Genomic DNA, 57,671 nt, shown 5'->3' with positions numbered 1-57,671 from the left:
TCGGCGCCAGGGGCGCGACCGCCGTGGAGGCCGAGCGGCTCGCCGAGGCCGAGGGTGCCCCGCTGCTCACGATGCAGCGCACCACCTTCGACGACACCGGCCGCGCCGTCGAGTTCGGTGACCACACCTACCGTCCGACGCGCTACTCCTTCGAGTTCCAGCTGCTCGTCCGGCCCTGACCGTCCAGTTGCCCGTCCGCCCCTGACCGGCGACCGGCGTTCGTCTCAATGTCCGGACAATCGAACGCGCGAGTGCCCCCGGCTGTGTCATGAGTGTTACCCATGTTCGATACTGGAGCGTTTGGGGCTGCCGAGGTGATCGGCGGTCCCTCTCGTCCGTTGGAACACGGCAAGACCACAGCAAGACACAGCAAGAAGGGGCACTGCCTCGTGGCACGGTTTCGGACCTGGGCGGTCATCGCACTGACAGGGGCGCTTTCGCTATCGCTGGCAGGGTGCAGCAGCACCGGAGGCAAGCGGGCCGAGGACGCCCGCAAGGCCGCCGCGGCCCAGGGGAGGGCGGCGGTGAGCACCCCGCGCTGGACGTTCGCGATGATCACCCATTCGGGGGATGGCGACACCTTCTGGGACATCGTGCAGAGCGGCGCCAAGCAGGCCGCCGTCAAGGACAACATCAACTTCCTGTACTCGCACGACGCCGAGGCCCAGCAGCAGGCACAGCTGGTGGACGCGGCGGTCGACAAGAGGGTCGACGGCATCATCGTCACGCTCGCCAAGCCGGACGCCATGAAGGCCGCCGTGGCCCGCGCCGAGAAGGCCGGCATCCCGGTGATCACGGTGAACTCCGGCTCCGAGGAGTCCAAGGCCTTCGGCGCCCTCACCCACATCGGCCAGGACGAGACCATCGCCGGCGAGGCCGTCGGCGACGAGTTGAACAAGCGCGGGAAGAAGAAGGCCCTGTGCGTGCTGCACGAGCAGGGCAACGTCGGCCACGAGCAGCGCTGCGACGGCGTCGCCAAGACGTTCCGCGGCACCCTGCAGAAGCTGTACGTCAACGGCACGGACATGCCCGACGTCCAGTCCGCCATCGGGGCCAAGCTGCAGGCCGACCGCTCCGTCGACTCCGTCGTCACCCTCGGCGCGCCCTACGCGGACACCGCCGTGAAGGCCAGGGCGGACGCAGGGAGCAAGGCCGAGATCGACAGCTTCGACCTCAACGCCCAGGTGGCCGCCGAGCTGAAGAACGGCACCCTCGGCTTCGCCGTGGACCAGCAGCCGTACCTCCAGGGCTACGAGGCGGTCGACCTGCTGTGGGCCTACAAGTACAACGGCGACGTCCTCGGCGGCGGAAAACCGGTGCTCACCGGCCCGCAGATCATCACCAAGGACCAGGCCGCCGCCCTGGCCGCGTACACCGCGCGGGGCACCCGATGAGCGCGGTCACGGAGGACACCGCTGACGTGACGACAGATGAAAGGATTCTGCAGACCTCGCCGCTGCGGAAGCTGCTCGCCCGCCCCGAACTGGGCTCGGTCGTCGGCGCCCTCGCCGTCTTCGTCTTCTTCGCCGTCACCGCCGACGGTTTCCTGCGGGCCGCCAGCCTCAGCACGGTCCTGTACGCCTCCTCGACCATCGGCATCATGGCCGTACCGGTGGCCCTGCTGATGATCGGCGGCGAGTTCGACCTCTCGGCCGGTGTCCTCGTGACGTCCTCGGCGCTGATCTCCTCGATGTTCAGCTACCAGATGACCGCGAACACCTGGGTCGGCGTGGGCGTCTCCCTGCTGGTCACGCTGGCGGTCGGCGCCTTCAACGGATTCATGCTCACCCGTACCAAGCTGCCGAGCTTCATCGTCACGCTGGGCACCTTCCTGATGCTGACCGGCATGAACCTCGGCTTCACCAAGCTGATCGACGGCACGGTCTCCACCAAGACCGTCGGTGACATGGAGGGCTTCTCCAGCGCCCACGACGTCTTCGCCTCGACCCTCACGATCGGCGGCGTCGACTTCAAGGTCACCATCCTGTGGTGGCTGGGCCTGGTCGCGCTCGCCTCCTGGATCCTGCTGCGCACCCGCGCCGGCAACTGGATCTTCGCCGTCGGCGGCAACCAGGACGCGGCCCGCGCGGTCGGCGTTCCCGTGGCCAGGACCAAGATCGGCCTCTACATGGGCGTGGCCTTCGGCGCCTGGGTCGCCGGCCAGCACCTGCTCTTCTCCTTCGACGCCGTCCAGTCGGGCGAGGGCGTCGGCAACGAGCTGATCTACATCATCGCGGCCGTCATCGGCGGCTGCTTGATCACCGGCGGCTACGGCAGCGCGATCGGCTCCGCCGTGGGCGCCCTCCTCTTCGGCATGACCAGCAAGGGCATCGTCTTCGCCGAGTGGAATCCCGACTGGTTCAAGTTCTTCCTCGGAGCGATGCTGCTCCTCGCGACCCTGCTCAACGCCTGGGTCCGCAAGCGCGCGGAGGCGACCAAGTGACTCTCGTCGAGCTGACCGGCGTCAGCAAGCGGTACGGCACCGTGCGCGCCCTGGAAGGGGTCTCCCTCGAGGTCCACGCGGGCGAGATCACCTGCGTCCTCGGCGACAACGGCGCGGGCAAGTCCACCCTGATCAAGATGATCGCGGGTCTGCACCAGCACGACGGCGGCACCCTGCGCATCGAGGGCGAGGAGACCCGCCTCGCCTCCCCGCGCGACGCCCTGGACCGGGGCATCGCCACGGTCCACCAGGACCTGGCCGTCGTCCCGCTGATGCCGGTCTGGCGCAACTTCTTCCTCGGCTCCGAGCCCCGCAAGGGCGTCGGCCCGTTCAAGCGCCTGGACACCGACCTCATGCGCCGCACCACCCGCGAGGCACTGCTGCGCATGGGCATCGACCTCCGCGACGTCGACCAGCCCATCGGCACCCTCTCCGGCGGCGAGCGCCAGTGCGTGGCCATCGCCCGCGCGGTCCACTTCGGTGCCAAGGTCCTGGTCCTGGACGAACCGACGGCGGCACTGGGTGTGAAGCAGTCCGGTGTGGTGCTCAAATATGTGGCCGCGGCACGCGACGAGGGCCTGGGCGTCGTCTTGATCACCCACAACCCGCACCATGCGTACCTGGTCGGGGACCGGTTCGTGCTCCTGAGAAGGGGCACGATGGTGGGCAATTACACACGCGACGAGATCCCCCTGGACGAGCTGACCAGGCAGATGGCGGGCGGAGCCGACCTCGACGCTCTGGTCCACGAACTGCAGCGAACCTGAAGGGGCGCGGGGAATCGCGCGCCCTCCCACAACGCACCCGCAGACGGCGAGGCCCGCGCATCCCCCTCTCCTGTCCCGTACGCCGGTCATAGCCAGGGTGAGGCAGAATCGACGAACGATGAGCACCTACCGCGACCTCACCGCCCCCATCGGCTCCCGCCGCGCCCCGGTCCTCCGCACGGTCGGCACCAGGGAACGCCGTTCCCACCTGACAGCACCCCGTGTGCCGACGGTGGGCATCGACATCGGCGGCACCAAGGTCATGGCGGGCGTCGTGGACGCCGACGGCAACATCCTGGAGAAGCTCCGCACGGAGACCCCGGACAAGTCCAAGAGCCCCAAGGTCGTCGAGGACACCATCGTCGAACTGGTCCTGGACCTGTCCGACCGGCACGACGTGCACGCCGTCGGCATCGGCGCGGCCGGCTGGGTCGACGCCGACCGCAACCGCGTCCTGTTCGCCCCCCACCTGTCCTGGCGCAACGAACCGCTGCGCGACCGCCTGAGCGGCCGCCTCTCGGTGCCGGTCCTCGTGGACAACGACGCCAACACCGCCGCCTGGGCGGAGTGGCGCTTCGGCGCGGGCCGCGGCGAGGACCACCTCGTCATGATCACCCTCGGGACCGGCATCGGCGGCGCCATCCTCGAGGACGGCCAGGTCAAGCGGGGCAAGTACGGCGTCGCGGGCGAGTTCGGCCATATGCAGGTCGTGCCCGGCGGCCACCGCTGCCCCTGCGGCAACCGCGGCTGCTGGGAGCAGTACAGCTCCGGCAACGCCCTCGTCCGCGAGGCCAAGGAGCTGGCCGCCGCCGACTCGCCGGTGGCCTACGGCATCATCGAGCACGTCAAGGGCAACATCAACGAGATCACCGGCCCGATGATCACCGAGCTGGCCCGCGAGGGCGACGCCATGTGCGTGGAGCTGCTCCAGGACATCGGCCAGTGGCTCGGCGTCGGCATCGCCAACCTGGCCGCCGCCCTCGACCCGTCCTGCTTCGTCATCGGCGGTGGGGTCTCGGCCGCCGACCACCTGCTCATCGGCCCGGCCCGGGACGCCTTCAAGCGCCACCTCACCGGCCGCGGCTACCGCCCCGAGGCCCGCATCACCCGCGCCCAGCTAGGCCCCGAGGCCGGCATGGTCGGCGCCGCGGACCTGGCCCGGCTGGTGGCTCGCCGGTTCCGCCGGGCCAAGCGCCGCCGGGTGGAGCGCTACGAGCGCTACGAGCGCTACGCCCAGGGCCGCCGAGAACGGGACACCGCATGACCGCCTCCCTGCCCCGCCAGGCCGCACCGCCGGACGAGCCGCGCCGCCCCGCCGAGGGCCCCGGGCACAGGGCCAGGCGCCGCGCGCTCACCCTGCTGATCATCGGGCTGCTGATCGGCGTCCCGGCGGGCTACCTGGTGATCTCCGCCAACCAGAGCCGCAACAGCGGCAAGGACAAGGAGGCGAAGTACGCGGCGACCGGCCTCACCACGGGCTTGCCGTCGAAGGTGCAGCGCCGCCTCTACCAGGTGCCGGTCCCGCACCCGGCCGACTCCACCGCCTCCTACGAGACGAACAACTGGAAGACCAGCCGCCTCTACGTGCAGTTCCGCACCAACGCCGCGGGCCTGGACAGCTTCCTGCAGACCATGGGCGCGCGCCGGGACGAGCTGGAGAAGGGCGACATCAGCATCGGCGCCCGCGACCAGAGGGTCAGCGGCTGGCACTTCACCGGCCCCGGCCCGTGGTGGGGACTCACCCACGGGCAGAAGAACCCGGCGCCGACCCAGGACGTGGTCGTGAACATGTCCGACCCGGCGAACCCGATGGTCTACGTCGTCTCCCGCACGGTGCCGTGAGCACCGGCCCCGGCCGGTCTGCGGGGCCGATTGTCAGACCCCGCCCGTAGAGTCGAAGACGTCTGATCCGACGCACGGGCGGGAGGTGGCAGGACGTATGAGCGCAGACACGGCCGCGGTGGCCGGGCACACGGGAGCCTCCGGGCGGTCCGGGAACCCGGTCCCGATGCGCCTCGCCTCCGTCTACCTGCCCGCGCCCCTGCCGCGCGAGGGCCGCATCGCCTTCTGGGACCCCGACGGCGGCCCCCTGCCCACCGAAGCCGACGGCGACCCGGACGAGCTGACGGTCGTACGACGCCACGGTGCCGGAGTGCGCCGCCGTCAGGTCCCCGCGCTGAGCCTTCCGCTCGCCGCTGCCCTGCCGCTGCTGGTCCGGGCCCGCCGCGACCCGGCCGCACATCCGGCCACGGCGTGCTGGGGCGCCGCCGCGCTGCACGCCCTGCGGCTGGTCGCCCGCGGCCGCCTGCTGCCGGGCCTGACCCCGAGCGGTCACGACGCCTGGCGGGCCGGCCCGCTGGAGCCCGACGACATCGCCCACCTGCGCGCGGTCGCCGCGGCGCTGCCCCCGGAGGGCCACGTCGTGCCGCTGCCGGACCCCGGCCCGCTCCGGCTGCCCGAGCCGGAGGCCCTGATCCGCTCCTTCCTGGACGCGGTCGCCGACACCCTGCCGCGCACCCCCGCCGCCCCCCACACCTCCGGCCGTCCCTTCGCCGCCCGGGAGCCCCAGGTCCTGCCCGACGCGCACGCGTGGGCCGCCGAGGTCGCGGCCGGCATGGACGCGGGCGTGCGGATCTCGCTGCGCCTGGACCTGTCCGCTTACGACGTCTTCGACGCCGGCGCGAGCGACGGGGCCCGCGCCGCTGGAGCGGCCGTCGTGCAGGTCCACAGCCTCGCCGACCCCACTGTGGTGGCCGACGCCGCGGCCCTGTGGGCGGGGGAGGCAGACACGGCGTTCGGGCCCCGCGCCCGGGTGGACGCCGCCCTCGCCGTGCGGCGCGCGGCCCGCGTGTGGCCGCCCCTGGACCGGCTCGCCGAGCAGGACGTGCCCGATGTGCTCGCCCTGTCCGAGGAGGAGCTGGGAGAGCTGCTCGGAGTCGGCGCGGCGCGGCTGGCCGCCGCCGGCGTCGCCGTGCACTGGCCCCGGGACCTCGCCCGCGACCTCACGGCCGCCGCGGTGGTCCGCCCGGCGCCCGGCTCCGCGACCGACGGCACCGGCTTCTTCGAAGGCGAGGAACTGCTCCAGTTCCGCTGGCAGCTGGCGCTCGGCGGAGATCCGCTCAGCGAGGCCGAGATGGACGCCCTCGCGGAGGCCCACCGCCCGGTCGTACGGCTCCGGGACCGCTGGGTGCTGGTCGATCCGGCCCTCGTCCGCAAGGCCCGCAAGCGCGAACTGGGCCTGCTCGACCCGGTCGACGCCCTGTCCGTCGCGCTCACCGGCACCGCCGACGTCGACGGCGAGACCGTCGAGGCCGTGCCGGCCGGCGCGCTCGCCGCCCTCCGCGACCGGCTCACCGCCGGACTGCGCCCCGCCGACCCGCCCGCCGGCCTCGCCGCCACCCTCCGCGACTACCAGCTGCGCGGCCTGGCCTGGCTGGACCTCATGACGTCCCTCGGCCTGGGCGGCTGCCTCGCCGACGACATGGGCCTCGGCAAGACCGTCACCCTCATCGCCCTGCACCTGAAGCGGGCCCGGACCGAGCCCACCCTCGTGGTCTGCCCGGCCTCCCTGCTCGGCAACTGGCAGCGGGAGATCACCCGGTTCGCGCCCGGCGTCCCCGTGCGCCGCTTCCACGGCCAGGGCCGCACGCTGGACGGCCTCGACGGCGGCTTCGTCCTGACCACGTACGGCACCATGCGCTCCACCGCGGCCCACCTGGCCGAACACCCCTGGGGCATGGTCGTCGCCGACGAGGCGCAGCACGTGAAGAACCCGTACTCGGCCACCGCCAAGGCGCTGCGCACCATCCCGGCCCCCGCGCGCGTGGCGCTGACCGGCACCCCGGTGGAGAACAACCTCTCCGAACTGTGGGCCCTCCTCGACTGGACCACCCCCGGACTCCTCGGCCCCCTCAAGTCCTTCCGTGCCCGGCACGCCCGAGCGGTGGAGAACGGCGAGGACCAGCAGGCCGTGGAACGCCTCGCCCGTCTGGTCCGCCCCTTCCTGCTGCGCCGCAAGAAGTCCGATCCCGGCATCGTCCCCGAGCTGCCGCCGAAGACGGAGACGGACCACCCGGTGCCGCTCACCCGTGAGCAGGCCGCGCTGTACGAGGCGGTGGTGCGCGAGTCGATGCTGGCCATCGAGACCGCCGAGGGCATGGCCCGCCGGGGCCTGGTCCTGAAACTCCTGGGCGCCCTGAAACAGATCTGCGACCACCCGGCGCTGTATCTGAAGGAGGAGACGCACACCGCCCACCTCTCCGCCCGCTCCGGCAAACTGGCCCTGCTGGACGAGCTGTTGGACACCCTGCTCACCGAGGACGGCTCGGCGCTCGTCTTCACCCAGTACGTCGGCATGGCCCGTCTCATCACCGCCCACCTCTCCGCCCGCGCGATCCCGGTGGACCTGCTGCACGGCGGCACCCCGGTGCCGGAGCGCGAGCGCATGGTCGACCGCTTCCAGAGCGGCGAGACCCCCGTCCTGGTGCTGTCCCTGAAGGCGGCCGGCACGGGCCTGAACCTCACCCGCGCGGGCCACGTCGTCCACTTCGACCGCTGGTGGAACCCGGCCGTCGAGGAACAGGCCACCGACCGCGCCTACCGCATCGGCCAGACCCAGCCCGTCCAGGTCCACCGCCTGGTCACCGAGGGCACGGTCGAGGACCGCATCGCCGAGATGCTCAGCGCCAAACGTGCCCTGGCCGACGCGATCCTCGGCTCCGGCGAGGCGGCCCTCACCGAACTGACCGACCGCGAGCTGTCCGACCTCGTCTCCCTGCGGAGGACACCATGAGTCGTCCGCCAATGGACGCCACACATCTCCCGCCGGAGGACACCGCGGCGGCCGCCGCCGCGCGCCCCGGCGACGCCGCCCGCGAGGCCCTGCGGGCGGCACGGGCACGCACCGATGCCGAGCGCGCTCAGGCGCCCGGGCCGGCGCCGGACGCGCCGGGAACGGCCGAGGAGACGGCACCCGACAGCGCGGCACGGGAACCGGCGAGCCCGGCCGGGCCGGCGGCGGAACACCCCGCCCCCACCGAGCCCAGGCCGGGCGACGCGGCGCGAGCGGCGCTCAGGACCACCGCAGCCGTGGCACCGGCCCGCACGGAAACCCCGGCGCCGACCGCCCGCCCCGGCGCCGCGCCGACCGCCCGCCCCGGCGCCGCGCCGGGCGGACGCCCCGCCGACGTCGCCCGGGAAGCGCTGCGCGCGGCCCGGCGGGAGTCCCTGCGCGCCGAGGCGGAGGCGGACGAGGACGCCACGCGCGGCGAGCGGCACAAGGAGCCCCGCACCCGGCGCGGGCCACGCCCGGCCGGCGGCTCCGGGCCCACGGCACCGCGTACCGCTCCCGTCCCCGCACCGGACGCCCGGGCCGCCCGCAGCAAGGCCGCCCAGGACATGCGGCACTACCTGGCCAACGCCTTCCGGATGCCGGCGTGGTCCGACACCCCGGAGGAGGAGCCCCCGAGCGCGGACGGCAGCGGCGAAGCCGCCGAGCACGGCGAGCGGGACCGGGCCGCCGTGCCGGCGCCCCCGCACCTGCCCGCCACCATGGCCACCCCCCACCGCGACACCGAACTGCGCCGCACCTTCCCGGCGTTCACGCCCCGCGCCTCCGGCACCGGGGGAGCGCCGTTCGCGGAGACATGGTGGGGCAACGCATGGGTCGAGGCGCTGGAACAGGGCGCCCTGGATCCCAAGCGGCTGGCGCGGGGCCGTGACTACGCCGATCAGGGTCACGTCGACGCGATCACCGTGACCCCGGGACTCGTGCTGGCGTACGTGCGCGGGAGCCGGCCCCGCCCGTACCGCGTGCAGGTGCGGGTCCGCACGCTGGACGACGAGGACTGGGCGCGGTTGCTGGACGCGGCCGCCGACCGCCCGGGCCACATCGCCGCGCTGCTCGACAAGGAACTGCCCCAGTCCCTCGCCGACTGCGGCGTCCCTCTGCTGCCCGGCCCCGGCGACCTCGTCCCGCGCTGCAGCTGCCCCGACTCCGGGCACCCCTGCAAGCACGCGGCCGCACTCTGCTACCAGACGGCGCGGCTGCTCGACGCCGACCCGTTCGTGCTGCTCCTGCTGCGCGGCCGCGGCGAGCGGGACCTGCTCGACGCGCTGTCCAGGCGCAGCGCGGCCCGCGCGGCCCTTGCCGCCCGGCAACGGCAGCCGCATTCCCTGCCCGGTGTCCGTGCGACCGACGCCCTCGCGCCGCGTGAACTCCCCCCGCTGCCATCGCCGTTGCCGGCGCCCCCGCACCCGGAGCAGCCCCCGGTGTATCCCGCCGCGCCCGGTGGCCCTGACCCCTTCGCGCTGGACCAGCTGGCGACGGACGCCGCCGCCCGCGCCCACGCGCTGCTCGGCACCGGACGCGATCCGGTGGGCGGGCTGACCCTGTGGCAGGACGCGGTGCGCCTGGCCGCCGCCCGCCCCGGTTCCGGCCTCACGGCCACCACGCGCGGGCTCTACGCGACGCTCGCCGAGGCCGTCGGCCGCACCCCGGCCGAGCTCGCGCGTGCCGTCGCCGCCTGGCGGCAGGGCGGCCTCGACGGGCTGGCCGTCCTGGAGGAGCCGTGGGACCCACCCGCCGGCCGCTTCGACCGGGCGCGTCCCCTGCTGCTCGCCGCCGACCTGCCGGCCTTCCGGCCCTGGCGCAACCGTCTGACCCATCCGGGCGGTCACGTCCAGCTCCGCTTCGGCCGCGACGGCCTGTGGTACGCCTACGAGTCGGAACCGGACCAGGACGACTGGTGGCCCCGCGGCACCCCGGACCTCGACCCGGTGGGCGCCCTGACGGGTCTCGGCACGCCGGACGACCTCTAGGCCCGGTCCCACGCCGGGTGGGCCGGGGCGGTGCGCCGGAGCCCGGTGGCCGATGGCATCATGACCGGCCGTATCCACGGGTGGACGGGAGACGTGAGACCGGTGAAGGCGGGACGGGGGCATCCGGTGAGGGCCGCGAGCGCCCCGAGGACAGTGGCGGGCCGCATCGGGACGGCGCTGTTCATGCTGTTCATCGGGCTACTGTTCAGCGGCCTGGGGGCCGGCGGGGGCGTCGCCCTCGCCGACGGCCTGAAGTACTCGACGCGCATGTCCGGCACCCCGGGGCTGCTGAAGATAGACACCTGCATCACCACCGGCAGCGGCAAACAGCGCCACACCGACTGCTACGGCTTCTTCCGCTCCGACGATCACCGGGTGACGGACTCGTTCGCCTCCATCGGCGAGTCCTACGACAAGGGGACGGTCCTGCCGGTCCAGCGGGACGCGGGCGGTCACTGCTACCTGGTCGGGGTGGCGCCGACGGCCGGGCGGCTGGCCGGGCTCTGCGCCTGTGCGGTGGCACTCGTCGCCGGCCTCACCTCGTTGTGCGGCGCGTTCTCCACCGTGGCACCACGGCTGGGCAGCCGGATCGGCGCGGCGTTGTGGTCACCGGAGGCCGGCCGCGTGCTGGGCCGGCTGCTCAGGGCCTGCGGCATCGGGTTCGCCCTCTTCGCCGTGACCGGCGTCATCGGATGGCTGGCCATGCCCTGAGGGCGCACTCCGTGACCGGACCCGCCTGACAGATGCCGCCCCGGCCGCCATCTACACTCAGTTGGTAGCCGCAAGCAACGGAACGTGCGCGGTGGCCGTCCGGCCCGTCCGCTGAAGCACCGCGCCGACGACCTGGCCGACCACACGCACACGAGCCTCGGAGCCGGGCACAGCCCGGCCGGAGAGGCGAGGCAAGGAGATCCGCACGCATGACCACGTCCGCATCCCCGGCTCGTGGGGGAACCGGAGCGATATCCGCATCCGCATCGGCACCAGCCGGCCGCCTGACGCACCGCCAGATCATGACGATCCTCAGCGGCCTGATGCTGGGGATGTTCCTCGCGGCGCTCGACCAGACCATCGTCAGCACCTCGATCCGTACGATCGCCGACGATCTGCACGGCCTCAGTGCGCAGGCCTGGGTCACCACGGCGTACCTGATCACCTCCACCATCAGCACCCCGCTGTACGGAAAGCTGTCGGACCTCTACGGCCGCAAGCCCTTCTTCCTGGCGGCCATCACGATCTTCATCGCGGGCTCGGCGGCCTGCTCGTTCGCCACCTCGATGACGGAGCTGTCCGCCTTCCGGGCCTTCCAGGGCATCGGCGCGGGCGGCCTGATGTCCCTGGCGCTGGCGATCATCGGTGACATCGTGCCGCCCCGCGAGCGGGCCCGGTACCAGGGCTACATGCTGGCGATGTTCGGCTCCTCCAGCGTGCTCGGCCCGCTGATCGGCGGTTTCCTGGCGGGCCGCGGCAGCATCCTGGCCATCGCCGGCTGGCGCTGGGTGTTCCTGGTCAACGTGCCGGTCGGCATCATCGCGCTGTTCGTCGTCGCCAAGGTGCTGAACCTCCCGCACACCCGGCGCGAGCACCGCATCGACTGGTGGGGTGCGCTCACCATCGCCGTCGGCGTGGTGCCGCTGCTGCTGGTGGCCGAGCAGGGCCAGGACTGGGGATGGACCTCCACGAAGGCCTGTGTCTCCTACGCGGTCGGCGTGGTCGGCCTGATCGCATGGGTCTTCGTCGAGCGGGCCATGGGCGAGGAGGCCCTGATCCCGATGCGGCTGTTCCGCGGCGCCGTGTTCAGCAAGATGAGCCTGCTGTCCGTGCTGATCGGCATGGGCATGTTCGGCGGGATGATGATGGTCCCGCTGTACCTGCAGATCGTGAAGGGTGTCAGCCCCACCAGGTCGGGTCTGCTGATGCTGCCGCTGATGGTCGGGATGATCGCCGGAACCATCGTGGTCGGACGCGTCATCCAGAAGACCGGCAAGTACAAGATCTTCCCGGTCATCGGCACGCTGCTGATCATCGCCGCCATGCTGCTGTTCCACTACCGGGTCGAGTGGAACACGGCGCTGCCGGAGACCATGGCCTACATGGCGCTGTTCGGCATCGGCCTGAGCGGATGCATGCAGATCCTGACGCTGGCCGTGCAGAACGCCGTCGAGCCGAAGGACATGGGCGTGGCGACCGCGTCGGCCACCTTCTTCCGGCAGATGGGCGGCACCGCCGGCACCGCCGTCTTCCTCTCCGTGCTGTTCAGCACGGTCGGTGACAAGATCAGCTCGGCGTTCCGGGCCGCGTACGGGACGCCCGCGTTCCAGGCCGCGCTCCATGACCCGGCCGTACGGGCCGACCCCGCGAACCAGCCGGTGCTGGAGATGCTCAAGCATCCCCACACGGGCGGCGGGAGCGGCTCGGGCGTGCTCGACGACTCGTCCTTCATCCAGCGGCTCGACCCCCGCCTGGCCCAGCCGTTCAAGGTCGGCTTCACCGACTCCATGCAGCTGGTGTTCATCATCGCGGCCGCCGTGATGGTGCTGGGCTTCCTGGTCGCGGTGTGGACCAAGGAGGTGCCGTTGCGCAAGGTCTCCGGACTGGAGGCACGGGCCGCCGAGGAGGGCACCGCCCCGGCTGCCGAGCCGGCCGCGGCCACGGCCGCCGAGCCCGCCCCGGAACACACCGCCAACGGGCTCGCCGCCGAGCCCGCCACCGGCACGACCCGGCCCGTCGAGCAGGCCGCCGACCGGTTCGAACCCGCGCCCGCGCCCTCGTCGTACGGCGTCCACGGCCGGGTGCTGGACGGCACGGGCGCGCCGGTGCCACAGGCCGTGATCACCCTGATCGACGTGGGCGGACGGCAGCTCGGCCGCGCGGTCAGCGGCGAGGACGGGGGCTATGCGATGACCGTCGGCGGCCCCGGCACCTATGTGCTGATCGGCGCCGCCGGTGCCCGGCAGCCGCAGGCCGTCACGGTGCTGGTCGGCGAGGGGCCGGTGGAATGCGACCTCGCGCTGAGCGGCACGGTCGCCCTCGCCGGCACGGTCCGGGACGCGGCCGAGGGCTCCCCGCTGCCGGGCGCCCTGCTGGTCGCCACCGACGTGCGCGGCGAGGTCGTGTCCTCCGGCACCTCGGCCGCCGACGGCGCCTTCGAGCTCACCGACCTGGTCCCCGGCAGTTACACCCTCGTGGTGAACGCACCCGGACACCGTCCGGCCGCCCTCCCGGTCGACGTCACCCCGGGAACCGCGGACCCGTGCGAGATCCGCCTGGAACCCGGTGCCCGGCTCCACGGAGTCGTCAGCGCCGCAGGCGGCCGGCCGCTCGACGACGCCAAGGTCATCCTGCTGGACTCGGCCGGGAACGTGGTCGGCACCGCGCTCACCGGCGCCGACGGCGCTTATGGGTTCACCGACCTCGACGGCGGCGAGTACACGGTCATCGCCGGCGGCTACGCCCCGGTCGCGGCCTCCGTGCGCATGGACGGCAGCGGCATCACGGACTTCGACCTCGAGCTGTCCCACGAGGACGAGTCCCGGTAGCCCCCACCGCACCGGCTCCGCACAGCGGGTGCCGTCCGCCGTGCGGGGCGAACGGCACCCGGTCAGCCGGTCATGGCAAGGCCCTTGTCGATGACGTCGGTCCCCGCCAGAGCTCGGCCGCGGCGGGCCTTGCCACCGGGGTCGTCCGCGCCGGCCGGCGCCGTGATCGGTACGGTCGGCGCGGGACCGGCGACCGGACCGGCCACGATGTGCCGTGCCATGGTCCGCGCGTCGTCGACGAGCGGTGCCCACAGCCGGTCGCCGCGCCCCGGCTGCACCGCGTGCTCTCGGTCCGCGGTGGCGCAGGCCGGGGCGTGTCCGCCCGCCTCCGGCCTCGGATTCCGGCAGCGCCCGGCGGCACGGGCCGGCCTGTGAGTGCTCCACGGCACGCGGCGGCTCACGGAACCGGGCGCACGGCCGGCCCGCGGGAGGTTCCGCCCGGCGGTGTACGAGCTCGTGTGCGGCTGGCGGGGGATCCCGAGCGGGTGTGCTGCAGCTCCAGCCGCGGCCCCGTACCCCTCGGGTTCTCCTCGACTGAGCACTCGATGCGACGCGGTGCTGTGATGACACACATCTGTGGTAACGCCGCCGGAGGCCCTTCGCGATTGACCGGGCGTAGCCTTCGCCTGCGCAATGCATCTGCAAGGTGTACCTGCCTGCCATGAGGACGCGCCCGCCGCCGACATCGCTGCCGCCCGCCTGCTGCCTCACGTGTCCCGCCTGCTTCCTTTTGGGGCGCCTTCGTCCGCTATGGCAAACCGGCCCCCGCCCGACGCTCACCGATCACGCCAGCAGGGCCCGTACCGGGACGGTACGGGCCCTGCTGGCGCAGTTGATGATCAGGTCACCATCGATACCAGCGGCCGCGACCACCACCGGCACTGGTGGATCGCATGACGAAACCGAGCAGCCACACGACCAGGACGGCGAGGGCCACCCACCAAAGGATTTTGACAGCGAAACCGGCACCGAAAAGGATGACCGCGAGAAGCAGGACCAGAAGCAGGGGAACCATAGTTATCGACCTCCTGTCCGCCCGTCTTCCCTGCCTTTTCTTCGATATTCGAGATCAGCACCTTGTTTATCAAGGGGAAGCAGGGGCACGAGCCGGTTACCGCGACCGCGGTCCCGAAGCTACGAGGAGGCGTTGTTCTGTGACTGCCAACGAGAAGACGAAGGCGAAGACCGAGCAGGCCAAGGGCAAGGCCAAGGAGGCTCTGGGAAGCGCCATCGGCAACGACCGTATGGCCGCCGAAGGCCAGGCAGAGAAGAGCACCGGGGACGCCCGCGAAGCCAAGGAAAAGGCCAAGGACGCCTTCAAGCACTGACCTCCGCGAACCGGAAAGAGGCCCCTTGTGAGGGGCCTCTTTCCGGTTCGGCGGGGCCACGCGTTGATCCGGCACCGTCGATTTCCTGCTCCGGCTGTCTGCGGCTGGCCCGAGAAGGTGGCTTGCAGGTCTCCGCCACAACCGTCTCGCTCGCGCGCCGATGCTCTCGACAGGTCTTTCGTGACTGCTTCGGTACGAGCGAGACCCTGCCCAAGCCAGTTCATCATGGCGCCCTGCATCTTCTGTGCCGCAAAGGCACGCCGTCGTAGCTCACTCAGCCGCTGCCTGATGATCGTCACAACGGTGGGCGGGTCAGTCGTTGAACGCCGTGGCCACGGCATCTCCGAGCTGATTCAAGACGTCCCGTGAGAGCTGCACGGACCCGGTGAACGAGAAGAAGGCGTGGGTGGCACCCTTGACCGGGAGGTGCGTGACCGGCACGCCGGCGTCGGCGAGCTTCTGCGCGTACCGGTCACCCTGGTCCCGCAGCGGATCGTGTTCGGCGGTGACGACGACGGCGGGAGGCAGCCCGGCCAGCTCGTCGCAGCGCGCCGGCGAGACGCGCAGGTCTGCGCCTTCGTCGGGCGTGTTGAGGTAGAGGCCCCAGAACCACTCGAGCCAGCTGCGGCTCAACAGCGGTCCGGCCATGTTCTCGTACATGGAGGGGCTGTCGTCGAACCGGTCGACCGCCGGGTACGCCAGTACCTGGAGTGCGATCCGAGGTCCCCCGCGCCGCTGCGCTTCCTGCACGAGGGCCGCGGCGAGGTTGCCGCCGGCGCTCTCGCCGAACACCGCGATGCTTTGCCCGTCGCCGCCGAAACCTCCGGCGCCGGCCGCGACCCATGTCAGGGCGGCGTAGGCGTCTTCGATCCCTGCCGGGAAACGGTGTTCGGGCGCTAGCCGGTAGTCGACGGAGACCATGAGCGTGCCGGAGCGGTTGGCCATGATGCGGGCGATGTGGTCCTGGCTGTCCAGGTCTCCGAGGACCCATCCGCCGCCGTGGAAGAAGACCGTCACGGGCAGCGGCCCGGAGCGCGGGACGGCGGCGGGGGCGTAGATACGGACGGGGACCTCGAGTCCTTCGGCGGCGGCCACTGCGTCGTGCACGCTGCCGACGGGCTCGACGTCACCCGCGAGGGTGGCGAAGCTGCTCACGAGGTCGCGGTTCTCCGCGACCGTTCGGCTCTCCGGTGCCGGTTCGCCTCCTTCGGCCAACTTCTCGAGCAGGGCATCGATCTGGGGGTCGAGGGACATGATGAGGACCTTCCTGGAGCTGGCGAAGCGACACGGATGGGAATGACTGTTCCGATCTCTGCAAGTCGCAGGAGTGGAGCAGCGGCAGCGTGATGCCGTCCGGCGCTGGATCGCCGGCCCTGGCTGCGCTGTCGTATCCGTTCTGGATGTGGGCCTGCCGGTGGCGGTGCGCTGCGTACGGTCAGCGGGCGATCGAGAGCGCGAAGGGTGTGAATCCGGTGGACCGGATGACGTGCGGGACGAAGAGGATCGCGGCCTCGGTGGCGCGGGCGGTATGGATTCCGCCGAGGTCGGTGATCCACTCCTGGTGCCAGCCGAGGTCGGTGAGCAGTTCACCGACCGTCTGCTTGGCCTGCGGGTCGTCGCCGGAGAGGAACGCGGTCGGTGTCTGGGTGAGCGTGGCCGGTGCGGTCATCACCGGGAAGAGCATGGTGTTGAGGGTCTTGACGACGCGGGTTTCGGGGAGGGCGTCCTGGAGTTGCTCGGCGAGGCTCGAGCCGGGGTGGATCAGGTCCGCGGGCAGTCCGTCCGGTCCGTCGGTGGTGGCGTTGGAGACGTCGACGAGGATCTTGCCGCGCAGTTCCTCCCGTAGGGCGGCGAGCCGGTCCAGCGAGCCGGCTCCCGGGGTGGCGTTGATGACGATCCGGGCTGTCCGGGCAGCGTCGGCGGCGGCGCCCGGTGTGCGGTCCGCCACGGTCACCTCATGCCCTGCCCGGGTGAGGGCTGTGGCCAGGTTGCCGCCGACGCGGCCGTTTCCGAGTACTGCGATCGTGGTCATGGTGATGTGGTCCTTTTCGTGGGTGCGGGTTGTGGTGCGCGGTCAGCGTGAGAGCGTGGCGACGGCCTGGGCGTGGATGCCGGGGGCGGCGGCCAGGAGGCTTTCGCTCTGTGGGGTCCAGGGGCGGCCCTGGGCGTCGGAGATCTGTCCGCCGGCCTCGGTGACGAGCAGTGCGCCGGGGAGCAGGTCCGCGCGGGCGCCGGCGAACTGCCAGAACGCGTCGATGCGGCCGGCGGCCACGTTGGTCAGGTGCAGGGTCGCGGGCACGGCGGTGCGGACGACGAGCGCGTCGAAGAGCATCGCGGTGATCGAGGAGCCGACGCGCCGCACGACTTGCTCGTCCTCGTCGGGCCGGGCCTGGCTGGTGGCCACGATGCTCAGGCCGAGGTCCGCGGTTGGGGAGACGTGCAGCGGTCGGCCGTCGAGGTGGGCGCCCGAGCCGGTGAGCGCGGTGTAGGTCTCCCCGGTCAACGGCAGGTGGACCGCGGTGAGCACGGGCTGGTTGTCGCGCACGAGGGTGGCGGTCACCGCCCACTCCGGCAGGGCGTGCAGGTGGTTGACGTTGCCTTCGGCCGGATCCACGACCCACCATTCGCCGGGCGGCAGCGCCCCGCCGTCCAGCTCGTCCTCCACCCAGCCGGCGTCCGGGCGCAGGCCCGTGAGGCGGGGGCGCAGGATGTCGAGGGCCGTGTCGTCGTTGGCGGCGAGGGCGCGCATCAGATCTTCGCGGGTCTGGTAGCGGACCACCTCGCCGAAGCGCTCGCGCAGCGCCGAACCGGCCGCGCGCACGGCGATCGCGGTCTGGGCGAGCAGGTCGGCGCCGGAGGCGGCGGCGTCAGTGGTGTGAAGCGTTTCGGACATGGTGAACTCCCTTGTGAATAGGGGGTGATGAGGCCGTTCGAGCCGGACTGTGCGCTCGGCTCAGCGCTCTGGTCTCGAAGGTATACAGCCCCTTGATTGACTTCAAATGCATGTAAAGCACGGCTAGAATTACTCACATGCAATTGGATTTGAATCTGCTGGCCGCGCTCGACGCGCTGCTGGAGGAGGGCAGTGTGGCCGGGGCGGCCGCGCGCCTGCATGTCACCGCCCCCGCGATGAGCAGGAGTCTGGGCCGAATCCGCCGCACGACGGGGGATCAGATCCTGGTGCGCACCGGCCGCACGATGACCCCGACGCCGTATGCGATCGCCGTCCGGGAACAGGTGCACGAGCTGCTGCAGCAGGTCCAGGGGGTGCTGGCACCGAGCCGTGAACTCGATCTGGCAACGCTGGAGCGCACTTTCGCACTCCGCTGGCACGATTCCCTGGTCGCCTTGGGCGGCCCCGCGCTGCTCTCGGCCGTGCGCGGACAGGCGCCGGGCGTGCGGTTGCGCTTCGTCGCGGAATCGAGCATCGACACCCCCGAGTTGCGGCGCGGCGAGGTCGACCTGGAGGCGAACGCCAACCGCCCGAGCGCACCGGAGATCCGCGCCGAGAAGGTGGGCGAGACCCGCCTCGTCATCGTGGTGAGGCAGGGGCACCCGCTCACTCGTGTCAGGACCGTCACCCCGAAGCGGTACGCCGCCGCTGAGCACGTCACCGTCTCGCGACGTGGAAACCTCAGCAATGCCCTCGACGACGCCCTCGCGCGGCTCGGCCTCACCCGCCGCGTGGTGGCGACCGCGCCCACGGAAGCTGCCGCACTGGAGTTCGCGCGCGGCTCCGATCTCCTGATCAGCGTCCCTGAAGCCACCGCGCGGTCCGCGGTCGCCGACCTCGGCCTGGTCGTGCTGCCTCTCCCGCTCGAACTGCCGTCGGCGCCGATATACCTGTCGTGGCATCAGCGCTACGACACCGACCACGCCCACGCCTGGCTGCGCGGGCTGGCGCGAACCGCGCTGGCCATGGGCGGAGCGTCGTCGTAGCCGGCGCCGTCCGGCTGCTTCACCCATACGTCCAGGCGACCACCTCGATGCCGCACGGCCGGCCGCTGTCCGCACCCGCATCAGTGCACCAACCCCGCCGGTAGGCGTACACGACCGAGCTGAACGGGGCCGCGAAGCCCGAGCTTGCCGAGAAGGCAGGACACGAACGTCTCGACAGACCCCTGGCCGCCTACCCCCGTGCTGCGCCGGCCGCGGGGCGGCCGGAGCGACGCCTGCGGCTCACGATCGCTGACCTGTTTGCCCTGCTCAGTCAGTCGGCCGGATACAAGTCGCTTCAGGAGGCCGTCGCGGGAACGAGGTTGTCGAGTCCCTTCGCACTCCCCGTCGCGGCCTCGATCGAGCGCGGCAGCATGATGCTCTCGTAGGCGCGCACGGCGTCGTCGACGCTGGACTCGGTGACCAGTGCGTGGGCGAGGTCGGCGCCGTCGAGCATGGCGAGGTTGGCGCCCAGCCCGACGGGTGGCATCAGGTGCGCGGCGTCGCCGAGCAGCGTGACGCCGGGAACGTGTTCCCAGGTGTGCGGGGCGGGCAGGACGAACAGGGACCGGTGGATGAACTTGTGGTCGCTGTTGCGCAGGAGGTAGCGCAGGCTCTCGTCCCAGTCGTCGAACAACCTCGACAGATATGTCCGCACGGCCCGCCGGTCGCCGAGGTCGACACCGGCGGCCTCATGCCAGTCCTTGGGCGCGCGGAGCGCGATGTAGGCGCGGATGTGGCCGTTGCTGTTGCGCTGGGCGACCAAGGTCCTGCCGGCGCCCTTCGCCAGCATCGATCCGTTGCCGACCAGCCGCGCGAGCTCGGGATGTCGGGTGTCGCAGTCGTCGAACCCGGTCTCGACGAAGGTGACACCGGTGTAGCCGGGTACGGCGGGTGACAGAGCCGGGCGCACGCGTGACCAGGCGCCGTCGGCACCGACCACCAGGTCGAAGTCCTCGGCGGTGCCGTCACCGAAGAGCAGCCGGCAGGTGCCGTCCGCCAGCGGGGTGACGCCGGTGACGGCACGGTCCCACCGCACCGTGCCCTCGGTGAGCGAGTCCAGGAGCAGGCCCCGCAGCTGGCCTCGGTCGATCTCCGGCCGGCCGCCGTCGGCGGACGGCCCCTGCTGCGCCAGGAGGGCGGCGGTGGCGAAGTCGAGCACGCGCCACTCGTCTCCTTCGGGGCGGGCGAGGGCGTGGAACCGGTCGAGGAGCCCCGCCGTACCGAGGGCGGCCTGGCCGGTGTCGGGATGCATGTCGAGGGAGCCGCCCTGCGGGCGGGCGCCGGCGGATGCCTCGCGTTCGAAGACGGTGACGGAGCGGCCGTGTTGCTGGAGGACTCGGGCGCAGGTGAGGCCGCCGAGGCCGGCGCCGGCAATCGCGATGCGGGGATCACGGGCAGAGTTCATGGGAGTGCCCCTCGGGAGGTGGGTGAGCCGCCGGGAGATCCGGCACGACCAAGAAAGCACACTGGATAAATAAGCGCAATGACTAAACTTTTGCAGCGACTGCACTTCGAGGTACGGTGGGCGAGTGACCGAACCGACCGGGCGCCGCGAGCGCAAGAAGGCCCAGACCCGCCAGTCCCTTGCCGACGCCGCGCTTGAGCTCTTCCTCGAGCGCGGCTACGACCAGGTCGGCGTCAAGGACGTCGCCGACCGTGCCGACGTCTCGGTGACCACCCTGTTCAAACACTTCTCCGGCAAGGAAGCCCTGGTCTTCGATCAGGACGACGAACTGGAAGCAGAACTCGTCGCCGCCGTGCGCGAACGCGCCCCGGGCCAGTCGATCCCGCAGGCGCTGCGCGAGCACCTCCTGCGGAAACAGGCCCAACTCGCCGTCCACGCCAGCGACCCGCGGTTCGCCGACTTCACGCGCCTGGTGCAGGAAACCCCCGCGCTGCGCGACTACGCCCACCGCATGTGGACGCGCCACGAAGCGGCCCTGGCCAGGGCCGTCGCCGAGGAGGTGGGTGCGCCCGAGGATGACGTCAGCTGCGCCGCCCTGGCCCGTTTCGCCCTTGAGGCCCGCAGCCTCATCCTGGGGCACGCCGAACCGCGCCGAGCCGCCGACGAGGCCTTCGCGCTGCTCGAACACGGCTGGGCAGCCTCCCATCCGGGCAACTGACGTCGCTCGCCAGGGCCCCCTTGCCGTGCGGCAGCCGAGGATCCTGGCCGGCGCCCGCATACCGGCTCGGCGGATTGAAGTCCTCGGCATGTACTGCACGAAGGCCGTGGTGCCGAAGTGCCGCTGAGCCGCCTCACCCTGCCGAAGTCCGTCTTCGCCTCCGCTCAGTCGGCCAACCGGCTGGTCAAGACGGGCGATGGCCACCCGCCCTTCGTCAAGGACCGCTTGTCCACCGTCGCCGACAGTTCGACGGCCGGATCGACGTCACCTACTCGGCGACGGCCCGCGACGGGGACGCGCTGGCGACCCCCGAGCCCCACTAACCGCTGCTTCCCGCAGTAGAGCGCAGGCAGTCGGCTGACGACGTTGAGCGGAAGCCGTGCAACAAGTACGCAGCAGCCGAGGGTGAGTGACGCGTCGTCGGAATGCCGGCGACGGCCTCGGCTGCGCTGCCGCGGACCAGCTGTCTCCGGTTGACAAGGCGTGACCCATGCATTGCCAAGCTAGGCAACTTTTGGCATCATCCTTGTCATGAAGCCTCGTGTACTGGTCCTCGGGGATCAACAGTCCATGGTCGACGCGGCCGTCAAGCTGGGGGCCGAGGTGTGGTGGGCACAGCGTCCCGAACGCGTCCGACCGGAGGAAGCCGTCGCTCCGGCCGTGACGCTGCTGGCCGACTACACGGAACCGGCGTTCGTCGACCTCGTCGCGCACCTGCACGTGCTCAGGCCGTTCGACGCGGTGGTGAGCATTCAAGAGCACGCCCTGCTGTCCCTCGCCGCGCTGAACGAGCGGCTGGGGCTGCGCGGGCCCGGCTCGCACACCGCCCGTCTCGTCACCGACAAGTGGGCCATGCGCACCCGGCTCGCCGAGCGGGGACTGAGTCCGGTGGCGGCCGCCCTGGGGCGGACAGCGGACGATCTGCGGGCGTTCGGTGCCGAGCACGGCTTCCCGTTCATCGCCAAACCGGTCGCCGCGACCGGCAGTTTCGGGGTGGTCCTTGTCGAGCCGCACCGGGTGGACGCGATCGCGGAGGAGTTCGCCGGCACCGGGGCGAGCGCGTTCCTCATGGAGGAGCGCCTCGACGGGCCCGAAATGAGCGTAGAGAGCTTTAGCTTCGCCGGACGGCATGTCGTCCTCGCGCTCACCGACAAGTCGACCGGCGACGGGTTCGTGGAGACCGGGCACACCGTACCCGCCGAACTGGACGAGAACGTCGCCGCAGAGGTCGTCGCCCTGGCCGGTGCCTTCCTGGACGCGGTCGGCCTGAGCGACGGTCCGTCCCATGTAGAGGTGAAACTCACCGCCGCCGGCCCACGGATCGTCGAAGGCCACTGCCGGCGCGGCGGGGACCGGATCAACGAACTGGTTCGCCTCGCCTACGGAGTGGACATGGAGGAGCTGACCGTGGCGTGGGCGCTGGGGCGGGCGGAGCCCTTGACCGCGCCCCCGGCCGCCCTCCGCGCCTCGGCGATCAGGTTCGCCGAGGCCCCGTGCGGCGAACTGGTTGCGGTGAGCGGGAAGGAGGAGGTTGTCGCCGACCCGGATGTGACGGAGGTCCGGGTACTGCACGAGGTAGGCCGGCGCATCGGACCGGTGCGCTGGTCGGGGGACCGGGCCGGGTACGTGATCGCGACCGGGAAGACGCCGGCCCAGGCGGCGGCCAAGGCCGCGCAGGGCGCGGCGCGGCTGGTCTTCAGCGTGACGGAGGAGCCGACGGCCGAGCAGTCGCGGACGGCGCCCGCCGACCGCGACCTCAGCCGCGAGAACGACCTCTCCCGGCACGTCGGCTACGAGCGGACGGACGGCGGCGACGATGACTGAGGTCGTCGAACGGCCGGGCGCGGCAACGCGGGTGAGTGAACGGGTGCTGCGGCGCGTTCTCGCCGTCAACTATCTGTGCTGCCAGTTCGGCAAGTTCTCCCTGATGCCGGTGCTGGCCGTCATGCTGGCCCGCGGCGGCGGAGGTACGTCGCCGGTCGCCGGGTTCGGCATGTTCGCCTTCCTGCTGTGCATCGGCCTGTCCTCGCTTCCGGTCAGCCGCTGGCTGCCGAGACTGCCCTACTCCGTGGCCATGGCGGCGGGCATGCTGTGTTCCGGTGTCGGGTTCGGCGCGCTTGCCTGGGCCACCGGGCCGGTGCCGGTCCTTCTGGCACTTTGCCTGGCCGGCTTCGGCAACAGCGTCCACGGTGTGCTCGTTCGCGTGCTGGTCGCGGAGAGCGTCACCAGCGAACCCGCACGCAACACCATCTACTCCGTCGTCCAGATCGCCACCAACGTCGCCGCCGCCCTGGGCCCGTTCATCGCCGGCGTGCTCTACGTCTCCGGTGACAACCGGCCGTTGCTGGCGTTCATCGGCATCGCCTACCTGGCCGCGGCCGCGACGCTCCTCGTCGGCCTTCCGGCCGGGCTGCGTCCGCCGAGCACAATCCGGCGCAGCGGCGGGGCCCGTGCCCGGATCCGCGCGCTGCGCGATCCCGAGTGCGTGGGCGCCCTCACCCTCACGGCAGCCGGGGCCTTCGCCTACGGACAGTTCTACTCCGCGTTCGCTCTGTATGTCGCGCTGACGATCGACTCCCCGCTCCTGCGCGCGGTCCTCCTGGGCGGCCCCCCGATCGCCATCGCGGTGTTCCAGTCCGGGGTGACCGTCCTGGCGAACCGCCGCCTGCGGGCCGGTACGGCGCCGATCACGCTCCTGGCCTTCTCGGTGCTCGCCTTCGGCTGCGGCATCGTTCTGCTGGGCGCAGGACTGCCGCTCGTCCTCGGAGCGGCCGCTGCCATGGCGGTGTTCGCGCTCGCCGAGATGCTCTACACCCCGATGGTCAGCATCGCGTTCAACCGCCTCACCAACGTTTCCGCCATCACCTCGTCGAACCTCCAGGGCGTCTCGCTGACCACCGGCGAGGCCCTCGGATCGCTGTTCGGCGGCGCCGTATTCCTGGCCTGTCACCAGCATGGCCGCGGCGACTGGTACTGGCTGGCGCTCGGCACGGTCACGATCGCCGGTGTCTGCCTCCACCTGGCCAGAGCCCGCACCACCACCCCCTCCCAACCGGACGAAGGGCAATGACATGGAACACCTGAAGCGCATCGCCATCCTCGCCGAGGACGAGATCACCCCCAGCACGGCCAAGACCGTGACCGGCATCCTGCGGTACCGGTCCGACCGGGTGGTCACGGTGATCGACAGCCACAACGCCGGCCGGGACGCCGGTGAAGTGATCGGCGGCGGCCTCGGTGTCGGCATCCCGATCGTCGCGGACATCAACGCCGCCATGGCCTTCCAGCCGGAGGCCGTCCTGCTCGGGACCGAGCCCACCGGCGGCATCCTGCCGCCGAGCTGGCGGCCCATGATCCTGGAAGCGCTCGGCCAGGGCCTCGACGTGATCAACGGCCTGCACACGATGCTGGGTGAGGACGAGGAGATCCGGGCGGCGGCCGAGCGCGGCGGGGCCACGCTCTGGGACGTCCGCCGGGAGCCCAAGGAGCGGTACACCGTCGAGTTCACACCGGACGGCAAGCCGGTGTTCGAGATCAAGAAGCATCGCCCCGGCTCGCGGACCGTGCTCGCGGTCGGCACCGACTGCGGCATCGGCAAGATGACCACGATGCTCGAGATCGAGAAGGAGGCGCTCCGGCGCGGCCTGTCGCCCGCGTTCGTGGCGACCGGGCAGATCGGGACCATGATCACCGGCCGGGGAGTGTCGATCGACGCGATCATGGTCGACTACGTCGCCAAGATCATCGAGGAGGAGGTCTGCGCCGCCGTCGAGCAGAGCGACCTCGTCCTGGTCGAGGGCCAGGGCGCGCTGAACCACCCGCGGGGCTCCGGCGGGCCGCTCTTCTTGATGCACGGCAGCCGCGCGGACTCCCTGATCATGTGCCACGACCTGAGCCGCCCGACCATCAAGCTGCTGCCGGATCACCCGCTGCCGTCACTGGAGCGGGCGATCGAGATGCACGCGGAGGGCGCGAGCTGGCTGTGGCCGGAGGGCCGCTGCCCGGTCGTGGGCATCTCGCTGATCACCGCCGGACTGCCGGACGAGCGGGCGCGCGAGGAGATCGCGGCCATCGAGGCGGCCACGGGCCTGCCGACCACCGACGTGGTCCGCTACGGCGCCGCCCCGCTGCTGGACGCGATCCTGGCCGGCCCGACCGCCTGACCCGGTCCTTTCCCCGGCCCCTCCACCACCCGGCGATGGCGCGCCCGGCGCGCCATCGCCGTCCCGTCCTGCCGCGCCCTGCTCCATCCCCCACGCGCGCACCGTCGTACGCCCGCCCGCGTCCGCTTCGGTCCGGCGCCGTGCCGCCTTCCCCGCCACTGGAGAGGAAACGTGACGATATCCGTACAGAGCGAACTGCACAGCCTCGACTTCAGCAGGCTCGACCGTCAGGTGCGCAAGGCGCTGAAGGAGTTGTGCAAGCTCGACAACCACCATGCCCCGCTGGCGCTGATCGGGGACTACCTGCTGGTCGCCGCGTCGGTGTGGCTGTGCGTGGGAGTCTCCTACTGGTTCTACCCGGTCTCGGCCATCCTCATCGGCTCCACGCAGCGGGCCTTCGTCAATCTGCTGCACGAGTCCTCCCACAAGGTCCTCGCCCGCAACGGCCGACTCAATCTGCTGCTGGGAACGGTGTTCTCCGGCTATCTCGTCCTGCACATGTACAACCCGTACCGCAACTCCCACATCGGCTTCCACCACCGTTTCCTCGGTGATCCCGAAAAGGACCCCGACTACAACTTCCACGTGGAGATAGGCATCTACGACCACACGCAATCCGACCGGAAGTTCTTCTTCCGCAACATCACGTGCGCGCTGCTCGGTCTGCGCGCGGCCGAGTACGTCGGATACGTCGTGCGTGATCGCATCCTCTTCAAGGCGGACGACGTCGCGGTCTCCATGCCGGTACGCCAGAGTACGGAGCGCGCGCTGCTGCTCGCGCAGTGGGCCGTGATCGGAGCCGTGTGCACCTGGCAGGGCTGGCTGCCGGAACTGTTGCTGTTCTGGTTCGTGCCCCTCTTCACCACGGCCATCGCCATCGGCTGGCTGTCGGAGCTGGCGGAGCACTACCCGCTGCCGGAGAGCGAGTCCCGGCAGATCCTCATGACCCGCAACCGCCACGGCTGGGTGATCGAGCGTTTCCTGCTCGGCCGGCACCACGACAATTACCACCTGGTGCACCACCTCAACACCGGGGTGCCCTTCTGGAACATGAAGAGGGCGCACCGAGTGCTGCTGCAAGACCCTGGCTACGCCCGCTGGGACGGGCTGTGGGCGGGCATCCTGACCCGCTCGTGGGGGCGCAGGAACCAGGAGACGCTGCTCAGTTACGCCGCCAAGTACCGCCGCTGGCGCCGCACCGGAGGTGATCCGGCACAGAACCGCGAGCAGGGTTCCTTCGCCGAGGCCGTGGCACTGGCCCGGGCCTCCTGACCCCGCGCCGACGCGAGAGGAGAGGACGCCGTGCCTGTGCACCTGAACACCGCGGGCGCCGGACTCATGCCCGCCGCCGTCGTGGACACCATGAGCGGCTACCTGCGACAGGAGGCGGCCGACGGCGCGTACGAGACGGAGCTGCGGCACGCGGACACGCTCGACAAGGGCGTGTACGGCAACCTGGCTCGCGTGCTCGACGCACCGGCCGAGGACCTGGCGCTGTTCGACAGCGCCACCCGCGCGTGGAGCTCGGCCGTCACCCCCTTGGTCCTGACCGGCGCCGACCGGGTCTGGATCACCCCCTATGAGTACGCGGGCAGCCTCATCCTGTGGACGGAGCTGCGCCGCCGTACCGGGATACGGCTGGAGGTGATCCCCCTGCTGCCCGGGGGCGATCTTGACGTGGACTGGATGCGCCGCACCCTTCGCGAGGACGTGGCCGTCGTTTCCGTACCGCACGTGCCCTCCGGCTGCGGCATCGTCAACCCGGTCGAGGAGATCGGCCGGGTCCTGGCGCCCTGGCCGTGCCTGTACCTGGTGGACGCATGCCAGTCCGTGGGCCAGCTCCCGGTCTCGGTGGCGGACATCGGCTGCGACCTGCTCACCGGCGCGGGACGCAAGTTCCTGTGCGGGCCGCGCGGCACGGGTTTCGCCTACATCGGGCCCCGGCTGCGCGCGCGGGCACGGCCGGTCTTCCACGATCTGCACGTTGCCGACATGACCTCCGACGACACCTACGAGGTGCACACGGACGGTGCGCGGCGATTCGAATACGCGGAGCGGTCGGGGGCCGCGATCGTAGGCCTGGACGCGGCGTTGCGCCAGCACCTGGACCGGACGTCGCGGCGGGCCGGCGACGCCCGGCCGGTGCGCGACCTGGTACGCGAGGTGGTCGAGGAGACACCCGGCACCCGGCTGGTCGATCCCGGCGCCCGCCACGCCTCCATCGTCACGTTCGTGTGCGACCGGATGCCCGCGGCGCGGCTGCGGGAGGAACTGTCGGCCCGGGGGGTCAACGCCTGGGTCGCCCAGGGCAGTCACACGCCCCTGTTCATGCGTCGGCAGGGGATCGAGCACGCCGTGCGCGTGTCGCCCCATCACTACAACTCGGCACAGGACGTCGAGGTGTTCGCCCGGGCACTGCGGGCCGTCATTGGCTGACCCGACACCGCGCCGCTGCGCGGCATACCGGCGATTGAGGAATTTTCCAGCAACGCCCGGGAGTCCGGGCGAGGGCGGAGACATCATGGGTTCACCACACGAAGCGATCGACCGGGACGCGCTGTGCGCCCTCGGCGACGAGCGGATCGACTGGCGGTTCAAGGGCCTGCCGGTCTCGGCCGAGGGCAGCACGGTCGCCGAGCTGGCGGCCCGGCGGCTCAACGTCTTCGACGACGGGTTCGTCGGGCCCGTGCTCACGATCGACGCCGACGCCCTGGAGCACAACGTCACCACCATGGCCAAGTGGTGCGCCCAGCGTGGCGTCCAGCTCGCCCCGCACGGCAAGACGACCATGGCCCCGCAGCTGTGGGCGCGCCAACTGGACGCCGGGGCCTGGGGGATCACCGCGGCCAACACCGCACAACTGCGCGTCTACCGCGCCTTCGGCGTATCGAACGTGCTCTTCGCCAACCAGCTCGTCGACGCGCCCTCCCTGCACTGGATCAGCGCCGACCTCGACCGCGACCCCGCCTACCGGTTCAGCTGCTTCGCCGACTCACCCGACGTCGTCCAGCGCATGAACGACGCGCTCACCGCGCTGAGGCCCGCGCCGGCCCGGCCTGTCGACGTCCTCGTGGAGGTCGGCCGTACGGGCGGCCGGGCCGGCGCCCGCACGGTGGCGGACGCCCTCGCCACGGCCCGCGCGGTGGCCGACAGCCCGGTGCTGCGGCTGGTCGGAGTCGGGGGATACGAAGGCGTTCTGGTCAACGACCCCTCGCCGTACAGCCTGAACGTCATCGACACGTTCCTGTCGCGGATGCGGGAGGTGACGGAACGCCTTCTCGACGAGCGCCTCTTTGAGTCCGATACCGTGGTGCTGACGGCCGGCGGCAGCTGCTTTTTCGACCGCGTCGCCGAGGCGCTCACCGGACCGTGGCCGTCCGGACCGGACGTGCTGCCGGTCCTGCGCAGCGGCTGCTACATCGTCCACGACGACGGCTTCTACCGCTGGATGTCGCCGTTCTCCCGGCAGAGCGGGCAAGAGTCACTGCGGCCGGCGCTGCGGGCCTGGGGCCGGGTGACCTCGACCCCGGAACCGGGCCTCGCCCTGGTCACGGCCGGCAAGCGCGACCTGTCCTTCGACGCCTGGCAGCCCGAGCCGCAACTCGTCCGGCGGGACGACGGCTCGACCCGTCCGCTGCACGACTGCGTGATCAAGGAAATCAACGACCAGCACGCCTTCATCCGGCTCGCGCCCGGCAACGACATCCGGGTGGGGGACTGGGCGGGCATCGGGCTCGCCTACCCGTGTACGGCCTTCGACAAATGGCAGCTGATCCCGGTGACCCGGGGGGAGACCGTCGTCGACTTCGTACGCACGTTCTTCTGACCGCCGGCACGGCCGGGAAACGGCGAGGGAGCAGGGGGAGCGCATGACCCACACCCGCACCGGACCACGCGGCGCGGACCCGGTGGCCGGGTGGCTGCGCCACCCGCACGCGGCCACGGCCCTGCCGGCGGCCGTGCTGCTGGCCGGCCGGTCGCCCGCCGGCCACCTCCTGGGTGGTTTGCTCGCCGTGGCGGCGCTGGGCGCGGGCGTACTCGCCGCGCGCCCGCGGCCCCGTCCGGCGGGGCGCGGAACGCCCGCGGCCTCCGGAACGGCCCGGCTCGCCGGCGGCGTGCTCGCCGCGGCGGGGCTCGCCGCCCTGCCGCTCCTGCCGGGGCCCGTCTGGGTGGCGTGCAGCGGGCTCGCCGGGCTCATGTGGCTCCTCGGGTACGTCGCGGCGGCCGGCCCGGCGGGCACGGCGGTGCCGCGCCCGGTACCGACCTGGAGTGTCGCGGCCCCGCTCAGCGTGCTCCTGTGCCTCCTCACCCGTCCCGAGGTGCCCCTCGCGGCGCTGGCGGCGCTGGATGCGGCAGCGCTCGCGCTGCTCACGGCCGTGCCGGATGCCGCACCCCGGCCGGCCGCCGCGCGCGTTACAGCCCGCCGGCAGCGACCCGGCCGCCGCCGGGACCGGCGGGGCCGGTCCCCGTCCCGGGAGCCCTGGCCGGCCGGACAGCGGCGGTGGGTCAACCAGCGGACACCCTGACGAGGGCACACCCGCCGCGCGGCTCAGAACTCGGCGGAGTACCAGGGCTCCCGACCGCTGCGGAAGGCGAGCGAGCAACGCTCCAGCGCGCCCGGCCGCCGCTCGGTGACGCGCCCGGCGAACGCGAGCGATTCCAGGGTCGTGCCTCCCAGGTAGACGGCACCGAGCTCGGTCACCGACAGGCTCAGGTCCACGGGGTCCGTCGTACGGACGCAGGAGACCTGCCCGCCGTCGGCCGACAGCCGGTAGCGACCGGTGTTCCAGGGGCAGAACCGGTCCTCGACCTCGAGGACCACGTCCAGCGCGGTCGCGTAGCGGCGCGCCGCGAGCGCGCGGCCGACGTCGACGAGTCGCACCCACAGGCCGTCGGAGACGGTGACGCGCAGCGCCCGCATGTCGGCGAGCAGGTGCAGCAGCGGCTCGCCGGGCGCCCCGCGGTAGCTGATCCGCGGATGGACGTCGATGTCGATGAGGTAGTGCCACAGCGCCGCGTACGCCTGCCGGCGCACGGTCACCACTTCCCCGACCGCCACTGTGCTCAGCGGGTTCTCGTGACCGCCGCCCCTGAGCCGGTAGAAGGCGTACCCGGTCACCTCGCCACCGGGTTCGGTGTACACGGCGAACCGCAGGGCCGTCGCCCCGTGCCGCGCGTGCTCGGCGTCGTAGAGCCGGTCGTCCCAGAAGGGGCCCGGGCGGTCGATGCGGCCCGGAACCAGCGTCCGCGCGCTCTCGTACAGCTTCTCCAGGACCGGCCGGGCAGCTTGGCGAGGCAGCAGCGACACACTGCCCCGGCCGAGGTCGGCGCCCGGGCGGAACGCCATCGATCGGGTGTCGCCCAGGTAGTCGGCCTGGTACGAGGCGACGCCGTAGCCGAAGCGTTCGTAGATCGCTGCCTCCGAGGCGTTCAGGACGGCGATCGGCTCCCGGCCCGACGCGTACACGTCGTCGAGTTGCCGCCGCATGAGCGAGGTGAGGATGCCGCGCCGCCGGTGCGTGGGGGCCACCCCCACCCAGGCCACGCGGGCGGCCGGCACGACCGCACCGGGCACCGTCAGCGCGCGGGTGTACAGCGCGGCGCCACCGACGGGAAGGCCGTCGTCGAACGCGCCGAGGGTGCGGTCGAGTTCGATCGTGCTCCGCTCGACCGCCAGCTGGGAGGCCGTGCGGTCCTCGCCGTAGGTGTTCGCGATGGCCAGGGCCCAGCTCTCGAACTCGTCGGCGCCGACCGGGCGCAGCGGGTAGGGCGGAAGGGGGGCGGGCGGGACGGAGAACATGTCGGACGTGCTCCTTCCGAATCAGGCGCGGACCTCGGAGCGGTGCGGCGGTGACGGCAGGACGAGCCGGTGGACGACGGCGTCCGGACGGCCGAAGCGGCCACGCGCGTCCGGACCGACGGCAGCGGGCGCCTCCGGGCCGCCGTGCTCATGCGGCTTGACGGGGACCGGGGGAACGGGGTCGTTCAGTTCGACCAGCTTCACCGCGTCGCCGAGCAGGCGCCGGTGCCGCGTGAACAGGGACGGCGGTATCGCACCGCCCCAGACCGTCACGGTGTCCAGCGTACGCAGCCGCTGCGGACCGGACCTGGCCGCCGCCTCCAGGAAGTCGGCGAACAGGTTGGCAGGACAGGTCAGTTGGGTGACCCGGTGTCGTTCCACGAGGCGGGTCAGAGCGTCGGGGCCGGGTGCCTCGTGGTCGTCGGTCATGATCAGCCGCCCGCCGGCAGTGAGCGCCGCCCACAGCCCGACCACGGCGAAGTCGCGGGCAAGCGGCGCTGCCAGGAGGAGGACGGGCGAGCCCGGGCACAGGGCGCGGTACGCCGCCGTCGCGGCGGAAAGCCGGGCGTGCGTGAGGAGGTTGCCGCCCGATGCGGAGCCTTCCGGCGTCGTCGGACGCACCACGCAGGCCGGGTCGCCCGGCGCGTTGCGCGGCAACGGCACCGCCCCGGCGGGGCCCCGCAGGGCGCCGGGGCCTTCGGCGGCCACCGTGGGCAGCGGTGGCAGACCGAGTCCGGTCAGCCGCCGCAGGCCGACGCGGGACGCCACCACGCAGCGCGGCGCCGGCGCGGACAGTGCGGCCTTCAGCACGGGTCGCGGGGCGGACGCGTCGGCACCGGCGTACGCGGCGCCCGCACGCAGCACACCGAGCATCGCGGCGACGGCCGTGGGCGACGGCTCGGCAAGGACGCACACGCGGTCGCCCCGGCCCACCCCCGCCCCGGCCAGCCACCGGGCGATCCACGTCGCCCACCGGTCGAGTTCCCGGTAGGTGACCGCGTCGCCCCCGACGCGTACGGCCGTGCGCGCCGGTACCCGTCCGCAGACGGCGGCCACCACCTCATGTACGGGCGGTCGGGCCCCGACCGTGTCGACATGTTCCCGTGTGGGCATCGGAACCTCCTGCGAAATGCTGCGAGTCGGGACACGCGCGGGGCGCGACATGCCGCGGCCGCGTCAGGCCGGGGCGGCGACCGCCGTCAGGGACTGCCGGATCAGGGCGTGCGGAGGCTCGGAGACCAGGTAGAAGTGATCGCCCCGCACGGTGTGCTCCTCCAGGCCCCCGCGGGTCAGCTCCGCCCAGGGACGCAGATCGGCGTCCTCGTCGGCGTCTCCGGCGATCGTCGTGACCGGGCACCGCACACACAGGCCGGGGCGGGGGGCGTACGCGTGGAACATACGCCCGTCCGCCCGCACATAGGGCAGGACCAGTTCCTGGAACTCCGGGTCGGCGGCCAGCTCGGGATCCGTCCCGCCGAGGGTGAGGAGCCGCTCGACCACCGCGGCGTCGTCGCTGTCCGCCCCCGTGAAGGGCGGCGGGTACGGTGCGTTGCGGGAGCCCGAGGCGAACAGGCGGACCGGCTGGATGTTCCGCGCCTCGAGGGCCGCGGCGGTCTCCAGGGCGATGGGCGCGCCCATGCTGTGCCCGAACAGGGCGATGGGCCGGTCGGCCACCTCCTCGCACGCATCGGCGACCTCGGCGGCCACGGACCGCAGATCGGTCGGCGGCGGCTCGGCGAGTCGCTCGGCACGCCCCGGGTAACAGACCGCGTACACCTCGATCCCCGGCAGGCTGTGCCCCCAGTCACGGAAGAAGGAGGCGGACCCTCCGGCGTGCGGGAAGCAGACGAGCCGTAGGCGGGCGTCCGGGGCGGGGACCTGGCGGCGCAGGATGCGGGCCTTCGTGGTCATGACGCTTCCTCCTGACGTACGGCCCGCCGGCCGGCCCGCAGGGCACGGGCCCGGCGGGCCGCCGCCTGCCGCGCTCGCGCGTCGCGCCCATGCTCCGCCGCCCGGTCCGTCTCGTCGCGCAGCAGCGTGATCTGCGAGGCCACCGTTGTGTGCTGGAACAACGCGACCATGGACGGCCGTTGCCCGGTGTGCCGCTGCAGGGCTTCGCGCAGCTGGTACATGGCGAGCGAATGCCCGCCCAGATCGAAGAAGTTGACGTCAAGGGGCACGTGTGTCCTCTTGAGCACCTCGGCCCAGGCCGCGGTCACCCTGTCGGTCAGCTCGCCCTCGGCGGGCCGGGCGGATTCGAGGGACCGAGAGGGGCCCTCCGGCGCCGCGGCCCGTTCCGCGTCGGCCCGCTCGCGCAGCGCCGCCCGGTCGATCTTGCCGTTGACCGTGCGGGGGAAGTCGTCGAGCACCGTGATCCTCGCGGGCACCATCGCGGCGGGCAGCCGTTCGGCCAGACGTTCCCTGAGAGATGCGGTGTCCGTCCGCCCCGGGGTCACGACGAAGGCCGCCAGGGTGCCGCCGGTGCCGTCCACCACCGCGGCGGCTTCCCGTACTCCCGGCAGCTCGGCCAGGTGCGCCTCCACCGCACCGAGTTCCACACGATGGCCGCGTATCTTGACCTGGTGGTCACGCCGGCCCAGGAACGTCAGCGTGCCGTCCGGCTGCCGGCGCACGAGGTCGCCCGTGCGGTACATGCGGGCCGTGGAGGAGTCGGCGAACGGATCCCGCACGAACGCCTCGGCGGTGGCCTCGGGCCGCCCGTGGTAGCCGCGGCTCACTCCGGCACCGCCGATGTACAGTTCGCCCTCGCCGCCCGGGGGCACCGGGTGCAGCTCGTCGTCCAGGACGTAGAGCCGGGAACCGGGCACCGGACGGCCGATCGAGACCGGCCCCGGGGCCTCGAAGCGGTGGTAGCTGGCCCATACGGTCGCCTCGGTCGGCCCGTACTCGTTGACGAGCACGGTCTGTCCGGTGCGCAGGGCGAAGTGCCGCTCGACCAGCTCGGGCGGGAGTGGTTCGCCGGCGACGATCACGGTTTCCAGCGTGCACAGCCGGGCGGTGCCGAGCCGCGAGGCCGCGTCCAGCAGGACGCTGTACAGGGAGGGCACGCACAGCAGGTGGGTCACCTCGTGACGCTCCACCAGCTCGACCAGGCGCTCGGGGTCTTTGATGTCGTCGGCACCGGCCACGATCAGGCAGCCGCCGGCCGTGAGTGTGCCCCAGAGTCCTGCCACGGACGAGTCGAAGGCCAGCGGGGAGACGAGGAGAAAGACCGGCCGGCCCGGGTAGACCATGCGGCGTGCCGCGGTGGAGGCGGCCAGCTGGCCGTGCTCGACGACGACTCCTTTCGGTTCCCCGGTGCTGCCCGAGGTGTAGATCAGGTAGGCCGCGTCCTGTTCGCGCACCGACGCGGCCGGAAACCGGATCGCGCTCCCGCTGCCGCCTTCCTGCTCTGCCTCGCAGTCGGCCGCGATCACCGGTACGCCCGGAGCGGGCAGGCGTTCACCGGTCGTGCCGGCGGTCACGACGGCGCTCACCCCGGCGTCCCGCAGGACGGCCATGATGCGCCGGTCGGGGTGGGCGGGGTCGACGGGGACGTAGGCGGCCCCGCACCTCAGGACGGCCAGGATCGCGGCCACCATGGCGGTGGACGGCTCGGCGAGCACTCCGACCAGGGACCCGGGCCCGACGCCCGCGTCAGCCAGGCGGGCGGCCGTCCGGTCGGCCCAGGCGCTGAGTTCGCCGTAGCTGATGTCGCTCGCGCCGGCGCGGACGGCGGGGCGGTCGGGCGACTGCGCGGCGATCCGGCCCACCAGTTCGTGAACCGGGGGCAGTGGTCCGGCGGGCAGCGGTTCGCCGAGTTCCGCGGTGCGGTGTGCCATCAGGACTCCTCTGCTGGTTGTGCTGGCCGGTGACTCAGGACACGACGTTGGCAATCGATATTGTCAGGCTAGTCATAAGAATGGCAACCTATTGCCGAACTTGGAAAAGGGCGCCCCGACGCGCCCTCCCGCTTCCGTAGACTCATGGGAAAGGCAAGGACGATGACCGAGACTCTGCTGCCGCAGACCGGCGTGACCGTCACGCCGTTGACCCCGAACATCGGTGCCCGGATCGACGGCGTGGACGCGAGCGGTCCGCTGGACGACGCCACGGTCGCCCGGTTGCGCGCCGCGCTCCTCGAGCACAAGGTGATCTTCCTGCGTGATCAGGACCTCGACTACGAGGCCCAGGCCGCCTTCGCCCGGCGCTTCGGCAAACTGACCCTGGGACACCCGATCTACGACGCCCCCGACGGCCGTCCCAACCTGCGGGAGATGGACTCCAAGCAGGGCACCCGCGCCAATCACTGGCACACCGACCTCACGTTCATCGAGCGCCCGCCGGCCTTCGCGTTCCTGCACAGCAAGGTCATCCCGCCGGTGGGCGGAGACACCGTCTGGGCCAACGCCGCGATCGCCTACCAGAGCATGCCCGCGGAACTGCGCGACTTCGCCGACCGGCTGCGGATCGTGCACAGCAACGACTGCGACTTCACCGACGACACCGTCATCGAGCGCGGGCACTACATCGCCACGCCCTACGAGGCCGAGCACCCCGCGGTGCGCGTCCACCCCGAGACCGGGGAGCGCTCGCTGCTGCTCGGCGGCTTCGCCCGACGGGTGGTGGGCTATGGCCCCGAGGCGTCCCGTGAGGTGATCCGGCTGCTGCAGGGTTACCTGACCCGGCCGGAGCACACCGTCCGCTGGCAGTGGCGGGTCGGTGACATCGCCATCTGGGACAACCAGGCCACGGCGCACTATGCGATCTACGACTACGGGAACCAGTACCGGCGCGGCGAGCGCCTCACCGTAGTCGCCCCGGTACCCGTCGGGGTCGACGGCCGACCGAGCGAGGCGCTGCGCGGTGACACCACGGCGTACAGCACGGGCCGTGACTGACCCCGGAAGGCCCGGGCCGGCGCCGCGGTCCGGACAGCAGACACGGCAAGCCCCGTACGGTAGCTGGGACTCGCCGATCAGCGCGGCCGTCGCGGCGGCGGGCGAGACGCGCACCGAGTGGGCCGCCTTCGTCGGCGAGGAGGTGTGGTGGACCGAGACCCGGCCGGCCGAGGGCGGCCGCACCGCCCTGGTGCGCCGCACCTCGGACGGCGCCACCGCCGAGGCGCTCGGCCCGCAGTGGGACGTCCGCACTCGTGTCATCGAGTACGGCGGCAGGCCCTGGCTCCCGCTCGGAGACGGACCCGAAGCGGGATGTGTGTTCACCCACTGGGCCGACCAGCAGGTGTACCGGGCGGTCCCTGGTGCCGCTCCGCGGCCGATCAGTCCGGAGCCTGTGCTGCGCCAGGGCGCCCGCTACTGCGACTTCATCCGGGTCGGGGACGAGGTGTGGTGCCTGCGCGAGGAGGTCACGGGCACCCACCCGGCCGATGTGCGCAGGGAGTTGGTCGCGCTCCCGCTCGACGGTGGCGCCGCGCGAGACCCGGCGGCGGTGCGGGTACTCGGGGCGAGCCACCACTTCATGACCGGGCCCAAGGTGTCGCCCGACGGTACCCAGGTGTGCTGGCTCGGCTGGGACCACCCGGCCATGCCGTGGGACGGCACCGTGGTGATGTGCGCTCCGGTCGGCCCCGACGGCGTGCTGGGGCAGGCCCGCGAGGTGGCGGGCGGGCCCGGCATCTCGGTGAGCCAGGTGGAATGGGCTCCCGACCGGCCCGGCACCCTGTACGTCCTCAGCGACCAGGACGGCTGGTGGAACCTGTACGAGCTGACCCCCGGCGGCGCCGGCCGGGGCCGGGCCCTTTGCCCGCGCGCAGAGGAGTTCGGCGACGCGCTGTGGAGCATCGGGGCACGGTGGTTCTTCCCCGGCGCCGGGGGACAGCTGTTCGTGGCCCACGGCACGGGCGGGCGCCGTCTCGCGGTCCTGGAGGCCGACGGCACACTGCGGGACGTGGCGGGCGCCGAGCGGTTCACCGAGTGGGCCGTACTGGCCACCGACGGCCGCAGACTCGTTGCGACGGCCGGGGGGCCGCGCAGTCCGGTCGCCCTGCTGCTGGTCGACACCGACCGGGACGATCCGGTGGCCGGAGCCGAGGTGCTGCACGCGCCGGACAGCACGTACGCCGACTATCTGTCACCGGGCTACCACGCCGTCTTCACAGGCGAGGACGGCGAGGAGGTGCACGCCTACGTCTACCCGCCTTACCATCCCGGACGCACCGGCGAGGACGGCGAGCTGCCGCCCTTCCTGGTGCAGGCGCACGGCGGCCCGACCACCCGCAGCAGGCTGGTGGCCGATCTGTCGGTCGCCTTCTTCACCAGCCGCGGCATCGGTGTGGTGGATGTGCAGTACGGCGGCTCCACCGGTTTCGGCCGGCACTACCGGGACCGGCTGCGCGGTCAGTGGGGCGTGGTCGATGTGCGCGACTGCGCGACCGCGGCCCGTGCGCTGGTGGCCCAAGGCCTGGCCGACCCAGGCCGGCTGGGGATCCGCGGAGGCAGCGCCGGAGGCTGGACCGCGGCCGCCTCCCTGGTCGCGGAGCCGGAGCTGTACCGCGTCGCGGGCATCTACTATCCGCTGCTGGATCCCGAGGGGTGGAGCGAACGCGGCACGCATGACTTCGAGTCGCGTTATCTGGACAGCCTGGTCGGTCCCTGGCCTGAGGCCGCGGCCCGCTATGCGCGGGTGTCCCCGCTGCGCGGCGCCCACCGGGTCCGGGCGCCCTTCGTGCTCCTCCAGGGCCTGGACGACCCGGTGTGTCTGCCGGTCCAGGCCGAGACGTTCCTGGAGCGGTTGCGGGAGGGCGAGGTGCCGTACGCGTACCTCACCTTCCCCGGCGAACAGCACGGCTTCCGCCGTGCGGAGACGATCGTCTCCTGCCTGCACGCCGAACTGTCCGCCTGCGCCCAGGTCTTCGGCTTCACGGCGCCGGGCGTTCCCCGGGTGGAGCTGAAGACTCGGCCGCGGGCCGGGCGCGCCGAGGAGTACGCGTAGCCGCCCACCACCGCAAGAGCAACGGCCGTGGCCCACGGACCTCTACCGTGGGCCACGGCCTTAGCCGTCGGCGGGGCCGGGCCGGATCAGCCGGCCGTGGGGGCGGGTGCCGACTCGCCCTGCGCGAGGCGGCGCACCAGCTCGCTCTGGCCCTCCAGCGTCCGGGCGAGCAGCAGTTCACGCATGGGCACTGTGACGCCCAGCTCGGTCCGCAGCTTCCGGGCCAGCCGGGTGACGAGCAAGGAGTCGCCGCCCAGCAGGAAGAAGTCGGCCTTCTCGTCGAGGTTGTCGTGGCCGAGCAGCTCACGCCACACCCGGGTGAGCCGCGCGGCCACGTCGGTGACGGCGGCGCGGCGCGGCCCGGGTGTGTCGGGTGCCGTCGTGTCCTCGGCCCGCCCGGTCGCGGGTCCGGCCGGATCGGGGCCGGCGGCCACCGGCCGCGCAAGTGCCTCCGGAGCGATCCGGCGCGGTCCGGCACAGGGATAACCGGGCAGCCGGACCAGCTCACCGGCACCGCACATGCTCTCCAGATCCAGCGGCTGGCCCATGGTCCACAGGGTGCCGAGCGCCGTGAGGACCTGCCGGCCGGCCGGTGTCTCGCGGCCGTCGGCCAGGGGCACCGCCGTCAGGTCCGCGGCGGTGGCCGCAGCCGACAGCGCGCGGCCCGGACCGGCCTCCACCACCACCGCGCCGGGCAGGTGCGCGGCGAGCGCGCCGAGCGCCGACGCGAACCGCACGGTGGCGCGCGTGCGTTCGGCGAGACCGAGCGGGTCGGCAGGCTCTCCCGCGAGGACCAGCCGGCCGTCGGTGGTGGCCCACGGCACAGCGGGCGGTCGTACGGTGATCCGGGCCAGCTCCTCGGCGAGCGGGCCCATGGCGGGCTCGACGAGGGACGAGTGGAAGGCGTGGCTGGTGCGCAGCCGCCGGACGTGCACCTGCCCCGCCAGCCACGCCTCGAACGCGTCGGCCGTCTCCCGGGTGCCCGCGACGACGCAGCTCTCGCGGGAGTTGACGGCGGACATCTCCATCTCGAGCCCCGAGGCGGTGATCAGCGCGCGTGCCTCGTTCTCACCGCAGCCGAGGGAGAGCATGGCCCCGGGCGGGCAGTCCTGCAAGAGGCGTCCGCGCAACACGACCAGCCGGGCCGCGTCCGGCAGTGCCAGTACGCCGGCCACGCAGGCTGCGGTGATCTCGCCGAGGCTGTGGCCGATCACCCCCGCGGTGGCCACACCGAGCCGGCGCAGCGCGGTGGCGGCCGCGTACTCCACGGCGAACAGGGCGGGTTGGGCCAGCCGCGTCTGTGCCAGCTCGCCCTCGGGGAAGCCGGGGTCGGACAGCGCCCGTGCGAGGACGCCGGCCGTGCCGGGGTCGAACGCGTCGAGGCACTCCCCGAGAGCCGCCGGAAAACCGGGCAGGGCCTCGCTGAAGGGCACCGCCATGCCGGGTCGTTGGGCCCCCTGCCCGGGGAACGCCAGGATCACCGGGGCGGGCCTGGCCGGCGGGCGGCTGCCGCGCACCACCCCGGCGCCGGTGGCCAGGCGCTCGGCGATCTCCGCGGAGGTCGCGCCCGCCACCGCGAGCCGTTCGCCGAGCGCGGCTCGCCCGGTCGCCAGGGTCCGGGCGACGTCGGCCGCGCGCGGTGTGTGCGTGGCCAGGTGGCGGCCGAGGCGCTCGGCCGAACGGTCCAGCGCCGTCCCGTCCGCCGCCGACAGCAGGACCAGGTGTCCCGCGGGTGACACACCCGCTTCTTCCGGGCGGATCACCCGTGACGGGGGGCGTTCGACGATCACATGCGCGTTGGTGCCGCCGACGCCGAAGGAGCTGACTCCGGCCCGGCGCGGCTCGGGGCCCTGCCACGGGGTGGCCCGCGTCGGCACGTACAGCGGGCAGTCCTCCGTCTCCAGCAGCAGATTGAGCCGGCTGAACCCGGCCAGTGGTGGCACGACGCCGTCCCGTACCACCAGCAGGGCCTTGATCAGTCCGGCGAGTCCCGCCGCGTTGTCGAGGTGCCCGGTGTTCGCCTTCAGGGCCCCGATCGGGATCTGGCCGCGACGCGCGCCCGCCGCGCGCAGGGCACCGGAGGCCGCTGACCACTCGATGGGGTCGCCGATGCGGGTGCCGGTACCGTGTGTCTCGAGGTATCCGATGCTCGCGCCGTCCACGTCGGCCGCTTCGAGAGCGGCCCGGATCGCGGCCTGCTGGCCGTCGACGGACGGGGCGTAATAGCCGGCCTTCGCGGCACCGTCGTTGTTGACCGCCGTACCGAGGACGAGCCCGTAGGGCTCGGGGCCCGTCGCGAGCACGTCGTCGAGACGGCGCAGTACGACGCAGGCGACACCGGAACCGGCGACCACACCGTCGGCCTGCTCGTCGAAGGGCCGGCAGTGCCCGGAGGCGGAGTGGATGCCGCCGGGCACTCGCAGATGACCGGCCTGGGGGTGGGCCAAGCCCGCGGCGACCACGAGCGCCTGGTCGCACTCGCCGGCCAGCAGCCCCTGGACGGCCATGTGCACAGCGACCAGCGACGAGGAGCAGGCCGTCTGCACGGCCAGTGCCGGCCCGGACAGATTGAGTCGGTAGGCGATGGTGCTCGCCAGGAAGTCGGGCGCACAGCCGTGCAGGGCGTCCTCGATCGTCAGGGCGTCCAGCCGGCCTGAGGCGATCATGCGGTGCAGATAACCGGAGGCGCTGGCGGAGGCGTACACGCCGGTCACCAGGCCGGTGTCGACAGGATTGACGGCCGCGTCCTCCAGCGCCGTCCACGCGCACTCCAGCATCAGACGCAGCTGTGGATCCATCATCTCCGCCTCGCGCGGGCTCACCCGGAACAGGTCGTTCTCGAAGCGGTCGGCGTCCGGCAGACGGCCGTGTACCGGCACGAAGTCCGGGTCGTCCGCGAGGCTCTCGGGCACCCCGGCGGCGACGAGTCGCCGCCGGTCGTAGCGAGTCGTGAGCACCCGGCCCGCCTTCAGGGCATCCCACCACTCGGCCAGGTCCGACACCCCCGGGAACCGGCCTGAGACGCCGGTCACGGCAATGTCGAGGGAACGGTCGCGTGCCATGTCATCACCTTCACTGCAAAGGGCCGCTCTAGCCGGGCGGAAGAGCGGTGGACCGGTTCCCGCCCCGGCGAGGCGCTGTGGAAGACCGATCACGACGCCAGGTTGCCAGAATAGGCAACTTTCTGACAACATCCTTGCCAACGTCTGGCTGGGCGGGGCAGCGTGACACATGGCCTTCACCCCTGGCGAGATCCCTGGCGACCCATGGCAATGAAGGGGAGAGACAGACCATGCGACCGGATCCGCGATGGACCGCAGGCCTCCCGAACACCGCCCCGCCAGGCGGGCTGCACGAAACGTTCGGCCGCTGGGCCCGCGCCCGGCCCACAGCCGCCGCGCTCGTCGAAGGCGATCGCGTGGTGACCTACGACCACCTGGACCGCATGTCGGACGCCTGGGCCGCGGACCTGGCCGAGGAGGGTGCGGGCCGCGGCGACGTGGTGCCCATCCTGCTTCCCCGCAGCATCGATCTGGTCACCGCGCTCCTCGCGGTGCTCAAGACGGGCGCCGCCTACTGCCTGCTCCCGCCGGACTGGCCCGCGCGGCGGCTGCGGGACGTGCTCACCCAGTTGAGCCCGCCGCTCCTGATCGCCCGCGCGGATCGGGATGTACCCGTACCGCCCCCGACCCGCGTCTGGTCGCCACCCGCGAAAACGCCCGCGGCCTCGCCCGGGTTCCGCCCCGCCCAGGTGGACTCCGCCGACCCCGCCTGTGTCTTCTTCACCTCCGGAACGACGGGCCGGCCCAAGGGAGTTCTCAGCCCGCACCGCGCGACGGCACGCCTCTTCCGGCCCGGCACTTTCGCCCGCTTCGACACCGGCACGGTGATGCCGCTGGCCGCCGCCACCCCGTGGGACGCCTTCTCCCTCGAGCTGTGGTCGGTGCTCCTGAACGGCGGCACCTCGGTGATCGTGACGGACGCCTACCTGTCGGCGGCGGCACTCTCCGCCGCCGTCTCCCGGCACGGAGCCGACACCGTCTGGCTCACCAGCAGCTTGTTCAACATGATCGTGGACGAGGCGCCGGACAGCTTTCGCGGACTGAGCCAGGTGGCGGTCGGCGGCGAGCGGCTCTCGGCCGGTCACGTCCGCCGCTTCCTGCGCCGCCATCCCGAAATCGTGCTCCTCAACGGCTACGGACCGGTGGAGAGCACCGTGTTCGCCACCACCCACCGCATCACCGAAGCAGACTGCGACCACCCCTCGGGCATTCCCCTGGGCCGGCCCGTGCCCGGGACCGAGGTCCACATCCTGGACGGCACGCGGCCGTGCGCGGTGGGCGAGACCGGCGAGATCTGCCTCGCGGGCGATGGCCTCGCGCTGGAGTACATCGCCGACCCCGTTCTCACCGCCGCCAAGTTCGAACAGGTGCGCCTCGACGGCCGGCCGGTGCGCGTCTACCGGACGGGCGACCTGGGGCACTGGAGCGAGGACGGCCTGCTCCGCTTCGACGGCCGGGCCGACCGGCAGCTGAAGATCCGCGGCCACCGCGTCGAGCCCGCCGAGGTCGAGCGCCAGATCGAACGGCTGCTCGCGGGCGTACGCCAGTGCCGGGTCCTGCCCCGAGGCGACGCCGCCGACGGCAGCCTCGAACTCGTCGCGTTCTGCGTGCCCGTACGCCCCGGGGACCCCCTGGACGACGCCCTCGGCGTGCTGCACGCATCCCTCGTCGCCCACCAGCGCCCGGCCGCCGTGGTGTCCGTCGAGGCGTTCCCGGTGACCGCCCGGGGCAAACTGGACGAGCGGGCGCTGCTGGCGCTGGCACCGCCCTCCCCGGCCTGGCCCGGCCCCGTCGACGGCACCCGCCCGCAGGACATCCACGATCCGGTGCTGCGTGCCGTGGCCGAGGCGTTCGCCGACGTGCTCGGACGCGAGGCGGTACCCCTCGACACGCCGTTCATCCGACTCGGCGGGACCTCCCTCGGCGCCGGCCGGCTGTGTGCCCGGCTGGCCGCCCTGCTCGCGCGGCCCGTCCCGGTCTCCTGGCTCTACGAGCACCCGACGGCCGCCGCACTCGCCGCACGGCTGACCGAGCCGGCCCGGCCCGAGACGCCGGCGGTGTGCCCGGACCCGGTCGACGTACCGCTGACCCCCATGCAAGTGGTCTACCTGACCCGTCAGCTGCGCGACCCGGACGACCTGACCGGGCACTGCCTGCTCACCTGGGTGATCGAGGGGGAGCTGGACGTTCACGCCCTGGATGAGGCCGTGACCGCGGTCCACGAGCGGCACGGGGCCCTGCGGGCCGAGTACCTGCTCGACCCGAGTCCGGTCGTCCGGCCGGGAGACGTACCCGCACCGCCACTGGAGGTCCTGCCCGAGGCCGACGGCGTGGCGGACGCGGTGGCCACGCTGCGGTCCCACTTCGCCGAGCCGCTCTTCCCGGACGTCGGGGAGGTGTGGCGCACCGCGCTGGTACCGGTCCGCGCCACCGAGGCGGCGCACAGCACGGCGGTGTTCGGCTGTGCGGTGCACCACGTCGCGTTCGACGGGTGGTCCGAGCAGGTCCTCGCCGCCGACCTCGCCGCCGCGTACCGGGCTGGTCCCCGGCCGGGGCGGCTGTGCACCCCGGCCGCGGCAATCGGCCCGCGTCCGTCGCTCACCGCGGTGCACCGCCTGCGGCTCCAGCGCCGACGGCAGGTCGAACTGACGTCCCAACGCGACTACCTGGCAGAGGAGTTGGTGGACGTACCGCCTTTGTGCTGGCCTGTCGCCCCGACCGTGCCCGAACCGGGAGCCCCGGGCCGGTTCGAGCGGCACCTGCCCGGCTCGGTGGTCGAGCGCGTCGACACCGTGGCCGCAGAGACGGGGGTCACCCGCTTCGTGGTCCTCCTCCAGCTGTGGGCCGCCGGCCTGGCCGAGGTCACCGGCCAACGGGACTTCGCGCTGGGCGTCCCCGTCGCCCAGCGGGACGCGGCCGAACTGGAACACGCCATCGGCTGCCACATCAACATGCTCTGCCTGCGCATGCGCGGCGCGGCGCTGGGCAGTGGAGCCGCCGCCCTGGCACACGCCGGGCGTATCGCCTCGCGCGCCTTCGCCGCCCAGGACGTGCCGTTCCCGGAGGTGCTGTCCTGCCTCGGCCCGCCCCGTGACAACCGCCCGCCGCTCTACCAGACCCTCTTCGCCTGTCAGGACAACGCGACGCCCCGACTGGTCCTTGCCGGCGCCCGCACCGCATTCGTGCGCCAGCCCTATCTCGACCTCCCCCTCGAACTGCATGCAGAACTCTGGCCGGCGGACGAGGGCGGGCTGTGTCTGGACGTCTCCTACCGGCCGGACACGGTCGCCGAGAGCACGGCCCGGGACCTGGCCAAGCTCTTCCTCGAACGCGTGCACACCCTCGCCGCAGGAGCCCCGTCATGACCACCGCTCTCGAGTCACCCGCACGACTCACCGACCCCGAACTCCATGCCACCGGTGACCCCCACGGGCTGTGGGCGTGGATGCGCGCGCACGCCCCCGTCCACTGGCAGCCGGCCGGCTCCGTGCCCGGCTTCTGGTCGCTGACCCGCTACGAGGACATCCGCGCCGTCTACCGGGATGCTGCCACGTTCAGCTCGGCGCACGGGGTGCTGCTCCGCGGCCTCGAACTCGGCGACGACCCGGGCGGCGGACTCACCCTCGCCCTCACCGACGCGCCGCGTCACAAACAGCTGCGCTCGCTGATCGGCGACTGGTTCAACACCCGGGCCGTACGCGCCCTGGAGGGCTACGTCCGCGCCGCCACCCGCGGCGTGCTGGAGCGCGCGCTGGACCTCGGGTCCTGCGACTTCGCCCATGACGTCGCCGGCCGGCTGTCCCTCTCCGTCATCTGCCACATCCTTGGGGTCCCCGAACGCGACCACGAGGCCCTCTACGAGTGGACCAACGAGGCGTTCGAGGCCCACACCTCGCTCGTCGCCCATCCACGGCTGCTGGAGTACTTCGAGGAACTCATCTTCCGGCGCATGGAGGAGCCGTCCGACGACCTGGTCGGCGCGCTCGTCAACGGCACCGTGGGCGGCGATCTGCTGACCGAGGAGGAAGTGGTCCTCAACTGCGAGAACCTCATCGGGGCGACGGAAAACGGGCGCCTGGCACTCATCGGCGGCATGCAGGCGTTCCTGGAGCATCCGCAGCAGTGGCAGCGGCTGCGTGAGGACCGCGTCCTGATGTCCGGGGCGATCGAGGAGATACTGCGCTGGACCTCCAGCGCCACGCACAGCATGCGTGTCGCCACCAGGCCGGTCGAGATCCGCGGCGAGTCCATCGCGGCGGGGGACCGTGTCGTGCTGTGGCTGCCCTCCGCCAACCGCGACGAGGATGTCTTCGACGACCCGTACCGGTTCGACATCGCCCGCAGCCCCAACCGACACATCGCGCTGGCCGCCGGTGAGCACTTCTGTATCGGCTCGACCCTGGCCCGGGCCGAGATGCGCGTGCTGTTCTCGGAGCTGCTCGACACGGTCCACCGCGTCGAACCGGACGGCCCCGTGCGGCGTCTGCGCTCCATCGCCGTCAACGGACCGGAGTGCCTGCCGGTGCGCCTCGCCGCTGCATGACGGCCACGACGGCCCACCCCCGCCCCACCACACCCTTGCCGATCCGCGAAGGAGTCCCCATGACCGAGCACCGCACGCGCGGCCGGCTCACCCACCTCTCCGATCCCGAAGGGGTCGCCCCCAGCTCCGGCTACACGCACGTGGTCACCGGGACCGGAAGGCTGGCCGCGGTCTCCGGGCAGATGCCGTTCGATGCCTCCGGCGAGCTGGTCGGCGCCGACGACCCCACCGCGCAGGCGCGGCAGGTCTTCCGGAACATGGAGCGGTGCCTCACCGCCGTCGGTGCCACCTTCGCCCACGTCATGAAGCTCACCTACTTCGTCACCGACATCGCGCACGTCCCGCAGATCCTCGCCGCGCGTGACGAGTTCATCGACACCGCGCGCCCGCCGGCCAGCACGGTCGTACAAGTGGTCGCCCTGTATCGCCCCGACCTTCTCCTGGAGGTCGACGCGCTCGCCCTGCTGAGTGCCGAGTGAGCGGCGCCATGACCACCACACCCGTGTCCCGCCGGCAGCGGGGTCGGCAGGCAGTGCCGCCCCGCTTCGACCGCGAACTGGCCGGCCCGCTCGGCGAGATCCTCGCCGAACTGCCGATGCCGCTCACCCCCGGCCTGGTGGCGGACCGCCGTCAGCGGTCCCTCGTCGGTCGTCTGACCGATGAGCAGATCCGCCGTGGCGGAACGTTCGAGATCGAGGAACGGACCGTCCCCGGTCCGCCCGGCGCCCCCAGCATCGCCCTCCTGATCTGCCGCCCGACGGCCGCCACCGGACCGGTCCCGGTGATCTACCACACGCACGGCGGCGGCATGGTGGCCGGCAGCCACCGCAGCACCGAGCTGGCCGGGGAACTGGACCGCGCCCAGGACCTCGGCCTGGCGGTGGTGTCCGTCGAGTACCGTCTGGCCCCGGAGCATCCCGACCCCGCTCCGGTGGAGGACTGCTACGCCGGACTGTGCTGGCTTGCCGAACACGCCGTGGCCGAGGGCTTCGACCCCCAGCGCATCGTCCTCAGCGGCAACAGCGCGGGCGGTGCGCTCGCGGCGGGCCTGGCTCTGCTCAGCCGGGACCGGTCCGGACCCCGTCCGGCGGGCCAGATGCTCCAGTTCCCGATGCTCGACGACCGCTGTGACACGTTCTCCTCGGGGCAGATGGAGCGCGTGGGCCTGTGGGACGGACTGTCCAACCAGGCGGGCTGGCGGGCCCTGCTGGGCGACCGGTGCGGCACACCGGACGTCTCCTGCTACGCCGCGCCCGCCCGTGCCACGACGGTGGCGGGGCTGGCTCCCGCCTTCATCGAGGTCGGCTCGGTGGAGGCCCTGCGCGACGAGGGCATCGTCTACGCGACCCGGATCTGGGAGGCGGGCGGCGAAGCCGAACTGCACGTATGGTCCGGTGCGTTCCACAGTTTCGACGAATGGGTGCCGCACGCCGTCGTCTCACGCACAGCGCACCAGGCCCGCACCGGCTGGCTACGGAGGATACTGCCACGCTGAGGCCCCGGTGGCACCGAAGTCTCACCACCCGCCGCCCGGCATCACCCGGCCCTGTCGCTTCGTGGAGAGGCGGGCGATGCCGGCGGCGGCAACCTTCCGGGATCGGCGCCCGGACCTCTCAGCCCGAGTGCTCCAGAGCCTCGGCCAGCACCCGCCAGACCTCGGCGGCCAAGTCCAGGTTGGCGCTCTGGTGGGCCTCCTCGCCCAGCTTCTTGAGCCGGGCCAACCCCTGCTCGCGATGGCCCTCCTCGATCAGCAGCAGACTCTCCAGCAGACGCAGCCGGACCCGGTCGCGGTAGCTCAGCGCGAGGCGGTCGAAGTCCAGCCGGTCGAGGATGTCCCGGGCGTCCGCGAAGCGTCCCTCCTCGAAGGCGAGGCGCGCGTTCAGCGACATCAGCTCCTGCTGCTGGACCGGCGTGCCGACGAGCGAGAGCGCCTTGTCGGCCTCGGCGAGACACACCCGGGCGGGCTCCGTGAGGGTGGGCCGGCTGTGCAGGTACAGGGAGGCCGCAACGAGCCTCAGCCGCGCCCAGAGCAGGGGATCGAGATGGCTGTCCAGCGAGTCCATCGCCTGCTGTACGAAGGCCCGGGCGCCGTCGACGTCGCCCTGGCGGAAGCGGACGGTCGCGGCCGCCCAGAGGGCCTCGGCGCGCAGCGAGTCGGAGCGGTCCGCCACCAGACCGACCAGTTCGTCGACATGGGCACGGGCGTCGGGCAGCCGGCCGGCCTCCGCCTCGACCGACACCAGCGTCAGCAGGGAATGCCCGAGCTCCGAGGCGGCGGCTCCGGACTCCTTGGCCATGCGGTAGGCGGCGACCGCCAGTTCCAGGGCCTCGGCGATGTCGCCGGTGGAACGCAGACAGCGCGCGAGCTCTGTCATGGAGCGGCATTGCAGAGCGGGCAGCGCCAGGCCGTCCGCGATCCGTGTGGCTTCCTCCAGGCCGGCCCGCTCCTCGGCGTGCTGGCCATGGCGGCGGTGGAACCGGGCGACCAGCCACAGTGCCTGCCAGCGCAGAAGCGGGTCCTCGTCCTGCGCGGAGACGAGTGCCGACATCACCCTTTCGATGCCGTCGTCGCCGTCCGTGGAGGTGGCGACGCTCACGGCCTCACCCAGGGAGCTGCTGGCCGCCGGGGAGAGGAAGGCCGATCGATCGACGTCCAGGCGGTCGGCGAGATAGGCGATCACCCGCTCGGTGGGCTGCCGGCTACCGGATTCGAGGCGCGACAGGTAGCCGGTCGACAGCTCCTTGCCGGCCAGTGCGGCCTGGGACAGTCCCCGCTTCTGCCTCAGCGCTTTGAGGCGCTCCCCGAAGGACGTCTCTACTGGCATGTCGTCCTCCATTCTTACTTCAGGGTGCTCAGCAATCCGCTGGGGCACGCATCGACGCATTGCCTCCATCCTAACCCGAGTGTGACCAGCGAGGAAACGCTTGTAAGGCCCCGGCAGGCAGTGTCTTGCCCGGACGTGCCGAGGGGTGATTGACAGTTTTGGCAAATGATCTTGCCTTTTCCTTGCCAAGTCGCCTCGGGTGCCCCTAGATTGGCGTGCGGCAGAGCCCGCACGGCATCACCGCTCAGCGGGATGGCCACGGTTCCGCATCGCACTCCTTGATTCCCGCACCGAATCGTCTTTTGGAGCACTCATGCGCGCGCACGTGTTCGCCGTCAGCGTCTTCCTCGTCACCGCCTTGGGAGCGGCCGTGTCCGGCCCCGCGGCCATAGACTGGCCGGCCGGTCAGCCGTCGGCCTCCGCCGCAGTGTCCTCCCTGCCCGTCTCCGGCGCGCCGGGGGTCGGCACCGACGACATCGACTGGCCGTGACGCGTGCCGGGGCCTGATGCCGAGAGGCGGACGGCGGTCACCTCGTGCGGGGTGGCCGCCGTCCGCTGTTTCACGTGCCCCGCCGAGGTGTCGTGACGAAGACGTCATGCCAGCCCGTGTCCGGAGCTTGTCGAAGGTTTCCAAATGAGGCAATATAAAGAGAGAAATGGCGGTGACACCGCCGAGAGGTCTGAAAGACGAGCGTGCGCACGGCGGCAACCGACCGTTGCCGTGTGCCTCCCGCATGGAGGCAGGCCGTCCGAGCCCAGTCCGTACGCGCCGGTGCCACGGGGGAGTGCGCTGGTCTGTATCGCCGTGCACGGAAACGGACCAACTTCGACAGGCTTCCCACAACCCCCAAGAGACGGCTGACACGCTCTGGCCGAGCGTGCCGGCCTCAGGCCCCGAGGTTTCAGATGCTGGAACAGCCGTATTTCGGGCAACGCCTGCGCGCACTCCGTCTGAGTCGCTCACTGTCCCAGGCGGCCCTCGCCGGTGCCGAGATGTCCACCGGTTATCTGTCACGACTGGAGTCCGGCGCCAGGCCCCCGACCACCAGGATCGTAGGCTATCTGGCCGAGCGGCTCGGGGTCCCTGTGACTGCTTTCGAGCCGGAGAAAGGGCCAGGGCTCGCGGAGGTCCTCGCCTCTGTCACGTCCCAGCGCGACGAGGACCTGGACGAGGCCCTCACCGGTCCACTGGTCGAGGCGCTGAGCGCGGACGAGCACCACGACCCGGCGCTGCGCTGGCAGGCGCTATGGCTGCTCGCCCGCATCCACGCCAAACAGGGCCGGTACGAGCAGGAGTACGTCCTGCTCGCGGAACTCTCCGACCTTGCGGGCGTCTTGCGGATCCCCGAACTGCGTGCCCGGGTGTACACCCAGCGCTCGCGGTGCGCCCTCAACCTGGGGCTGGCCGAGGAGGCTCGCGAGTACGCCGCCGAGGCAGTGACCGCCGCCTCCTCGCTCACTCTGTCCGATCGGGCCGGCGCGCTGCTCGCGCTGGTGTCCGCCGAGGCGGAGGCGGGCCGGCTCGCCGAGGCCCGGGCGCATGTGGTAGAGCTGTGCGAGCTCACCGAGCCGGCCGGGGCGAGCCTGTCGACCATGGCGCTGTGGGCCGCGGCGACTGTGGCGATCCGCCAAGGCGCCTACCCGGAGGCGACGAAGCTGATGGATCGCGCCGTGGAGAACCTGGACAGCCGCGAAGACCTGGCCTTGTGGCTGCGGCTGCGCCTGGCTTCGGCGTCCTTGCAGCTACAGATCGTCCCGCCGCAGACGGCCAGTGCCCGGGCCGCGCTGGAGCAGATCGGTCCGGCGCTGGAGCTCGTCGGCACCGAGGTGCACCGACAGGAGGCCCTCCTGGTGCGGGCACATCTCGCTTGCGCGGAAGGCGACCTGGAACAGGCGCGTGCGCTGTGCGCCGATGCCGCGGCCCGGGACGTCACGCTGTCCTTCCGGGACCGGATCCGGCTGCGCATGCTGGACGGGAAGCTCGACATCCTCGCCGAGCGGACGGACCAGGCGGTGCAGCGCATGCGCGACCTGGCGGAGCAGGCCCGCGCCGCCCACCACGTGGAACTCGCGGCAGAGATCTGGCGCACCCTCGCGGAGACGCTGGAAGAGTGGCACCGGAGCCGGTCATGACCGCGCCGGGTGACGGGAGACGCTCGGCGGCGTCCACACGAATCCCACCCGCACCGGGCGGGTATAGCCGCCCTGTTGGCACGTATGGAAAGGCAGGAGGCCGCCGAGGTGGTCGGTACGCTGTGAAAAGGGAATCAGCGCAGGTGAGGCTGGCGCGCGAGGAAGACCTGCCGTCGGCGGAGCGCGCCTCCGCCGCGCTCTTCTTCGAGGCGGACCGGCGCAGCAGAAGAATGTGCGAACCGGAAATCGAGCCCCGTTCGGAAACCGCCTCGAAGCAGTGGATCGAGCGGATGCGGTATTACCTCCAGGTCGACCCGGCCGGCTGCTGGGTCGCGGTCGGTGAGGACGGGGACGTCATCGGATTCGCCATGTCGCAGAACCGGGGCGGCGTCTGGTACCTGGCTACCTACGGAGTGCTGACGCGGTATCAGGGGCAGGGGATCGGGAAGCGGCTTATGGATGCCGCGCTGGCGCACGCCAACGGGCGACCGGGACTGTTCTCGTCCACGGTGCATCCCGCGGCCACGCGCCGTTACCGGCTGGCCGGCTTCACGCTCCACCCGCAGATGCGCATGGTGGGCAGCGTCGATCGCTCGACGCTGCCGGCGGTGAGCGGGCTCCGGGAGGGCCGGGCTGACGACTTCGCGTGGATGGACCGGCTCGACGAGCGGCTTCGCGGGGCGGGCCACGGCCCGGACCACGCCTACATGCTCGAACGGCTGCGCCTCGTCGTGTCGGACGACTCCGGTCGGCCGGGATATGTGTACATCGATGAGGAGCAGGGGCGGGGCGTCCTGCTGGCCGCGGCGGAGCCGCGGACCGCGCAGGACCTGCTCTGGGAAGCCCTGGCCGCCTCACGCGGAGACACGCTGGTCAACTGCATCACCACCGCCAACCACTGGGCGGTGGACGTGGGGCTGGCCGCCCGGCTCGACATCGGGCAGGAGGGATATCTCGCGGTCCGGGGCATGGCGGAGCCGGCGCCCTATCTGGCGAGTGGGCACTTCCTCTGACAGCTTGCGTGCGCGGCACCCTGGGGGCGTCCGACCGGGCCTCGGTCGGACGCCCCTTCGCTTTGCCGGCGCAGCACCTTGGGCGTCGCCCCGTGTTGCCAATCTTGGCAACAGATGGCAATATCGGCTGTGTCCGAGGCGCAACCGGCGGCGAGGCCCAAGGACGCTCGAGGTCTGCCCGCCTCCGGGGGCGGGCCGTGCGCGGTCCGGTCGGGGACGCCGCCTCCATACAGCCCAGAAAGGTCCGAACCCATGACTGATGTCATGACTGCCGGCAGTGCCACCGGGGTCAGGATCAGGCAGCTCGCGGGAAACATCGGTGCCGAGATCACCGGCGTGGACGCCGCGACCCCACTGAGTGACTCGTTGGCCGCCGAGCTCAAGCAGGCACTCCTCACCCACAAGGTGATCTTCCTGCGTGGCCAGCGGCTCGACTACGACCAGTTGGTCGCCTTCGGCCGCCTCTTCGGCGACCTGACGCTCGGGCACCCGATCTACGGCGGCCCCGAGGGGCGGCCGCTGTTGCGCGAGATGGACTCGCGGGGTGAGGGAACGCGGGCCAACCACTGGCACGCCGACTTCACCTACATGGAGAACCCGCCCGCCATCGCCATCCTGCACAACGTGGTCTGCCCGCCGGTGGGCGGCGACACCATGTGGGCCAATGTGGCGGCGGCCTACCGGGACCTGCCCGAAGGGCTGCGGGTGCTCGCGGACGGCCTCCGGGTCATCCACTCCAACGACTCGGACTTCACGGACGCCACTTACACCGGCGACACGCGCACCAACTACCTGAAGAATGTCTTCAGCGCCGAGCACCCGGCGGTCCGGGTCCACCCCGAGACCGGTGAGCGCTCCTTGATGGTCGGCGGCTTCGCCCGCAGCGTCAGCGGCTACTCCCCGCAGGCCGGTCGCGACCTGCTGCGTGTCCTGCTGGAGTACGCCACCAAGCCCGAGTACACGGTCCGCTGGAAGTGGCAGGTGGGCGACCTCGTCCTGTGGGACAACCGTTCCACGCTCCACTACGCGATCCACGACTACGGCGACCAGCACCGCCGTGGCGAACGGGTCACCGTGGCCGGAACCACCACGGTCGGAGTCGATGGCCGGCCCGGCTTTGCGCTGCGGGGTGACACCGAGGAGTTCACCAAGGGAGGCGGCGGCCGGATGTGACGGCCCGCTCCGGCCGGCGCGTGGTGACGTCCCCCGGTCGCCGCGCGCCGCCCGGGTCCCCGGGGTCGGGCGCGGTCGTCGTCCGAGCAGCGTGATGTGCTGATCATTGCCAAAGGTTTCCTAGCTGGGAATGGCTGGTCACCTGCGGGGAGGTGTCCGAGTCACGGCGAACCCCCGGAAGTCAAGGAAGGACGCGCCATGGAGAACGCGAGCCCCCCGAGCATCCTCATCGTGGGCCTCGACCGCTACGGCATGCGGGCCTGTGTCCGTCTCGGACTCGAGATCACCGTCGTCTGCGGGGGACGCTCCTGGGACGACGGCCAGGTGGCGGTGTCGCCCGAGGTCAGGGTGCTTCTGGTCGACGACCACACCAACCCCGAGGCCGTCCTCATGGCTCTCGACCGCGCCGGGCTGACCGACAGGGCCTTCGACGCGGTGTACACCACCGACGAGAACGCGCTGGTGATGGTCGGCATCCTGGCCCGGCACCTGGGCCTGCCCGCGGTACCGCCCGAGGTGGCGGTGCGCTTCAGGGACAAGGCGGTGCAGAAGCGCGAGATCAGGGCCGCGGGCCTGCCCACGGCCGGCGTCAGGGTCGTCGACGACGTGCACGACGTCACCGGGATCACGGAACTCGGCTTCGAACGGGCGGTGTTGAAGCCCATAGCGGGAGCGGCCACCCGGCGGACGTCCGTCGTCACCTCCGTCGCTGAGCTGCGGGCGTGCAGCGCCGCCTACCGGGCGGAGGGCACCGCGCAACGCACCTTCGTCCTGGAGGAGTTCATCAACGGCGAGGAGTGGTTCGCGGACGGGGTGCTGTTCGACGGCGAGCTGCTCTTCTGCTCCCTCAGCCGATACGGCGACCCGTGTCTCACGGCCGTCGACACCGCCCGGCCACTCCACTACCGGCTCTTCGACCCGGTCACCGAGGCCTGGGCCTACGACCGCGCGCTCCCCCTGGTCACAGCCGCGCTCGAAGCGCTGGGCCACCGCGACGGAACGTTCCACATGGAGCTGTTCCACGATCCCGCAACCGGTGCGCTCACGTTCGGCGAGTGCGGCGCGCGGCGCGGCGGAGGGCTGACGCAGGAGCTGGTGCACACGAAGTTCAACGTCGACCTGGCGGAGTGCGCGATACTCGTCGCGCTCGGCCGTCGCCCCCAGCTCGACATCAAGCTCCGCCCCGAGGCCGTCGGAGGCTCGCATCTCCTCGCCGGCCCGGGGCTGCTGTACGACTGTCCGTCCGCCACGGACGTGCTGGCCCTGCCCGGCGTGGAGTTCGTCCGAATGGAGTGGCCGGTGGGCGGCCGGACCCCGCAAGGGGGCGGAACCGCCCAGCGGGTCGGTCAGTTCATGGTGGTGGCGGACAGCGGCGAGCGGCTTCAGGAACGGTTCACCGCGGTCTGGGACTGGTTCGACGCGCGGGTGAAGGTCGTACCGGACGGTCTCAAGACCCGGGAGCTGCGCGAACTCCAGCACGTGCTGCGGCCCGAGGCCCGCTTCGGGGACGCGCTGTGGCAGTGACGTCCACGCCGACGGGCGTCACAGGCGTACGCAGACTCCTGCCCGACTCGGCGAACGAGCGGACCGTGACCGTGGCCACGTTCGCCAACAGCTTCGGCGGCGGCATGTTCACCACCGCGAGCGCCCTCTACTTCACCCGTGTGGTCGGCCTGCCGGCCGGGCAGGTCGCCGCGGGCCTGTTCGGCGGGGCGGTCGTGGGTCTCCTCGCGGGCGTCGTTGCGGGGCGGGTGGCCGACGAGTACGGAGCCAACCGCACCCATGTCAGCGTCATGCTCGGCGGCGGCGCGGCCATCTCCTCCTTCATGCTGGTCGGCTCGTTCTGGTCCTACCTCGTCGTCTCGCTGGTTGCCGGAATGGTCATTCCCGCCGGCGAAGCCAGCAGAGCGCCGCTCATCCGCCAGGTCGCCTCCGGAAACCCGACGGTCTTCATCGGCTATCTGCGGTCGGTGACCAATCTGGCCCTCGCGCTCGGTTCGGTGGCGGCCGGTTTCGCCATCCAGATCGACACCAGACCGGCCTACCTGGGCGTGGTGGCCGGCCGAGCGGTGGCCTACGTCGGCTGCGCGCTCGTCATGCTGCGACTGCCGAAGGCCGCCGTCGGGGCCACCGGCACGGCCGAGCGGGGCTGGACTGCGCTGCGCGACCGGGTCTATCTGAGCGCCACCGCGGCGAACGCGGTGCTGTCGCTGAACTATGCCGCGTCCGGGTTCCTGCTGCCGCTATGGATCGTCGACCGCACGAGCGCGCCGCGCTGGATGGTCTCCGGGACGATGGTCCTCAACATGGTCCTTGTCGTGCTGCTCCAGGTCAGGGTCAGCCGGGGGGTGCACGACGTGCGCGCGGCAGGGCAGCGCATGGCCTGGGCCGGCGGCGCGTTCGCCGTCGGGCTGGCGCTCATGGCTCTCGCGGCGGGCCCCTCGATCTGGACGGCGGCGGGACTCCTCGTCGCGGGCATGGTCGTCTTCACCCTCGGCGAGTTGTGGTACGCGGCAGCCTCGACCGAGTACTGCTTCGGTCTGGCGCCCCCGCACCTTCAGGGGCAGTACGCCGGAGTGTTCGGACTGGGCAGCGGCGCGGTCAAGGCGGTCGCCCCGGCCGTCATGAGCCTGCTGCCGCTCGGCATCGGGCTGCCCGGCTGGCTCGCGCTCGGCGCGCTCCTCTTCTTCGTCGGCCTGGTCAGCGGGCCACTGGTGGCATGGGCAGGTGGACAGTGAGCGAGTTCGTGGCGATCGTGGACGGCTATTCGAGCGGGAACTTCCTGCCCCCTGCCTTCGCTCGGCTGGGCGTCGAGGCCGTGCACGTCCAGAGCACACCGCAGCTGATCGGGCAACTGGCCCCGCCCCTGTTCGACCGGTACCGGTACAACATCATCGCCGCTGACGCCGAGGCCGCCGCCCGCGAACTGGCCGGACTCCAGCCGAAGGCCGTGCTGGCCGGTGCGGAGTTCGGTGTCCGGTTCGCCGACGAGCTGGGCGAACGGTTGGGGCTGCGCACGAACGGGACCCGGCTGTCGGCCACGCGGCGGGACAAGTACCTGATGATCGAGGCCCTGCGGGCCGCGGGTATCCGCTGTGCCCGCCAGCACCGCTCCAGCGACCCTGAAGAACTGCGCGCCTGGGCCGAACGCGAGGACGTCGGCACCGTGGTCGTGAAACCGATCAGCTCCTCCGGATCGGACAACGTGCACATCTGCGGGGACGGCGAGGCGATCGTCCAGGCCGCGCGCTCGGTCATGTCGGCCGCTGACCTGTTCCAGCAGCCCAACACCGAGGTGCTGGCCCAGTCCTTCCTGCCCGGCCCCGAATACGTGGTGGACGTCGTCTGTTGCGAAGGCGAGCGCTACGTCTGCGGTGTCTGGGAGTACGACAAGCGGGACACCGGATCCGGTCGCCGCGTCTATGACCGGAACATCCTCCTCGACCCCCGCCAGGAGCCCGTTCCCGAACTCGTCGACTATGTCGGCACGGTCCTGGAGGCGCTCGCCATCCGGAACGGGCCGGCCCACGCCGAAGTCGTCATGACCCCGAGCGGCCCCGCACTGGTGGAGATCGCCGCCCGGCTCAACGGCGGGATGCGGCCCGGCTTCCACGACCGCTGCCTCGGCACCAACCAGGCCACCGCAACCGCGCTGGCCTACGCCCGCCCCGACGAGTTCCTGGGGCAATACGGCGGCCGGACCTACACCAAACTCCTCGACGCGGTGGTCCACCACACGACGACCAGCCTCGACGGGATCGTCGCGGGCGTGGACCAGTCGGTGGTCGACGACATCACCGCGTTGCCGACCGTGTACGAGGTGAACGTGAAGTACCGCCCGGGCCGCCGCATCCGGCCCACGGTCGACCTGCCGAGCAGCCCCTTCACGGTCTACATGGCGAGTGAGGACGCGGCAGCACTGGAGGCCGACTACAAGGCCGTCAACGTGCTGAAGGAACGGGTGTACCGGCTGGCGTAGGCCGCGGTCGTCCGAGCGGTCCTCCGTCCCTGTGCCGAGGCCGTTGCTCAGGGCGCGTTCGTGCAGCGCCGTCCACGGCTCCTCTGCCGCAAGGTGTCCCGTTGATGCCGCAATGCCTTGGGTACCGCCGCCGCGGGGAGGACCTTCCGTAGTCGGCTGGTCAGTTCCACGGGGGACAGAGCTGCGGCACCGGTGTAGAAGGCGACCGGTTCCCGGACCTTTGGGGTCCGGTGATGGTCCGGTGATACAGAGTTCACCTCGGTCGGTGACTCCTGTCCGTCGGGCGCGAGGAGGACCCGGCTGCGGGGCCGGTTGCCGGAGAGGCGTGCGGGCGGCGACGGCGCGCCAAAAAGTTGTTCCGGCCGGGCAAGGGCACCCCGGAGCAGAGGAAGCGATTGGAGAAGCTCGCGCAGTGGTCCGTTGGCCACGGCGATCATGCCTACTTCATGAGCTGTGTCTGGTTCGGCGTGGGCGTGTCTACGTCGATGTCTTCCTGCCCGACGGCTCCGCCGCTCTGACGGGTCTCAAGACCGGATGGATCGACGTGCCAGGAGGCGCGAAGCCCTGGCACTTCCGTGTTCCCCGGCCCGATCCCCGCCGTGTGGTGGCCCTGGCACCGAAACAGGGGCACATGGTCGACCTTCCGCGGCCGGAGTTCAGCGGTGAGGGGGCTGCCAGCCGGGAAGTGAGCAGCCGGGTGGGACCGGAGCCTAGGAGGCGATGGACCGGGCCTTCAGCCGCGAGGAGCACCAGCTTGGCACGCTCGACGGCGTACCGGTCCGAGGACGGTGGATCCGCCAGGGCACCCTTGAACTCCGCGGCGTCGGCTGTCAGCGGCAGGGCTCGCCCGTGCGGTTGTCCGCGGCACGCGCCACCGCTTCGGCGACGGAATCGGGTCCTTCGGCGAGTTCCAGGACGAGCCCCGCGGTAGCAGGCGTGGCGAGCAGGGCCGCCAGGACCTCGGCGACATCGTCCCGCGTGACCTGGCCCACGCTCCTCTCCGCGGTAAGGCGCACCGCGCCGGTGCCGGGATCGTCGGTGAGGGCCGCGGGGCGCAGGATGGTCCAG

Annotated in this window: 46 protein-coding genes (2 of these 46 running past the window's edge); 33 read left to right on the top strand and 13 right to left on the bottom strand. The window is 72.0% G+C overall.

From position 1 onward, the window contains the following. From ABZ919_RS06530 to ABZ919_RS06485, 10 genes are all read left to right on the top strand, one after another. A protein-coding gene (locus ABZ919_RS06530) for a GntR family transcriptional regulator (protein ID WP_361243503.1) crosses the window boundary here: on the top strand, positions 1 to 179 show its 3' portion. The gene continues 571 nt to the left of window position 1, outside the view; only the last 179 of its 750 coding nucleotides appear in the window; the start codon falls outside the window, past its left edge; its stop codon occupies positions 177 to 179. Between the two features lie 210 nt (positions 180 to 389). Next, positions 390 to 1,394 (top strand): sugar ABC transporter substrate-binding protein, encoded by a 1,005-nt coding sequence (locus tag ABZ919_RS06525; RefSeq protein ID WP_361243430.1) that lies wholly within the window; start codon positions 390 to 392, stop codon positions 1,392 to 1,394. Continuing rightward, positions 1,391 to 2,443: an ABC transporter permease gene (locus ABZ919_RS06520; protein ID WP_361243428.1), complete on the top strand. Its 1,053-nt coding sequence runs from the start codon at positions 1,391 to 1,393 to the stop codon at positions 2,441 to 2,443. The genes ABZ919_RS06525 and ABZ919_RS06520 overlap by 4 nt, the downstream gene beginning before the upstream one ends. Continuing rightward, a complete protein-coding gene (locus tag ABZ919_RS06515) occupies positions 2,440 to 3,210 on the top strand; it encodes an ATP-binding cassette domain-containing protein (protein WP_361243426.1) in 771 nt (256 codons plus the stop codon). The genes ABZ919_RS06520 and ABZ919_RS06515 overlap by 4 nt, the downstream gene beginning before the upstream one ends. A 118-nt stretch (positions 3,211 to 3,328) precedes the next feature. Then, entirely contained in the window at positions 3,329 to 4,474 is a 1,146-nt protein-coding gene (locus tag ABZ919_RS06510) for an ROK family glucokinase (RefSeq protein WP_361243424.1), read from the top strand. Continuing rightward, positions 4,471 to 5,052: a sugar kinase gene (locus tag ABZ919_RS06505; RefSeq protein WP_361243423.1), complete on the top strand. Its 582-nt coding sequence runs from the start codon at positions 4,471 to 4,473 to the stop codon at positions 5,050 to 5,052. Before ABZ919_RS06510 ends, ABZ919_RS06505 begins: the two co-directional genes overlap by 4 nt. A gap of 166 nt (positions 5,053 to 5,218) precedes the next feature. Continuing rightward, complete coding sequence (locus ABZ919_RS06500; RefSeq protein WP_361243502.1) at positions 5,219 to 8,002, top strand: DEAD/DEAH box helicase; 2,784 nt, start codon at positions 5,219 to 5,221, stop codon at positions 8,000 to 8,002. 11 nt (positions 8,003 to 8,013) lie between these two features. After that, positions 8,014 to 10,029: an SWIM zinc finger family protein gene (locus tag ABZ919_RS06495; RefSeq protein WP_361243500.1), complete on the top strand. Its 2,016-nt coding sequence runs from the start codon at positions 8,014 to 8,016 to the stop codon at positions 10,027 to 10,029. Positions 10,030 to 10,122: 93 nt separating this feature from the next. Then, entirely contained in the window at positions 10,123 to 10,740 is a 618-nt protein-coding gene (locus ABZ919_RS06490) for a hypothetical protein (protein WP_361243421.1), read from the top strand. A gap of 209 nt (positions 10,741 to 10,949) precedes the next feature. Continuing rightward, entirely contained in the window at positions 10,950 to 13,568 is a 2,619-nt protein-coding gene (locus ABZ919_RS06485) for a DHA2 family efflux MFS transporter permease subunit (protein WP_361243419.1), read from the top strand. Between the two features lie 62 nt (positions 13,569 to 13,630). Here ABZ919_RS06485 and ABZ919_RS06480 read toward each other — a convergent pair whose 3' ends face one another. Further along, positions 13,631 to 13,846: a hypothetical protein gene (locus tag ABZ919_RS06480; RefSeq protein ID WP_361243417.1), complete on the bottom strand. Its 216-nt coding sequence runs from the start codon at positions 13,844 to 13,846 to the stop codon at positions 13,631 to 13,633. Positions 13,847 to 14,412: 566 nt separating this feature from the next. Next, a complete protein-coding gene (locus ABZ919_RS06475) occupies positions 14,413 to 14,583 on the bottom strand; it encodes a hypothetical protein (RefSeq protein WP_055495969.1) in 171 nt (56 codons plus the stop codon). Positions 14,584 to 14,722: 139 nt separating this feature from the next. Between ABZ919_RS06475 and ABZ919_RS06470 the strand changes: the two genes are divergently transcribed. After that, entirely contained in the window at positions 14,723 to 14,896 is a 174-nt protein-coding gene (locus ABZ919_RS06470) for a CsbD family protein (protein WP_361243415.1), read from the top strand. A 312-nt stretch (positions 14,897 to 15,208) separates the two neighbouring features. On the opposite strand, the gene ABZ919_RS06465 is transcribed toward ABZ919_RS06470, so the two are convergent. The 3 genes from ABZ919_RS06465 to ABZ919_RS06455 form a co-directional block, all read right to left on the bottom strand. Beyond that, positions 15,209 to 16,150 (bottom strand): alpha/beta hydrolase, encoded by a 942-nt coding sequence (locus ABZ919_RS06465; protein ID WP_361243413.1) that lies wholly within the window; start codon positions 16,148 to 16,150, stop codon positions 15,209 to 15,211. Between the two features lie 181 nt (positions 16,151 to 16,331). Next, entirely contained in the window at positions 16,332 to 16,928 is a 597-nt protein-coding gene (locus tag ABZ919_RS06460) for an NAD(P)-binding domain-containing protein (RefSeq protein ID WP_361243411.1), read from the bottom strand. 42 nt (positions 16,929 to 16,970) lie between these two features. Then, entirely contained in the window at positions 16,971 to 17,789 is an 819-nt protein-coding gene (locus ABZ919_RS06455) for a 3'(2'),5'-bisphosphate nucleotidase CysQ (RefSeq protein ID WP_361243409.1), read from the bottom strand. A 137-nt stretch (positions 17,790 to 17,926) separates the two neighbouring features. Between ABZ919_RS06455 and ABZ919_RS06450 the strand changes: the two genes are divergently transcribed. Then, positions 17,927 to 18,835 (top strand): LysR family transcriptional regulator, encoded by a 909-nt coding sequence (locus tag ABZ919_RS06450; protein ID WP_361243407.1) that lies wholly within the window; start codon positions 17,927 to 17,929, stop codon positions 18,833 to 18,835. A 295-nt stretch (positions 18,836 to 19,130) separates the two neighbouring features. Here ABZ919_RS06450 and ABZ919_RS06445 read toward each other — a convergent pair whose 3' ends face one another. Continuing rightward, complete coding sequence (locus tag ABZ919_RS06445; RefSeq protein ID WP_361243405.1) at positions 19,131 to 20,240, bottom strand: NAD(P)/FAD-dependent oxidoreductase; 1,110 nt, start codon at positions 20,238 to 20,240, stop codon at positions 19,131 to 19,133. A 124-nt stretch (positions 20,241 to 20,364) separates the two neighbouring features. Between ABZ919_RS06445 and ABZ919_RS06440 the strand changes: the two genes are divergently transcribed. The 8 genes from ABZ919_RS06440 (at position 20,365) to ABZ919_RS06405 (ending at position 29,647) form a co-directional block, all read left to right on the top strand. Beyond that, the gene (locus tag ABZ919_RS06440; protein WP_361243404.1) at positions 20,365 to 20,958 is read left to right on the top strand and encodes a helix-turn-helix domain-containing protein; all 594 of its coding nucleotides are present in this window, start codon (positions 20,365 to 20,367) and stop codon (positions 20,956 to 20,958) included. Positions 20,959 to 21,489: 531 nt separating this feature from the next. Beyond that, on the top strand, positions 21,490 to 22,782 hold the full coding sequence (locus ABZ919_RS06435; protein WP_361243402.1) for an ATP-grasp domain-containing protein: 1,293 nt from the start codon (positions 21,490 to 21,492) through the stop codon (positions 22,780 to 22,782). Beyond that, positions 22,775 to 24,028: an MFS transporter gene (locus ABZ919_RS06430; RefSeq protein WP_361243401.1), complete on the top strand. Its 1,254-nt coding sequence runs from the start codon at positions 22,775 to 22,777 to the stop codon at positions 24,026 to 24,028. Before ABZ919_RS06435 ends, ABZ919_RS06430 begins: the two co-directional genes overlap by 8 nt. A 1-nt stretch (position 24,029) precedes the next feature. Beyond that, entirely contained in the window at positions 24,030 to 25,121 is a 1,092-nt protein-coding gene (locus ABZ919_RS06425) for a DUF1611 domain-containing protein (RefSeq protein ID WP_361243399.1), read from the top strand. A 171-nt stretch (positions 25,122 to 25,292) separates the two neighbouring features. After that, positions 25,293 to 26,393 carry a fatty acid desaturase family protein gene (locus ABZ919_RS06420; protein WP_361243397.1) on the top strand — a complete coding sequence of 367 codons (1,101 nt, stop codon included), beginning with the start codon at positions 25,293 to 25,295 and terminating at the stop codon, positions 26,391 to 26,393. Between the two features lie 30 nt (positions 26,394 to 26,423). Next, entirely contained in the window at positions 26,424 to 27,557 is a 1,134-nt protein-coding gene (locus tag ABZ919_RS06415) for an aminotransferase class V-fold PLP-dependent enzyme (RefSeq protein ID WP_361243395.1), read from the top strand. Positions 27,558 to 27,642: 85 nt separating this feature from the next. Then, positions 27,643 to 28,947, top strand: a complete 1,305-nt coding sequence (locus tag ABZ919_RS06410) for an amino acid deaminase (RefSeq protein WP_361243393.1) — start codon at positions 27,643 to 27,645, stop codon at positions 28,945 to 28,947. A gap of 43 nt (positions 28,948 to 28,990) precedes the next feature. Further along, the gene (locus tag ABZ919_RS06405; RefSeq protein WP_361243391.1) at positions 28,991 to 29,647 is read left to right on the top strand and encodes a hypothetical protein; all 657 of its coding nucleotides are present in this window, start codon (positions 28,991 to 28,993) and stop codon (positions 29,645 to 29,647) included. A 23-nt stretch (positions 29,648 to 29,670) separates the two neighbouring features. Here ABZ919_RS06405 and ABZ919_RS06400 read toward each other — a convergent pair whose 3' ends face one another. From ABZ919_RS06400 to ABZ919_RS06385, 4 genes are all read right to left on the bottom strand, one after another. After that, positions 29,671 to 30,921, bottom strand: coding sequence for a GNAT family N-acetyltransferase (locus tag ABZ919_RS06400; protein WP_361243390.1), 1,251 nt, complete (start codon positions 30,919 to 30,921; stop codon positions 29,671 to 29,673). 21 nt (positions 30,922 to 30,942) lie between these two features. Next, complete coding sequence (locus ABZ919_RS06395) at positions 30,943 to 32,034, bottom strand: AMP-binding protein (protein ID WP_361243388.1); 1,092 nt, start codon at positions 32,032 to 32,034, stop codon at positions 30,943 to 30,945. 63 nt (positions 32,035 to 32,097) lie between these two features. Further along, a complete protein-coding gene (locus tag ABZ919_RS06390; RefSeq protein ID WP_361243386.1) occupies positions 32,098 to 32,832 on the bottom strand; it encodes an alpha/beta fold hydrolase in 735 nt (244 codons plus the stop codon). Further along, complete coding sequence (locus ABZ919_RS06385; RefSeq protein ID WP_361243384.1) at positions 32,829 to 34,763, bottom strand: non-ribosomal peptide synthetase; 1,935 nt, start codon at positions 34,761 to 34,763, stop codon at positions 32,829 to 32,831. The genes ABZ919_RS06390 and ABZ919_RS06385 overlap by 4 nt, the downstream gene beginning before the upstream one ends. Positions 34,764 to 34,925: 162 nt before the next feature. Here ABZ919_RS06385 and ABZ919_RS06380 point away from each other — a divergent pair, with 162 nt between their 5' ends. Continuing rightward, positions 34,926 to 35,822 (top strand): TauD/TfdA family dioxygenase, encoded by an 897-nt coding sequence (locus ABZ919_RS06380; protein ID WP_361243383.1) that lies wholly within the window; start codon positions 34,926 to 34,928, stop codon positions 35,820 to 35,822. Continuing rightward, a complete protein-coding gene (locus ABZ919_RS06375; RefSeq protein WP_361243381.1) occupies positions 35,815 to 37,875 on the top strand; it encodes a prolyl oligopeptidase family serine peptidase in 2,061 nt (686 codons plus the stop codon). The genes ABZ919_RS06380 and ABZ919_RS06375 overlap by 8 nt, the downstream gene beginning before the upstream one ends. Before the next feature lie 86 nt (positions 37,876 to 37,961). Here ABZ919_RS06375 and ABZ919_RS06370 read toward each other — a convergent pair whose 3' ends face one another. Then, positions 37,962 to 40,937, bottom strand: coding sequence for a type I polyketide synthase (locus ABZ919_RS06370; RefSeq protein WP_361243379.1), 2,976 nt, complete (start codon positions 40,935 to 40,937; stop codon positions 37,962 to 37,964). A gap of 287 nt (positions 40,938 to 41,224) precedes the next feature. Between ABZ919_RS06370 and ABZ919_RS06365 the strand changes: the two genes are divergently transcribed. The 4 genes from ABZ919_RS06365 to ABZ919_RS06350 are packed head-to-tail and all read left to right on the top strand — an operon-like array spanning position 41,225 to position 46,975. Further along, a complete protein-coding gene (locus ABZ919_RS06365) occupies positions 41,225 to 44,302 on the top strand; it encodes an amino acid adenylation domain-containing protein (protein ID WP_361243498.1) in 3,078 nt (1,025 codons plus the stop codon). After that, entirely contained in the window at positions 44,299 to 45,480 is a 1,182-nt protein-coding gene (locus ABZ919_RS06360; protein ID WP_361243377.1) for a cytochrome P450, read from the top strand. The genes ABZ919_RS06365 and ABZ919_RS06360 overlap by 4 nt, the downstream gene beginning before the upstream one ends. 59 nt (positions 45,481 to 45,539) lie before the next feature. Then, the gene (locus ABZ919_RS06355; protein WP_361243375.1) at positions 45,540 to 45,959 is read left to right on the top strand and encodes a RidA family protein; all 420 of its coding nucleotides are present in this window, start codon (positions 45,540 to 45,542) and stop codon (positions 45,957 to 45,959) included. 8 nt (positions 45,960 to 45,967) lie between these two features. Next, positions 45,968 to 46,975, top strand: coding sequence for an alpha/beta hydrolase (locus tag ABZ919_RS06350; RefSeq protein ID WP_361243374.1), 1,008 nt, complete (start codon positions 45,968 to 45,970; stop codon positions 46,973 to 46,975). 118 nt (positions 46,976 to 47,093) lie between these two features. Here the strand turns inward: ABZ919_RS06350 and ABZ919_RS06345 are convergent, their stop codons facing one another. After that, positions 47,094 to 48,305: a helix-turn-helix domain-containing protein gene (locus ABZ919_RS06345; protein ID WP_361243372.1), complete on the bottom strand. Its 1,212-nt coding sequence runs from the start codon at positions 48,303 to 48,305 to the stop codon at positions 47,094 to 47,096. 313 nt (positions 48,306 to 48,618) lie between these two features. On the opposite strand from ABZ919_RS06345, the gene ABZ919_RS06340 reads away from it, so the two are divergent. From ABZ919_RS06340 to ABZ919_RS06310, 7 genes are all read left to right on the top strand, one after another. Next, positions 48,619 to 48,795 (top strand): hypothetical protein, encoded by a 177-nt coding sequence (locus ABZ919_RS06340; protein ID WP_361243370.1) that lies wholly within the window; start codon positions 48,619 to 48,621, stop codon positions 48,793 to 48,795. A 416-nt stretch (positions 48,796 to 49,211) separates the two neighbouring features. Next, entirely contained in the window at positions 49,212 to 50,438 is a 1,227-nt protein-coding gene (locus ABZ919_RS06335; RefSeq protein ID WP_361243368.1) for a helix-turn-helix transcriptional regulator, read from the top strand. Positions 50,439 to 50,581: 143 nt separating this feature from the next. Next, on the top strand, positions 50,582 to 51,451 hold the full coding sequence (locus ABZ919_RS06330) for a GNAT family N-acetyltransferase (RefSeq protein WP_361243366.1): 870 nt from the start codon (positions 50,582 to 50,584) through the stop codon (positions 51,449 to 51,451). A gap of 252 nt (positions 51,452 to 51,703) precedes the next feature. Next, positions 51,704 to 52,624: a TauD/TfdA family dioxygenase gene (locus ABZ919_RS06325; RefSeq protein ID WP_361243364.1), complete on the top strand. Its 921-nt coding sequence runs from the start codon at positions 51,704 to 51,706 to the stop codon at positions 52,622 to 52,624. A 198-nt stretch (positions 52,625 to 52,822) separates the two neighbouring features. Beyond that, positions 52,823 to 54,148 (top strand): hypothetical protein, encoded by a 1,326-nt coding sequence (locus tag ABZ919_RS06320; RefSeq protein ID WP_361243363.1) that lies wholly within the window; start codon positions 52,823 to 52,825, stop codon positions 54,146 to 54,148. Continuing rightward, positions 54,139 to 55,362, top strand: coding sequence for an MFS transporter (locus ABZ919_RS06315; protein ID WP_361243361.1), 1,224 nt, complete (start codon positions 54,139 to 54,141; stop codon positions 55,360 to 55,362). Before ABZ919_RS06320 ends, ABZ919_RS06315 begins: the two co-directional genes overlap by 10 nt. After that, entirely contained in the window at positions 55,359 to 56,603 is a 1,245-nt protein-coding gene (locus tag ABZ919_RS06310; protein ID WP_361243359.1) for an ATP-grasp domain-containing protein, read from the top strand. Before ABZ919_RS06315 ends, ABZ919_RS06310 begins: the two co-directional genes overlap by 4 nt. 830 nt (positions 56,604 to 57,433) lie before the next feature. Here the strand turns inward: ABZ919_RS06310 and ABZ919_RS06305 are convergent. Further along, positions 57,434 to 57,671 carry the 3' end of an SDR family oxidoreductase gene (locus ABZ919_RS06305; RefSeq protein ID WP_361243357.1) on the bottom strand. The gene runs 443 nt beyond the window's last position, so only the last 238 of its 681 coding nucleotides appear in the window; the start codon falls outside the window, past its right edge — the gene reads right to left on this strand; it ends in the stop codon at positions 57,434 to 57,436.

It is taken from the genome of Streptomyces sp. NPDC046759 (assembly GCF_040645475.1).
In the GTDB taxonomy this organism is placed as follows: domain Bacteria; phylum Actinomycetota; class Actinomycetes; order Streptomycetales; family Streptomycetaceae; genus Streptomyces.
The sequence above is the reverse complement of the archived record's forward strand: the minus strand, read 5'-3'. Positions and strand labels throughout refer to the sequence as shown.

Bases quoted from the DNA above. Each gene is read 5' to 3' on its own strand.
- ABZ919_RS06325 (WP_361243364.1), top strand. From the start codon at position 51,704: ATGACTGATGTCATGACTGCCGGCAGTGCCACCGGGGTCAGGATCAGG.
- ABZ919_RS06355 (WP_361243375.1), top strand. From the start codon at position 45,540: ATGACCGAGCACCGCACGCGCGGCCGGCTCACCCACCTCTCCGATCCC.
- ABZ919_RS06455 (WP_361243409.1), bottom strand. From the start codon at position 17,789: ATGTCCGAAACGCTTCACACCACTGACGCCGCCGCCTCCGGCGCCGAC.
- ABZ919_RS06510 (WP_361243424.1), top strand. From the start codon at position 3,329: ATGAGCACCTACCGCGACCTCACCGCCCCCATCGGCTCCCGCCGCGCC.
- ABZ919_RS06465 (WP_361243413.1), bottom strand. From the start codon at position 16,150: ATGTCCCTCGACCCCCAGATCGATGCCCTGCTCGAGAAGTTGGCCGAA.
- ABZ919_RS06520 (WP_361243428.1), top strand. From the start codon at position 1,391: ATGAGCGCGGTCACGGAGGACACCGCTGACGTGACGACAGATGAAAGG.
- ABZ919_RS06390 (WP_361243386.1), bottom strand. From the start codon at position 32,832: ATGACCACGAAGGCCCGCATCCTGCGCCGCCAGGTCCCCGCCCCGGAC.
- ABZ919_RS06460 (WP_361243411.1), bottom strand. From the start codon at position 16,928: ATGACCACGATCGCAGTACTCGGAAACGGCCGCGTCGGCGGCAACCTG.
- ABZ919_RS06350 (WP_361243374.1), top strand. From the start codon at position 45,968: ATGACCACCACACCCGTGTCCCGCCGGCAGCGGGGTCGGCAGGCAGTG.
- ABZ919_RS06425 (WP_361243399.1), top strand. From the start codon at position 24,030: ATGGAACACCTGAAGCGCATCGCCATCCTCGCCGAGGACGAGATCACC.
- ABZ919_RS06475 (WP_055495969.1), bottom strand. From the start codon at position 14,583: ATGGTTCCCCTGCTTCTGGTCCTGCTTCTCGCGGTCATCCTTTTCGGT.
- ABZ919_RS06435 (WP_361243402.1), top strand. From the start codon at position 21,490: ATGAAGCCTCGTGTACTGGTCCTCGGGGATCAACAGTCCATGGTCGAC.
- ABZ919_RS06445 (WP_361243405.1), bottom strand. From the start codon at position 20,240: ATGAACTCTGCCCGTGATCCCCGCATCGCGATTGCCGGCGCCGGCCTC.
- ABZ919_RS06485 (WP_361243419.1), top strand. From the start codon at position 10,950: ATGACCACGTCCGCATCCCCGGCTCGTGGGGGAACCGGAGCGATATCC.
- ABZ919_RS06380 (WP_361243383.1), top strand. From the start codon at position 34,926: ATGACCGAGACTCTGCTGCCGCAGACCGGCGTGACCGTCACGCCGTTG.
- ABZ919_RS06400 (WP_361243390.1), bottom strand. From the start codon at position 30,921: ATGTTCTCCGTCCCGCCCGCCCCCCTTCCGCCCTACCCGCTGCGCCCG.
- ABZ919_RS06345 (WP_361243372.1), bottom strand. From the start codon at position 48,305: ATGCCAGTAGAGACGTCCTTCGGGGAGCGCCTCAAAGCGCTGAGGCAG.
- ABZ919_RS06505 (WP_361243423.1), top strand. From the start codon at position 4,471: ATGACCGCCTCCCTGCCCCGCCAGGCCGCACCGCCGGACGAGCCGCGC.
- ABZ919_RS06335 (WP_361243368.1), top strand. From the start codon at position 49,212: ATGCTGGAACAGCCGTATTTCGGGCAACGCCTGCGCGCACTCCGTCTG.
- ABZ919_RS06405 (WP_361243391.1), top strand. From the start codon at position 28,991: ATGACCCACACCCGCACCGGACCACGCGGCGCGGACCCGGTGGCCGGG.
- ABZ919_RS06395 (WP_361243388.1), bottom strand. From the start codon at position 32,034: ATGCCCACACGGGAACATGTCGACACGGTCGGGGCCCGACCGCCCGTA.
- ABZ919_RS06320 (WP_361243363.1), top strand. From the start codon at position 52,823: ATGGAGAACGCGAGCCCCCCGAGCATCCTCATCGTGGGCCTCGACCGC.
- ABZ919_RS06410 (WP_361243393.1), top strand. From the start codon at position 27,643: ATGGGTTCACCACACGAAGCGATCGACCGGGACGCGCTGTGCGCCCTC.
- ABZ919_RS06430 (WP_361243401.1), top strand. From the start codon at position 22,775: ATGACTGAGGTCGTCGAACGGCCGGGCGCGGCAACGCGGGTGAGTGAA.
- ABZ919_RS06495 (WP_361243500.1), top strand. From the start codon at position 8,014: ATGGACGCCACACATCTCCCGCCGGAGGACACCGCGGCGGCCGCCGCC.
- ABZ919_RS06500 (WP_361243502.1), top strand. From the start codon at position 5,219: ATGCGCCTCGCCTCCGTCTACCTGCCCGCGCCCCTGCCGCGCGAGGGC.
- ABZ919_RS06340 (WP_361243370.1), top strand. From the start codon at position 48,619: ATGCGCGCGCACGTGTTCGCCGTCAGCGTCTTCCTCGTCACCGCCTTG.
- ABZ919_RS06360 (WP_361243377.1), top strand. From the start codon at position 44,299: ATGACCACCGCTCTCGAGTCACCCGCACGACTCACCGACCCCGAACTC.
- ABZ919_RS06370 (WP_361243379.1), bottom strand. From the start codon at position 40,937: ATGGCACGCGACCGTTCCCTCGACATTGCCGTGACCGGCGTCTCAGGC.
- ABZ919_RS06450 (WP_361243407.1), top strand. From the start codon at position 17,927: ATGCAATTGGATTTGAATCTGCTGGCCGCGCTCGACGCGCTGCTGGAG.
- ABZ919_RS06385 (WP_361243384.1), bottom strand. From the start codon at position 34,763: ATGGCACACCGCACCGCGGAACTCGGCGAACCGCTGCCCGCCGGACCA.